The 57,671-nt window shown below is 59.4% G+C and carries 34 protein-coding genes and 1 pseudogene (2 of these 35 running past the window's edge); 18 read left to right on the plus strand and 17 right to left on the minus strand.

Annotation, left to right across the window (positions count from 1 at the left end; all coding sequences use genetic code 11):
• The 7 genes in view from nuoH to nuoN are tightly spaced (at most 39 nt apart) and all read left to right on the plus strand, a layout consistent with a single transcriptional unit that may run on beyond the window.
• Window positions 1-627 carry the 3' portion of an NADH-quinone oxidoreductase subunit NuoH gene (nuoH, locus tag AC0Z4S_RS12165; protein WP_039763316.1) on the plus strand. The gene continues 381 nt to the left of window position 1, outside the view, so the window shows 627 of its 1,008 coding nt (coding positions 382-1,008); its start codon lies beyond the left edge, outside the window; the stop codon is at window positions 625-627.
• A gap of 11 nt (window positions 628-638) precedes the next feature.
• On the plus strand, window positions 639-1,187 hold the full coding sequence (nuoI, locus tag AC0Z4S_RS12170; RefSeq protein ID WP_016775283.1) for an NADH-quinone oxidoreductase subunit NuoI: 549 nt from the start codon (window positions 639-641) through the stop codon (window positions 1,185-1,187).
• Window positions 1,188-1,196: 9 nt separating this feature from the next.
• Window positions 1,197-1,697, plus strand: coding sequence for an NADH-quinone oxidoreductase subunit J (gene nuoJ, locus AC0Z4S_RS12175; protein ID WP_007951462.1), 501 nt, complete (start codon window positions 1,197-1,199; stop codon window positions 1,695-1,697).
• A 3-nt stretch (window positions 1,698-1,700) separates the two neighbouring features.
• Window positions 1,701-2,009 carry an NADH-quinone oxidoreductase subunit NuoK gene (gene nuoK, locus AC0Z4S_RS12180; RefSeq protein ID WP_003180046.1) on the plus strand — a complete coding sequence of 103 codons (309 nt, stop codon included), beginning with the start codon at window positions 1,701-1,703 and terminating at the stop codon, window positions 2,007-2,009.
• A complete protein-coding gene (gene nuoL, locus AC0Z4S_RS12185; RefSeq protein WP_024013419.1) occupies window positions 2,006-3,859 on the plus strand; it encodes an NADH-quinone oxidoreductase subunit L in 1,854 nt (617 codons plus the stop codon). The genes nuoK and nuoL overlap by 4 nt, the downstream gene beginning before the upstream one ends.
• A 39-nt stretch (window positions 3,860-3,898) precedes the next feature.
• Entirely contained in the window at window positions 3,899-5,431 is a 1,533-nt protein-coding gene (nuoM, locus tag AC0Z4S_RS12190; RefSeq protein ID WP_485623168.1) for an NADH-quinone oxidoreductase subunit M, read from the plus strand.
• A 7-nt stretch (window positions 5,432-5,438) separates the two neighbouring features.
• Window positions 5,439-6,902, plus strand: a complete 1,464-nt coding sequence (gene nuoN, locus AC0Z4S_RS12195; RefSeq protein ID WP_101159113.1) for an NADH-quinone oxidoreductase subunit NuoN — start codon at window positions 5,439-5,441, stop codon at window positions 6,900-6,902.
• 130 nt (window positions 6,903-7,032) lie between these two features.
• Here the strand turns inward: nuoN and AC0Z4S_RS12200 are convergent, their stop codons facing one another.
• Complete coding sequence (locus tag AC0Z4S_RS12200) at window positions 7,033-12,198, minus strand: hypothetical protein (RefSeq protein WP_485623169.1); 5,166 nt, start codon at window positions 12,196-12,198, stop codon at window positions 7,033-7,035.
• Window positions 12,199-12,693: 495 nt separating this feature from the next.
• On the opposite strand from AC0Z4S_RS12200, the gene AC0Z4S_RS12205 reads away from it, so the two are divergent.
• The 4 genes from AC0Z4S_RS12205 to AC0Z4S_RS12220 are packed head-to-tail and all read left to right on the plus strand — an operon-like array spanning window position 12,694 to window position 28,530.
• Window positions 12,694-16,287: a Tc toxin subunit A gene (locus AC0Z4S_RS12205; RefSeq protein WP_485623170.1), complete on the plus strand. Its 3,594-nt coding sequence runs from the start codon at window positions 12,694-12,696 to the stop codon at window positions 16,285-16,287.
• Between the two features lie 26 nt (window positions 16,288-16,313).
• Window positions 16,314-21,152, plus strand: a complete 4,839-nt coding sequence (locus AC0Z4S_RS12210) for a Tc toxin subunit A-related protein (RefSeq protein ID WP_485623171.1) — start codon at window positions 16,314-16,316, stop codon at window positions 21,150-21,152.
• Window positions 21,153-21,154: 2 nt separating this feature from the next.
• Window positions 21,155-25,786 (plus strand): SpvB/TcaC N-terminal domain-containing protein, encoded by a 4,632-nt coding sequence (locus tag AC0Z4S_RS12215; RefSeq protein WP_485623172.1) that lies wholly within the window; start codon window positions 21,155-21,157, stop codon window positions 25,784-25,786.
• Window positions 25,783-28,530, plus strand: coding sequence for an RHS repeat domain-containing protein (locus tag AC0Z4S_RS12220; RefSeq protein ID WP_485623173.1), 2,748 nt, complete (start codon window positions 25,783-25,785; stop codon window positions 28,528-28,530). Before AC0Z4S_RS12215 ends, AC0Z4S_RS12220 begins: the two co-directional genes overlap by 4 nt.
• Window positions 28,531-28,648: 118 nt before the next feature.
• On the opposite strand, the pseudogene AC0Z4S_RS12225 reads toward AC0Z4S_RS12220, so the two are convergent.
• Window positions 28,649-29,028 (minus strand): annotated as a pseudogene (locus AC0Z4S_RS12225) (DUF6124 family protein).
• Window positions 29,029-29,577: 549 nt separating this feature from the next.
• On the opposite strand from AC0Z4S_RS12225, the gene AC0Z4S_RS12230 reads away from it, so the two are divergent.
• Window positions 29,578-29,883: a transposase gene (locus AC0Z4S_RS12230; RefSeq protein ID WP_485623174.1), complete on the plus strand. Its 306-nt coding sequence runs from the start codon at window positions 29,578-29,580 to the stop codon at window positions 29,881-29,883.
• The gene (locus AC0Z4S_RS12235; RefSeq protein WP_485623175.1) at window positions 29,880-30,716 is read left to right on the plus strand and encodes an IS3 family transposase; all 837 of its coding nucleotides are present in this window, start codon (window positions 29,880-29,882) and stop codon (window positions 30,714-30,716) included. The genes AC0Z4S_RS12230 and AC0Z4S_RS12235 overlap by 4 nt, the downstream gene beginning before the upstream one ends.
• A gap of 118 nt (window positions 30,717-30,834) precedes the next feature.
• On the opposite strand, the gene AC0Z4S_RS12240 is transcribed toward AC0Z4S_RS12235, so the two are convergent.
• The 6 genes from AC0Z4S_RS12240 to AC0Z4S_RS12265 are packed head-to-tail and all read right to left on the minus strand — an operon-like array spanning window position 30,835 to window position 36,784.
• Window positions 30,835-32,577 (minus strand): ABC transporter substrate-binding protein, encoded by a 1,743-nt coding sequence (locus tag AC0Z4S_RS12240; protein ID WP_325716748.1) that lies wholly within the window; start codon window positions 32,575-32,577, stop codon window positions 30,835-30,837.
• 47 nt (window positions 32,578-32,624) lie between these two features.
• Window positions 32,625-32,897 carry a DUF2160 domain-containing protein gene (locus tag AC0Z4S_RS12245; RefSeq protein WP_038861868.1) on the minus strand — a complete coding sequence of 91 codons (273 nt, stop codon included), beginning with the start codon at window positions 32,895-32,897 and terminating at the stop codon, window positions 32,625-32,627.
• A gap of 10 nt (window positions 32,898-32,907) precedes the next feature.
• On the minus strand, window positions 32,908-33,708 hold the full coding sequence (locus AC0Z4S_RS12250; protein ID WP_024013421.1) for a carbohydrate ABC transporter permease: 801 nt from the start codon (window positions 33,706-33,708) through the stop codon (window positions 32,908-32,910).
• Window positions 33,709-33,717: 9 nt separating this feature from the next.
• Window positions 33,718-34,584 (minus strand): carbohydrate ABC transporter permease, encoded by an 867-nt coding sequence (locus AC0Z4S_RS12255; protein ID WP_485623177.1) that lies wholly within the window; start codon window positions 34,582-34,584, stop codon window positions 33,718-33,720.
• Window positions 34,581-35,690, minus strand: coding sequence for an ABC transporter ATP-binding protein (locus tag AC0Z4S_RS12260; protein WP_108225644.1), 1,110 nt, complete (start codon window positions 35,688-35,690; stop codon window positions 34,581-34,583). The genes AC0Z4S_RS12255 and AC0Z4S_RS12260 overlap by 4 nt, the downstream gene beginning before the upstream one ends.
• Window positions 35,690-36,784, minus strand: a complete 1,095-nt coding sequence (locus tag AC0Z4S_RS12265; protein ID WP_016775291.1) for an ABC transporter ATP-binding protein — start codon at window positions 36,782-36,784, stop codon at window positions 35,690-35,692. The genes AC0Z4S_RS12260 and AC0Z4S_RS12265 overlap by 1 nt, the downstream gene beginning before the upstream one ends.
• Before the next feature lie 376 nt (window positions 36,785-37,160).
• Here AC0Z4S_RS12265 and AC0Z4S_RS12270 point away from each other — a divergent pair, with 376 nt between their 5' ends.
• Window positions 37,161-38,999, plus strand: a complete 1,839-nt coding sequence (locus AC0Z4S_RS12270; protein WP_485623178.1) for a sigma-54-dependent Fis family transcriptional regulator — start codon at window positions 37,161-37,163, stop codon at window positions 38,997-38,999.
• Window positions 39,000-39,130: 131 nt separating this feature from the next.
• Here the strand turns inward: AC0Z4S_RS12270 and cysS are convergent, their stop codons facing one another.
• A complete protein-coding gene (gene cysS, locus AC0Z4S_RS12275) occupies window positions 39,131-40,513 on the minus strand; it encodes a cysteine--tRNA ligase (RefSeq protein WP_485623179.1) in 1,383 nt (460 codons plus the stop codon).
• 18 nt (window positions 40,514-40,531) lie between these two features.
• Complete coding sequence (locus AC0Z4S_RS12280) at window positions 40,532-42,229, minus strand: glutamine--tRNA ligase/YqeY domain fusion protein (protein WP_485623180.1); 1,698 nt, start codon at window positions 42,227-42,229, stop codon at window positions 40,532-40,534.
• A gap of 251 nt (window positions 42,230-42,480) precedes the next feature.
• Here AC0Z4S_RS12280 and AC0Z4S_RS12285 point away from each other — a divergent pair, with 251 nt between their 5' ends.
• Window positions 42,481-42,987, plus strand: a complete 507-nt coding sequence (locus AC0Z4S_RS12285) for a peptidylprolyl isomerase (RefSeq protein WP_485623181.1) — start codon at window positions 42,481-42,483, stop codon at window positions 42,985-42,987.
• Window positions 42,984-43,736 carry a UDP-2,3-diacylglucosamine diphosphatase gene (gene lpxH, locus AC0Z4S_RS12290; RefSeq protein ID WP_122603066.1) on the plus strand — a complete coding sequence of 251 codons (753 nt, stop codon included), beginning with the start codon at window positions 42,984-42,986 and terminating at the stop codon, window positions 43,734-43,736. The genes AC0Z4S_RS12285 and lpxH overlap by 4 nt, the downstream gene beginning before the upstream one ends.
• Before the next feature lie 102 nt (window positions 43,737-43,838).
• Here lpxH and AC0Z4S_RS12295 read toward each other — a convergent pair whose 3' ends face one another.
• From AC0Z4S_RS12295 to AC0Z4S_RS12325, 7 genes are all read right to left on the minus strand, one after another.
• A complete protein-coding gene (locus AC0Z4S_RS12295) occupies window positions 43,839-45,368 on the minus strand; it encodes a DHA2 family efflux MFS transporter permease subunit (RefSeq protein ID WP_485623182.1) in 1,530 nt (509 codons plus the stop codon).
• A 160-nt stretch (window positions 45,369-45,528) separates the two neighbouring features.
• Window positions 45,529-46,731, minus strand: a complete 1,203-nt coding sequence (locus AC0Z4S_RS12300; protein WP_310216936.1) for an HlyD family secretion protein — start codon at window positions 46,729-46,731, stop codon at window positions 45,529-45,531.
• Between the two features lie 15 nt (window positions 46,732-46,746).
• Window positions 46,747-48,216: an efflux transporter outer membrane subunit gene (locus AC0Z4S_RS12305; RefSeq protein ID WP_485623183.1), complete on the minus strand. Its 1,470-nt coding sequence runs from the start codon at window positions 48,214-48,216 to the stop codon at window positions 46,747-46,749.
• A complete protein-coding gene (locus AC0Z4S_RS12310; protein WP_042609199.1) occupies window positions 48,206-48,688 on the minus strand; it encodes a MarR family winged helix-turn-helix transcriptional regulator in 483 nt (160 codons plus the stop codon). Before AC0Z4S_RS12310 ends, AC0Z4S_RS12305 begins: the two co-directional genes overlap by 11 nt.
• Window positions 48,689-49,408: 720 nt before the next feature.
• On the minus strand, window positions 49,409-53,083 hold the full coding sequence (locus AC0Z4S_RS12315) for a translocation/assembly module TamB domain-containing protein (RefSeq protein ID WP_485623184.1): 3,675 nt from the start codon (window positions 53,081-53,083) through the stop codon (window positions 49,409-49,411).
• A complete protein-coding gene (locus AC0Z4S_RS12320) occupies window positions 53,080-54,807 on the minus strand; it encodes an autotransporter assembly complex protein TamA (RefSeq protein ID WP_253503375.1) in 1,728 nt (575 codons plus the stop codon). The genes AC0Z4S_RS12315 and AC0Z4S_RS12320 overlap by 4 nt, the downstream gene beginning before the upstream one ends.
• A gap of 66 nt (window positions 54,808-54,873) precedes the next feature.
• Window positions 54,874-55,524, minus strand: coding sequence for a GNAT family N-acetyltransferase (locus AC0Z4S_RS12325; RefSeq protein ID WP_042609196.1), 651 nt, complete (start codon window positions 55,522-55,524; stop codon window positions 54,874-54,876).
• Window positions 55,525-55,822: 298 nt separating this feature from the next.
• Between AC0Z4S_RS12325 and xthA the strand changes: the two genes are divergently transcribed.
• Together xthA and AC0Z4S_RS12335 are read left to right on the plus strand one after the other, a co-directional pair.
• Entirely contained in the window at window positions 55,823-56,635 is an 813-nt protein-coding gene (xthA, locus tag AC0Z4S_RS12330) for an exodeoxyribonuclease III (RefSeq protein WP_485623185.1), read from the plus strand.
• A gap of 154 nt (window positions 56,636-56,789) precedes the next feature.
• A protein-coding gene (locus AC0Z4S_RS12335) for a substrate-binding domain-containing protein (protein ID WP_485623186.1) crosses the window boundary here: on the plus strand, window positions 56,790-57,671 show its 5' portion. 453 nt of this gene lie beyond the right edge of the window; only the first 882 of its 1,335 coding nucleotides appear in the window; the start codon lies at window positions 56,790-56,792; its stop codon lies off the right edge, out of view.

Here is a 57,671-nt window from a genome sequence, read left to right on the forward strand (position 1 = left end):
TATGCGGTGCTGTTCGCCGGCTGGTCGAGCAACAACAAGTTCGCCCTGCTCGGCAGCCTGCGTGCCTCGGCGCAGACCGTGTCCTACGAAGTGTTCATGGGCCTGGCCCTGATGGGCATCGTGGTCCAGGTCGGCTCGTTCAACATGCGCGACATCGTCGAGTACCAGGCGCAGAACCTGTGGTTCATCATTCCGCAGTTCTTCGGCTTCTGTACCTTCTTCATCGCTGGCGTCGCCGTGACTCACCGTCACCCGTTCGACCAGCCGGAAGCGGAACAGGAACTGGCCGACGGTTACCACATTGAATACGCCGGTATGAAATGGGGCATGTTCTTCGTCGGTGAATACATCGGCATCATCCTGATCTCGGCGTTGCTGGTCACCCTGTTCTTCGGTGGCTGGCATGGTCCGTTCGGCATCCTGCCGCAACTGTCCTTCGTCTGGTTCGCACTGAAGACCGCGTTCTTCATCATGCTGTTCATCCTGCTGCGCGCTTCCATCCCGCGTCCGCGTTATGACCAGGTGATGGATTTCAGCTGGAAATTCTGCCTGCCACTGACCCTGATCAATTTGCTGGTGACCGCTGCGGTTGTGTTGTTGAACACGCCTGCGGTTGCGGTTCAGTGAGGATTTGACCCATGTTCAAATATATTGGCGACATCGTTAAGGGTACCGGTACCCAGTTGCGCAGCCTGGTCATGGTCTTCGGCCATGGCTTTCGCAAGCGCGACACCCTGCAATACCCCGAGGAGCAGGTCTATCTGCCGCCGCGTTACCGTGGCCGCATCGTCCTGACCCGCGACCCCGATGGCGAAGAACGCTGCGTCGCCTGCAACCTGTGCGCCGTGGCCTGCCCGGTGGGTTGCATCTCGCTGCAGAAAGCTGAAACCGAAGACGGTCGCTGGTACCCGGACTTCTTCCGGATCAACTTCTCGCGCTGCATTTTCTGCGGTCTCTGCGAGGAAGCCTGTCCGACCACCGCGATCCAGCTGACCCCGGATTTCGAGATGGCCGAGTTCAAACGTCAGGACCTGGTGTACGAGAAAGAAGATCTGCTGATCTCCGGCCCCGGCAAAAACCCTGATTACAACTTCTATCGTGTTGCAGGTATGGCAATCGCTGGCAAGCCGAAAGGCGCTGCGCAGAACGAAGCCGAACCGATCAACGTGAAGAGCTTGCTGCCTTAAGGAAGAACGATGGAATTCGCTTTCTATTTCGCATCGGGTATTGCTGTGGTGTCCACGCTGCGTGTGGTCACCAACACCAATCCCGTGCACGCCCTGCTCTACCTGATCATCTCGTTGATCGCCGTGGCCATGACCTTCTTCGCCCTCGGCGCACCGTTCGCCGGTGTGCTGGAAGTGATCGCCTACGCCGGCGCCATCATGGTGCTGTTCGTGTTCGTGGTGATGATGCTCAACCTCGGCCCCGCCTCGGTGCAGCAGGAACGCACCTGGCTCAAGCCCGGCATCTGGGCAGGGCCGGTGATTCTTGCCGCGCTGCTGCTGGCCGAACTGCTGTATGTGCTGTTCGCTCACCAGAGCGGCCAGGCCATCGGCCACACCACCGTAGACGCGAAAGCCGTGGGCATCAGCCTGTTCGGCCCGTACCTGCTGGTGGTCGAACTCGCCTCGATGCTGCTGCTCGCCGCAGCCGTCACGGCGTTCCATTTGGGCCGTAACGAGGCGAAGGAGTAAGACATGCCTGCTATCCCTCTCGAACATGGTTTAGCCGTAGCCGGCATCCTGTTCTGCCTTGGTCTGGTCGGCCTGATGGTCCGCCGCAACATTTTGTTCGTGTTGATGAGTCTGGAAGTGATGATGAACGCCTCTGCCCTGGCCTTCATCGTCGCGGGCGCCCGCTGGGCGCAGCCGGATGGACAGATCATGTTCATCCTGGTGATCAGCCTTGCAGCGGCCGAGGCCAGTATTGGCCTGGCGATCCTGCTGCAACTGTATCGCCGCTTCCACACGCTCGATATCGACGCTGCCAGTGAGATGCGCGGATGAACCTACTCTTTCTGACTTTCGTATTCCCTCTGATCGGGTTCCTGTTGCTGTCGTTCTCGCGCGGCCGCTTCTCGGAAAACCTCTCGGCGCTGATCGGTGTCGGTTCGATCGGCCTGTCGGCCATCGTCACCGCTTACGTGATCTGGCAATTCAACGTCGCACCGCCGGAGGGTGGCGTGTACACCCAGGTGCTGTGGCGCTGGATGTCGGTGGAAGGTTTCCAGCCGAACTTCGCGCTGTACCTGGATGGCCTGTCGGTGACCATGCTCGGCGTGGTCGTCGGCGTTGGCTTCCTGATCCACCTGTTCGCGTCCTGGTACATGCGTGGCGAAGACGGTTACTCGCGCTTCTTCTCCTACACCAACCTGTTCATCGCCAGCATGCTGTTCCTGATCCTCGGCGATAACCTGCTGTTCATCTACTTCGGTTGGGAAGGCGTGGGCCTGTGCTCGTACCTGTTGATCGGTTTCTACTACAGCAACCGCAACAACGGTAACGCGGCACTCAAGGCGTTCATCGTCACCCGCATCGGCGACGTGTTCATGGCCATCGGCCTGTTCATCCTGTTCCAGCAACTGGGCACGTTGAACGTTCAGGAACTGCTGGTACGTGCGCCTGAGCACTTCAAGGTCGGCGATTTCTGGATCGTTCTGGCAACCCTGATGCTGCTCGGTGGTGCTGTCGGCAAATCGGCTCAGCTGCCGCTGCAAACCTGGCTCGCGGACGCGATGGCCGGCCCGACCCCGGTTTCGGCATTGATCCACGCCGCGACCATGGTCACCGCCGGTGTCTACCTGATCGCCCGTACCCACGGTCTGTTCGCCTTGGCGCCGGACATCCTGCATCTGGTCGGCATCGTCGGTGGCGTGACCCTGGTGCTGGCCGGTTTCGCCGCGCTGGTGCAAACCGACATCAAACGTATCCTCGCCTACTCGACCATGAGCCAGATCGGCTACATGTTCCTGGCGCTGGGCGTTGGCGCCTGGGAAGGCGCGATCTTCCACCTGATGACCCACGCCTTCTTCAAAGCCCTGCTGTTCCTGGCTTCCGGTGCGGTGATCGTTGCCTGCCACCACGAGCAGAACATCTTCAAGATGGGCGGTCTGTGGAAGAAACTGCCACTGGCCTACGCCAGCTTCATCGTCGGTGGTGCCGCACTTGCTGCGCTGCCGCTGGTCACCGCAGGCTTCTACTCCAAGGACGAAATCCTCTGGGAAGCGTTCGCCAGCGGCAATCAGGGTCTGCTTTACGCAGGTCTGGTCGGTGCGTTCATGACCTCGCTGTACACCTTCCGCCTGATCTTCATCGCGTTCCACGGTGAAGCCAAGACCGAAGCCCACGCCGGCCACGGCATCGCGCACTGGCTGCCTCTGTCGGTACTGATCGTGCTGTCGACTTTCGTCGGCGCGATGATCGTGCCGCCGCTGCACGGCGTACTGCCGCAAAGCGTCGGCCATGCCGGTGGCGAAGCCAAGCACAGTCTGGAAATCGCCTCGGGCGCCATCGCCCTGGCCGGTATCCTGCTGGCAGCGCTGCTGTTCCTTGGCAAGCGTCGCTTCGTCACGGCCATCGCCAACAGCGGCATCGGCCGTTTCCTTTCGGCCTGGTGGTTCGCTGCCTGGGGCTTCGACTGGATCTACGACAAACTGTTCGTCAAGCCGTACCTTGCGATCAGCCATGTACTGCGCAAAGACCCGCTCGACCAGACCATCGGTCTGATCCCGCGTATGGCCAAGGGTGGTCACACTGCCCTGAGCCGCACCGAGACCGGTCAACTGCGTTGGTACGCCGCCTCGATGGCTGCTGGTGCCGTGCTGGTGATCGGCGCCATCGTGCTGGTAGCGGTCTGATATGAACCTTGCGAATTTGCGAAAGGAAACGAGCCCGTCATGATTCTGCCTTGGCTAATCCTGATCCCCTTCATCGGCGGCCTGCTGTGCTGGATGGGTGAGCGCTTCGGCGCTACCCTCCCGCGCTGGATTGCGCTGTTGACCATGACCCTGGAACTCGCACTCGGCCTCTGGCTGTGGGCCCACGGTGACTATTCATTCGCACCGGCGCCGGGCGCCGATCCGACCTGGGCGCTTGAGTTCAAGCATGTCTGGATCCAGCGTTTCGGCATCAACGTGCACCTGGCCCTCGACGGCCTGTCGTTGTTGATGATCCTGCTGACCGGCCTGCTGGGTATCCTCTCGGTCCTCTGCTCGTGGAAAGAGATTCAACGTCACGTTGGCTTCTTCCACCTGAACCTGATGTGGATCCTCGGCGGTGTGGTTGGCGTGTTCCTCGCCCTCGACCTGTTCATGTTCTTCTTCTTCTGGGAAATGATGCTGGTGCCGATGTACTTCCTCATCGCGCTCTGGGGTCACAGTTCTTCGGACGGCAAGAAAACCCGGATCTACGCAGCGACCAAGTTCTTCATCTTCACTCAGGCGTCCGGCCTGATCATGCTGGTGGCGATCCTCGGTCTGGTGCTGGTCAACTTCAACAACACTGGCGTGATTACCTTCAACTACGCCGACCTGTTGAAAACCAAGATGTCGATGACCACCGAGTACATTCTGATGCTCGGCTTCTTCATCGCCTTCGCGGTCAAGCTGCCAGTGGTTCCGTTCCACTCCTGGCTGCCTGACGCTCACGCCCAGGCGCCGACTGCCGGTTCCGTCGACCTCGCCGGTATCCTGCTGAAAACCGCGGCCTACGGTCTGCTGCGTTTCGCCCTGCCGCTGTTCCCGAACGCTTCGGCGGAGTTTGCGCCGATCGCCATGACCCTCGGTTTGGTCGGGATCTTCTACGGCGCGTTCCTCGCGTTCGCCCAAACCGACATCAAGCGTCTGATTGCCTTCTCTTCCGTTTCCCACATGGGCTTCGTGTTGATCGGTATCTACTCCGGCAGCCAACTGGCGTTGCAAGGCGCAGTGATCCAGATGCTGGCGCACGGTCTGTCGGCAGCGGCACTGTTTATCCTCAGCGGTCAGTTGTACGAGCGTCTGCACACTCGTGACATGCGTGAGATGGGCGGTCTGTGGTCGCGTATCGCCTACCTGCCGGCGATCAGCCTGTTCTTCGCTGCGGCGTCGCTGGGCTTGCCGGGTACCGGTAACTTTGTCGGCGAGTTCCTGATCCTGATCGGCTCCTTCGCCAGCGCTCCTTGGGTCACGGCGATTGCCACGTCCGGTCTGGTGTTCGGTTCGGTCTACTCGCTGATCATGATCCACCGTGCCTACTTCGGCCCGTCGAAATCCGACGCGGTGCTGCACGGCATGGACGCGCGCGAACTGATCATGGTGCTCGGTCTGGCGGTATTGCTGATTTACCTCGGCGTCTACCCGCAACCGTTCCTCGACACCTCTGCCGCCACCATGCATGGCGTGCAGCAGTGGCTCGGCACCGCCTTCTCTCAACTCGCTTCGGCCCGGTAAGAGCGCTATGGAATTCACGATTCAACACTTTATTGCGCTTGCGCCACTGTTGATCACCAGCCTCACCATTATCGTGGTGATGCTGGCAATCGCCTGGCGCCGCAACCACTCGCAGACCTTCCTGATTTCGGTGGCGGGTCTGAACCTGGCCTTGCTGTCGATCCTGCCGGCGTTGAAAGTCGCGCCTCTGGCCGTGACTCCACTGCTGCAGATCGACGCGTTCGCCTGCCTGTACATGGCGATGATCCTGGTTGCCACCCTCGCCTGCGTCACCCTTGCCCACGCTTATCTGGGTGATGGCGGTTCGGGCTACCCGGGCAACCGCGAAGAACTGTACCTGCTGATCCTGATGGCCGCCGCCGGTGGTCTGGTCCTGGTCAGCGCGCAGCACCTGGCCGGGTTGTTCATCGGTCTGGAACTGCTCTCGGTACCGGTCTACGGTCTGGTGGCTTACGCCTTCTTCAACAAGCGTTCGCTGGAAGCCGGCATCAAGTACATGGTGCTCTCGGCCGCCGGTTCCGCGTTCCTGCTGTTCGGTATGGCGCTGCTGTACGCCGACGCCGGTTCGCTGAGCTTCGTCGGCATCGGTCAGGCCCTGGCCGCGACCGGTCTGCCTAGCCCGCTGGCGCAACTGGGCCTGGGCATGATGCTGATCGGTCTGGCGTTCAAGCTGTCGCTGGTACCGTTCCACCTGTGGACGCCGGACGTTTACGAAGGTGCTCCGGCACCGGTGGCGGCGTTCCTCGCTACTGCTTCGAAGGTGGCGGTGTTCGCGGTGATGGTGCGTCTGTTCCAGATCTCCCCTGCCGCCAGCAGTGGCGTGCTGAGCGACGTGCTGAGCGTGATCGCGGTCGCTTCGATCCTGTTCGGTAACCTGCTGGCCCTGACCCAGAGCAACCTCAAGCGTCTGCTCGGTTACTCGTCCATCGCGCACTTCGGCTATCTGCTGATCGCGCTGGTGGCGAGCAAGGGTCTGGCGGTGGAAGCCATCGGCGTCTATCTGGTGACTTATGTCATCACCAGCCTCGGCGCGTTCGGCGTGATCACCCTGATGTCGTCGCCGTACAACGGCCGCGACGCCGACGCGCTGTACGAATACCGCGGCCTGTTCTGGCGCCGTCCGTACCTGACCGCCGTGCTGACCGTGATGATGTTGTCCCTGGCGGGTATCCCGCTGACCGCCGGCTTCATCGGCAAGTTCTACATCATCGCCAGCGGCGTCGAAACCCGTCAGTGGTGGCTGGTCGGCGCACTGGTACTGGGCAGCGCCATCGGCGTGTTCTACTACCTGCGCGTGATGGTCACCCTGTACCTGATCGAGCCAAACCTGCGTCGCCACGACGCCCAGCTGCACTGGGAACAGAAGGCAGGCGGCGTAATGCTGCTGGCCATCGCCCTGGTCGCATTTTTCCTGGGCGTGTACCCGCAGCCATTGCTGGTGCTGGTACAGCAGGCGGGTCTGGCGGGCTGATCAGCTGGCGGGCTACACATGAAAACGGCACCTTCGCAGGTGCCGTTTTTGTTTTCGCGGGATTCGACTTCGCCGGTGCTCGCGAAGCGTCTCTTCGCGAGCAGGCTCGCTCGCGCAGATTACCGTGCTGTCAGCCAGTGACAGTAGTTCCGTCATAGCCGTTATGAATGCTGAAACTTACTGTCTGGCCGTCGTCATAGTGGACATAAATCCAACCATCTGGCTGAGTACTGCGCTGCACGTCTCCCGAGCCGGAAATGGTGATCGTCACCGGAACATCGCCCGCAGGCTGTGCCGAGAATGCCGACGTCACACGAATGCCATACCTCCAACGCCCATCTATCTGTCTGGGGCCGTCCCTTTCAGTGATCTCGACCTTGTTGTGCCCCAGAGAGATTGGCATTCCCGGCACCTTGTAACCCCACAGTTCCGAATCCATCCGCAATACAAAATTGCCACTTTTACTGCTGTTGGCGCAATCCACCGACCAGCTCAATCCATCCTCCTCCAATGGGCGATAATAGCCACGCGGACTCACGGTGACCCCGAGGCCGTCTGCCTGGTGGGTCAACGTCAGCTTTACGGGATGGTGAAGCAAGAGGCTATCGGATTTGGGTCGCACGGATAGCGTGTGCGTCGCCCCCAGGCAGAGATAGGCCGCTTTGCCTCCGAAAACCTGCGGGATCGCATCAAAATCGACATCCACGGACTGAGCTAAATCTACCGCTATCACCTGTACCGGTAATTGCCAGTCGGGTAGCACCGGACTGGTCAGCTTCAAGCCGAAAATTGCGCCTTGCCCCTCCGGCACACAAATGTCCCAAGAAACGAGATCTGCGTCTACCTTCTGCGGCGTACCCAGTGCCGGGACGAAGGTCAGACCCGATTCCGCTGCGCCCCATACGTCTTGCAAGGTGACGGTCGAACCCCACAAATGATTGCCGCCTTTCAGCGCGAAGTGCAATCTGGAGGTTCTTCCGGTCACCAGTACCAAATCGCTCCTGGCCAAGTCGACTGGCCAGTTGTCTAGATAAAGCGCGACCTCCTGCGCCCAGTCATCCTGCAACCGGGCGTTGACCTCATAGAGCTCGGTCATGACAACACCGGCGTTATCGTTGGTGATATCCGCCACGACTTCACTTTTGCCTTCAGTTTCAGGTGTATAGGCATAATGCGCCCAACCGTCGCCCTCGGTCACAGTGGTCGCCAGGACGTTCTCCTGGCCTTTGATCCGCCATTGCACTTTCACCCCTTCGGCCGGTTCCCCACTGTCACCTGACACGACCTGAACCCGTAACGTCACACTCTGCCCGGAGCCGACCACCGGGTTGGCGAGTACCGGAGTGGCGTCTCCAATGCCGAAAAGAGCCTCCACCACTTCGAACCTACGGGGTTCTGTCCACTCGGAACTGTCCCCGTCGTCTGTCTGCTGTGCCTCAATGGTATAACTGCCCAGCCCCCACGCCTCCTTGGCGGTCCAGCGCCAGCCCGATTCTCCGTCCAGGCTGACGATCATTTCCTCGGATTCCACATGACGCAGCGCTATCTTGCCTCGGGTCTGCCCTTTGCCCCTGATGATGGGTTTGCGCGGAGACAGTGCGCAATCCTTCGGCGCGTCAATGGTGGGTGTTTGGGGCAGCTCCTTTACCGTAAACCGACGAGGTTCGCTCCAGTCGGAGACCGGCCCGCCCGCTTTCTGATTCACTCGCAGGCCGTTCTCTCCAGGGGTTAACGGCGTCTCGACGGTGAACTCCAGGATGCCATCGCCATCAGCGTTGCCCGAGTGCAACGTCTCGGCGCCAGCACGTTGGACGGTAAGCAGCGCCCCAGGCAAGCCGACGGCTCTCACGAGTGGCCGTGTCGAGGTTTTGTCGCTTGCCATCGGCAATTCGAAGTACGGAGCATCGGGTTTCTCCCCTGCTTCGACGGTAAATGTGCACACATCGCTTGGATCGGAGCCGACAGTGTTGACGGTCTGCACGACTTTGACCGTGTTAAAGCCCGCCTCCCAATCATTCGTGGGTATAAAGGTGCTGTTCTCACCATTGGTAGTGAAGTCGCCAGCAATCGGTACTCCTTCCTCGGTAAACATGGCCAGGGTGACATCGTCGTCCCAAACGCCGGTAATGAGCAGCGCCTCGTCCGCCGCTGCCGGGTTGGGGGGCGGGCTGATCATGGGTTTAGGTGGTTTGATGCTGAAGCGGATCTCATCGCTATCAGGAGAATTCTGCCCGGCGACTGTCTGTCTGGCCTGAACAATCTTGGGACCTGGTAGCCAGGGAAAGTCAACGGTCCAGCGCATTCCGACCACCTTCCCCGCGCCAAGATCAGTACCGCCGCTCCAGACCGCAACCGTCGCCCCGGACGCACAGGTGCCTTGCACTTGCAGTTCGACATAGCTTTCGTCCTGCTTGGGGAGCGTGATCTGTGGAGCCTGGGGTTTGACCGTAACGGTCACTGACTCACTGGGATCGGAAGCCACGCCATTTACCGTCTGCATGACCTTGACCGAAGTGGCGCCCGGTGCCCATTCCGCCATCGGTTTAAAGGTGCTGTTCTCACCATTGGTAGTGAAGTCGCCAGCAATCGGTACTCCCTCCTCGGTGACTAAGGCCAGGGTGACGTCACCGTTCCAAACGCCGCTAATGATCAAAGCCTCGTCCGCCGCTGCCGGGTTGGGGGGCGGGCTGATCATGGGTTTCGGTGGTTTGATGCTGAAGCTGATCTCCTCGCTATCAGGAGAATTCTGCCCGGCTACTGTCTGTCTGGCCTTAACAATCTTGGGACCTGGTTGCCAGTCGAAGTCATTGGTCCAGCGCGTGCCGACCACTTTCCCCGCGCCAAGATCAGTACCGCCGCTCCAGACCGCAACCGTCGCCCCAGACGCACAGGTGCCTTGCACTTGCAGTTCGACATAGCTTTCGTCCTGCTTGGGGAGGGTGATCTGTGGAGCCTCGGGTTTCACTGTAAGCGTCACCAGCTCGCTGAAATCGGAAGCCACAGTGTTCACAACCTGCGTGGCCTGAACCTTGCTGATGCCCGATGCCCAATCCCCTTGCGGGGTGAACGTCCAGGTGGTTCCACTGGTGCTGAAATCGCCAGCAATCGTGTCACCTGCCTCCGTATACATTTGCAAAGAGCTGGCACTGGCCCAGACATCCGTAAGGGTCAGCACCTGCTTCGCTGCAGTCGGGTTGGGTGGCTGGACAATCGTCGGCGGCGGCGGTTTTACCGTGAAGTTGATAACCACACTGGGATCGGACTGCGATCCTCTGACCGTCTGGATTGCGTGAACAACCTTGGGCCCCGGTTGCCAAGCGAAGCGGTTCCGCCAGTTCGTGCCCGTTAGCTCAATCGTTCCGAGGTGAGTACCGCCACTCCAGGCATTGACCGTCGCTCCGGCCTCACAGGTGCCCTGCACTTCAAGTGTGTTATAGCCTTGGCCCTCCTCGGGGAGCGTAATCTGTGGAGCTTGGGGTTTGACCGTGACGGTCACCGACTCGCTGGGATCGGAAGCCACAGTGTTCACAACCTGCGTGGCCTGAACCTTGCTGATGCCCGATGCCCAATCCGCTTGCGGGGTGAACGTCGAGGTGGTTCCACTGGTGCTGAAATCGCCAGCAATCGTTTCACCTGCCTCCGTATACATTTGCAAATGGCTGGCACTGGCCCAGACATCCGTAAGGGTCAGCACCTGCTTCGCCGCAGTCGGGTTGGGTGGCTGGACAATCGTCGGCGGCGGCGGTTTTACCGTGAAGTTGATAACCACACTGGGATCGGACTCCATTTCTCTGACCGTCTGGATTGCGTGAACAACCTTGGGGCCCGGTTGCCAAGCGTAGCGGTTCCGCCAGTTCGTGCCCGTTACCACGGTCGCTCCGAGGTGAGTACCGGCACTCCAGACATTGACCGTCGCTCCGGCCTCACAGGTGCCCTGCACTTCAACTGTGTTATAGCCTTGGCCCTCCTCGGGGAGCGTGATTGCCGGCGCCGGTGGTTTCACCGATACAGCCACAAGCGCACTGTCATCGGAGCGGACATTGGTCACCGTCTGGGTGACCTTGACCCTGGTGGTGCCCAATAACCAGCTGCCTGCATGTGTAAATGTGCTGGTTGTCCCTTCGGTTTTGAAAGTCCCGTCAATCCGGACACCCGCCTCGGTAAACATTTCCAGATGAGCACCAGACATTACACCGGTGATGATCAGCAGTTCAGTCGCGGTGGCTGGAACAGGGGGCGGTTTAATCACCGGTCTGACTGGTTTGACATAAAACTCAAGCACGCCGGTAGCAGCTGACCTCTGCCAGTTCAACGTTTGTACGGCCCTGATGTGTTTGGCCCCCGGTAACCAGGGATAAGCGAACGACCATGTGCCCCCGTTGTAGCTCAAGGTGCCTGCGAGTGGCTTACCGTTAGAGTCCCACACCGCAACTGTCGCCCCCGCCATGCAGGTTCCTTTCACCAGCACATCGGCCAGATGACTGGTTTTCGCCTCAGGTTCGGTAATCGGTGGCATGGGTGGTTTGATATAAAACGTCAGAACAGGAGTCCACTCTGACATCTGTCCATTTACCGTCTGCCGCACTTGAAATTGATGCATCCCTGGGGCCCATTCATATCTGTATGCCCATGAATTTCCCAACACATAGACAGGCGCCTCCGGTGGAGTGCCGTTGATGAATCTCGCCCTCATTTCCGCCCCGGCCACGCAGGTTCCATTGAGCTCACCGTGTCCAATGTGCGACCAGCCTTCCGTTGGCGTGCGGATCTCCGGCATCGGCGGGTTGAATTGAACTGGTGCGTTTACTGAAGCCCATGTTTCTGGAAGAGGAAATGGCACATCATATATGAACTTGAATTTTATATATGCATATACCCCAAAGCCCGAGACACTACCACCCCCACTTATATCATGCCAATTACTATCTTGAATGGCATTATCATCACTTATCTCCCGCATCATCCATCCATTTACAAACTCAAAGCCGAAATGAACATTTCCTTTTTTTCGGCCATTGTCGCTCGCTCTATAACGTTTTGCATGACACGTAAAAACAGTACCTGAAGAATTGAATGAATATTCCACATCGAGGCTTGCTGACCATCCTAACCCTGGGTGACGGACTTGGAATATCTGTCTGGACAATACATTGCCGGGTGCTTTTTCGACAGCAAGGACATAATAATCATCAGTCGAAATGTCTATAATCTGTTCTTCGCCGTCACTTCCATTGACAAACCCTTCTTGCACTATGATGGTGGAGTTGTTTCTTTTAACGTCTTTTTCAGAATTCATCCCGACTCCCTCTGACTTTTTCATCGTGATCTATACGCCTGGCTCTATCGCTCTTTGGACAGTCTGCTAACACGAAAAGAACTCAGGGCGACATCCAGATACCTGCTCCAAATAACTTCGAAACAGATAACGAGAGACGAGTTTGTTCTGCAGTGATGCTCTGCCGATTTAAAACAGACTGAGCAGCACAATAGTTCCAGAACTGGCTATCGCCAACTGTCATGTCTGACAGTTTTTTATACCAATAATGAATTATTCAATAACACTTCAAGACGTTAAAGTTCTATGAAAATTCACAGGAGTAACCATCTGGCGCTCTCTGTACCTGATATTCCAAAAAGCGCTTAACAGAATTATTGCTAGAACTTAATAATCCTAAAAATCCGCCGCCACCTGTCAGGTCTGACAGGTTACAGCTCCCCCGTTTATCGTTAGCGTGATCCTGCCGGGCATTGCATCCGTCAATGCCATCCTTCTGGTAGGAGCATCACGGTCATGGCCGATGACAACAATTCGCTGATGGAAGTACTCGTCGCACCTGCAGATTCATTGGAAAAGGGTCGGGTCGATTTCGCGACGGCCATGCAGAAAATGGGCTTCACATCGGTCTTTGACATCATTCGCCTGCCCAAACCGGCATTTGCGCGCCAGCTCGCCCGGTTTTCGGATGCCGACGCCGGGCTCGCCTACGAGAACGCCAAGGCTTACGCGACGCTGATCGGCCGTTTGTACCGTGAGCACCAGACCTCTTCCGGTACGCCCCAGCAACTCGCCCAACGCAGTGGCGTGCGCGCGCTGGTTCCGGTGGGGCCGACGTTTTGCAGGCTGTTCGAAGAAACATGGGACGAGTATTGCAAGTTCGACGCCATCGCCGCCTACCATTCGCCGCCCGCCTATTTGAGTGCGATGAGGGTATTCATCCGGCAATTGGAAGAGATCGGCGACGACACCGCACGCATCCTGCTGGATAAACGCCGCCCTGATTTGAATGATCTGCTGATCACCCAGGAAAGTACCTTCACACCCATACCGATGCTGAAAATCGTCAACCAAGTGCTGGATTCCAATCTGCGCGTTTATCTGGATCGCAACCCGGTCGACAAACCCAAAACGACTCAGGAAGTACTGACCGAGCGGCGTTACCCGTTTGAATTGCCCTACAACTTCTATTACCACCAATGTCACCTGGGGCTGGCCGATAAAAAACCGCGACTGGGGGAGTTGAATTATCGGGCCAGCCTGCTGCTGCCGATCGACCAGAGCGCAACCAATGCTTACGGAGCCGTGCAGGAGCCCGTACGGCAAGCGCAGCAACTGTTGTCCGGTTTCAGTCCACAGCAACTGGCCTTGCTGATCGAACCGTCGTTGTTCAGCAATTTCTTTCTCACACGCATTGATTTGAACAAGGGCTGGAGAAGCGCCGGCAGCACTTACCTCGGCCCGCATACGTCCATGAGTGAGTGCTTTACATTGCCCACTGGGCAAGCGGGAGTCGGTAGCGCCGATCCCCAGGCGGATGTACCTGTCAGTCCCGCAGAAGGAACCAACACGGTAGCCGTGACCTTCGAGAAGGAAGGAGCACCGGCAATTGCCGAGGTGGCGCTGTTATTGGGTTCAACTTCACCCACGAGCACTAACGACATATCGCTGCTGAACTCGATGTACGTACCGAGCGTGAACACCATCACCTCCTATGTCAAAGCCAAGGAAACCCTTTCCGAACCAGAGCAAAGTGGCTACACCGCCCATTTCAACCTCGTCGCCACTACGGGCACGAATGAGGCTCCGATCAGTCTCGCGCTGCAAAGCTTCACCCTCACTCTCGATGATGAGTACAGCCTGAATGCCGCGCAGATCGCTTTTTTCAAACAATCCTACGGTATTGACGTCACCCACAGCTCTCCACTTTGGCACCTGACCCTGCTCACCGACTTCATGGCGCACACCGGTCTGAATGCCGAACAAGTTGAAAGGCTGCTATGCCGACGCACCTGCGCGGTGCGCTTGTCACCGAATTGCCCGAGCCAGAATCCGCAACACACCGGCGTGACCCTCCCGGGCAGTGCCGGCAAGGTATTGCCGTTTCCTCACCCCAATCACTATGGCGCCTGCTACGTCAATGGCACCGGTACGGGTGCCGACCTGTATGACAGCCAACTGCCACCGACTGACGAGTCCATCATTCGCGATCAGTTCGACAATGCCATGGATCTGGAGCAATACACGCAGGGTAAAGACAAGCACTGGCGGCTGACCAAAACGTCACTGAATCGTCTCGACCGTCTGCAACGCATGATCCGCCTGCAACGCTGGAGCGGCATTCCCTTCGCCCATCTGGACACATTGATTATCAGCGCCATTCGCGCCGAGGGTGGCGCCAACCTGGGCATGGAATTCAGCGAAAACACGCTGCGCGCCCTGGGCGTTTATCGCTATATGAACCAGCGGCACGGCATTCAACCTGAAGAGTTCGCGGCGCTGATGCACGACCTCTGCCCCTATGCCAGTGGCAAGGATGAAGTGCCGTTGTTCGATCAGGTATTCAATCGGGTACAACTGTTCGACAAGCCGCTGATTCTCGATCATGAGCCAATCAAGCTGGACGCCACCGATGCCGACACGCAGAAAACCCTGCTGCAACTGTGTGCCGGTCTGGGTGTGCAACCCACCGAGGACTCGTTGCTGCTGATTGCTGCGCAGACTGAGAACCACCTGAAGGTACTCAAACGTGACCTGCCCACTGTGTCCTCGCTCTACCGCCAGGCGCGGATTGCCCGGCTCTTCGACTACTCCGTCGCCGAGCTGCTGACATTGGCGGGACTGCTCGGCGGGCGCGCCTTCAAAACGGCACTGGCAAGCGGCAGGCTGAGTTCACAGGAAGGCGAGCCGGCGCCAGATATCCTCGATGTGTTGATGCAACTGGACTGGGCGGTCGACTGGCTCAAGGACAGCCAGCAAACGGTCGCGCAATTGCAGCAGCGCCTGGGGCCCAACGTCCCGCTGGTGGCCGAAGCCCCGGACGATCACCCGCAAATCAAAGTGGCTGAGCCCGCTCCCCTGCCCGACGACCTGCTCGCTCGCCTGGCGACTTTACAGGCCGACACGAGCCAACACCTGGTGACCGAAAAGCAGGTGGCAGCACTGGGCTTGCCATTGACAGAAGATGCCCCATCCAGTGACGCCATCAAGTGGTTCGAATTACTGATCAACCATGAGGTCCTTGATAAGGACGGTCATGGCCTGTTGCGCGTGCTAGACCGGCCCCTGACGCTGGTGGACGAACCTGCCACCTGGCTACAGGGCGATGTCGATGCCTTGCTCAAAGATCTCAAGTTGTCCCCCGCCGTCAAAGAGCTCTGCGCCGCTAAACTCGTCGAACTCTTGCTGGGCGCGCACGAGGGGCAAACACAGCTGCTTGAAAGAATGTTCCAGGAAACCGCTCAGTTGCCCCCGGAGCGCTGCATCGCGGTCATTCATTGGGCGCACGCTTCGGTGTACAGCATTCTGCTCGCCACCCTGGCGGATGAAGTCACCCCCGAGCTGATCGAACATTTCCAGCGTGTAGCGCGCCACGCCGAAGTCGTCGTGCAACTGCGCTTGAGCAACAGCACATTGCGCCAGTTCCTGGTCAATCCGCAGATGCTGGGCGGCGATTGGTATGACGGCAGCAGCAGCGAGCCTTCGCTCAGCGACCTCTTTCTGCTCGAACGCTTCAGTCATTGGTTTCACAACCAAAGCGAATCGGAAGACAGCCTGCTGAGCTATTTCAGTCTTGCCAGTCCACCCGCGCGCAAATTGAAAAACAAAGCCCTGCGCAAGGCCGTCAGTGAATCGGCCAACAGTGCGTTGGCCCGGCTGCTGGAGTGGTCCGAGGCGGAAGTGACTGCGCTGACCGAAAATCTCAGTGAAAAACGTGCCTGCTCGATGGCAGAGGTGGAATGGGTCCGTCGTTGCCAGGCCACCTGTCGCGCCAGTGGACTATCTGCCACGGCGCTGATGGGCGCCACCGCGCTGACCAGGCAAAGCGGGCTGGTTGCCTGGAAAACCCTCGGTGACGCGGTCATGGCCGCCCACTCCCCGACGAACTGACCCCTGCCAATGGTTGAGGAACGATCATGACGACTGCCTTCGATGCCCTCTTGAATGAGTCATTGCGTGACGCGATGCTCGCACTGTATCTGCACGAAGCCGTGCCCAACGATCCCTACCTGATCGAGCAGGGGCTCGCCGGGCAGATCAAGACAGCCAACGACCTCTATGAATATTGGTTGCTGGATGTGCTGGTCAGCCAGAATGTGCCGACCAGTCTGGTGGCCTGCGCCATTGCCAGTCTGCAGCAACTGATCAACGCCATGGTGCTCAACATGGAGCCCGGATACAGCGACCACAGCCTGACACCCGAAATGCTCAAAACCTGGCGCGACGGTCTGAACCGTTACCCGATCTGGGCGGCCATCCAGCAACTGCACTGCTTTCCGGACGTCTATCTGAACCCGACACTGCGCCTGACCAAGACCGCCAGTTTCGAGCAGCTGGAGAGCGACCTCAACCAGGCGCAGATTCAACCCGAAACGATACAGGCGGCGGTGCTGGCCTATCTGGGGCGTTTTGAAGAAATCGCCAATTTGAAGGTCTGCAACGGCTACATCGACGGCGAAGATTTCGCCAACAGCATCTATTACTTCATCGGCAAATCCCCGGCGGAAAACGTCTGGTACTGGCGTTCACTGGATATGAGCCAGCGCGCGGTGAAGCGTTCCAAAGCGACGCCGGACGTCATCCCCGACAAATACGACAAGCCCTTGCCCAATGCCTGGACCGATTGGCAAAGAGCCAATGTGCCGATTTCGGAAAAGGCTCTGGAACATACGGTCCGTCCGTGCTGGTTCAATAATCGCTTGTTCGTGATCTGGGCCGAGGTGGAACTCCAGGATCCGGACGCCATTGACTCCAAAACGCGAGCTGAAATTGTGAAGGTGTATCCGCGTTTCCGCTTGTACGCCAGCTACAAGAAATACGATGACAGCTGGAGCACACCCCGGGTCTATATCGAGAATTATTGCGACATAGAACCGCTGGTCAGCAAAACACTGGAGCAGATCAAGCGAGAGACGCAGACGATTGCGGTGTATGACCATTCGACATCACCGGAGTCGATGTTTCTGGCGCTCTACAGCGGCTACACCGCCGATGACTCAGCAGAAACCGGGGACAAAGATCGCTATGACTTCTTGAGAACCCTGCGGGTCGACAAAAATTTTCACGTGGCGTCGCTCTACCCGAAGCAAGGCTCAGCCATCCCGTCGCCATTGGCTGACCGGTCACCAACCAACCTCCAGGAGGACGACAAAAGTAGGGGACATGTCCTGCTGATTGGCCATATTTTCGCCAGTGAACAAAAGAATGCCCGGCGACTTCAATACTGGCTTCCGAGCGCTACGTCCGAGTTTGGGGGGGTCGACCACCCGGAAACCGACAAAGAGTCAGGAACCTGGAACTTCGCCGGTTGGCAGACCCGTATCCGGCAGAGCAGTCAGGACGCGGAACTCGTCTATGACAAAAACAGTTCCAGTATCAAGCTGACGGTAAAGCTGGCGGACAAGTTTAACGATGATCGTACCCTTGAGATTTCTATCAAAGACAAAGGTGATCCGGAGTTTGAGCTCTTCAAATTGAAACTGGTCATCAGCGAATCCAGCTTCTATGACCGGCGCTATACATTGCTCGAGGGCTCGAGCATTACACCAGGCACTGACTGGCTTGACCGGCAAAATGCCACACACATGTTCACCGACAACTCGGGCAGAAAAAACCTGATTATCGATGGCTCAGGCGGCGATACCTTCGCCTTGCCAGCCACAAAGCAAGGGGTTGCTGCGTCACTTAAAGGAAAACGACTGTACAAGAAAATGATGGAAGAGTTGATAGTTGGATCGGCCTACATCACGGAATGCCGAACCTATTCGAATGGATTGCATAGATTGCACCTTCATAAATCCTTGGGGGTCAACCAGATCGGGCCTTACCTTTACAAGCTGTTCATCGCGCACCCTTTGGATGTCAACGCCGGTCCACCCGTAGAGTTTTCTGAAATGCGCACGCTGAGGGAGTCTGGCCTGCTCAGTCGAATGGCAAAGGATGCCGAACTGACCCATACGTTTTCAATCAACCAGACTACCTACCAGCCTGATGGTTGGCCTGTTGAATGGCCAGATGAGATCGAAGACCTAAACATTCCCCTTATTTACGGTGTGCTTATCCATGAGGGGCCATTGTCTGAGCCGGAGCTTAAAGGCGGAGCCCTGAGAACCTTGTCCATCAGTTGGAACGAAGCCACTGGGCAAACGGCGCAGATCGCCCCGAGCATCGACAGTGTGCTCAGCCCGACTCAAGGAGACAGTCCGTCCCTGGGCAAGGCTCAGTTCATCGACTTTACGGAGTCGAGCATTCAGTACAGTGACGGAGAAGAATGCGCCAAAATCGTGCGGCCGCCCATCCGCATGAATACGGTCTTCCCCAGGGAGTTGACCAGACTTGCCGAAAGCGATATGCCCCTCCTGTTGAGCTGGGAAACCCAAAATGACCGAATAGAACCGCCCATTCCCGATGGACTCGGCGCACAGCCCATGGATTTCTCCGGGGCCTACTACCTGTATTTCCTCGAACTGTTCCTGTACCTGCCATGGCTGGTGGCACATCGTTTGAATGAAGAACAGCAGTACGACGAGGCCCGGCACTGGCTCGCGTTCCTCTTCGATCCTTCCCGCCAGAGCAACGCTCCCGGCCATCCGGGCTACTGGCAGTCGGTACCGCTGGAGGATCCGGTATGGCCCGGCCCCGCCGACCCGAGCCAGGCAATTCTGTATCCGCACGACCCGCACCAGATCGCCCTGAGTTTTCCGGTGCACTTTCGCAAGGCGCTGTACCGGCTCTATATCGATATCGAAAGCAATCAGGCTGACCAGAACTATCTGGAGCTGACCCCGGACGGCCTTGCCGAAGCCAAGTTGCGTTATGTGCGCATTCAGGACTTGCTCGGATTGCGCCCGGACGACCGTCAGGTCGATCATTGGTCACCCGTCACGTTGGGCGTGTTGAGTTCGGCAAAGAATGAGAACTTGCGCAAATTTGAACAACACCTGATCGGCGCTCAGCGTCAGCTTGAGGAACACCCGCCGCTGCGCATCGGCAAGGCACCGGACTCGCAAGCCGCGCCGCTGCTGTGCCTGTTTCCTTGCGGCGCTGACTCATCACTGCTAGAACTCGATAATCCGTATTGGCGTCGCCCCTTCAACCCGGAACTCACCCGGTGCTGGGACCGGGCCGAGAGCCGCGTGCACAACCTGCGTCATAACCTGGACATAGCTGGCAATCGTCTGGACCTGCCCTTGTTTGCCGCACCGCTGGATCCGCGCGCCTTGCTGGCTGCCTGGGGTCAGGGTTTGTCCGGTGCAGCGCTCAGCCGCCTGTTGAACCCGCAGATTCCCCATTACCGATTCACCTTCATGTTTGCTTTGGCGCAAAACGCGGTGGACAGCGTGATCCAGTTCGGCGCGACATTGTTGTCGTTGATCGAACGCAAGGAATCGGCGCAATACCTTGAACTGCAACAGCGACAAGCGTGGAATCTGGCGGAAGGGGCGGTAGAACTACAGCGGCAGGCCATGGAGGTCGATAAAAAAAACAAGGCTGCTCTGGAAGCGAGTCAGGCCGTAATCGCGGGCAGGGTCAATTATTACGAGAAGTTGGTGAACGAAAGTGTGAGCCTTCTGGAAATTGCGGCGGGGGCTGCTCACTTCCAGAGCGGTATAATGCAAGTCACGGCCGCCGAAATTCAGGCGAATGCCGAAACGCAAAAAACCGCCCCTAATATCTTCGGCTTTGCGGATGGTGGCCAACGCATCGAAGGGCCGACTTATTCCGCAATGGCCAGGGTACAAGCAGCGTCATCCGCGCAATCAGCCAAAGGCCAACTCACGGATCGCTACGAGCAATACCGTCGCCGCGGTCAAGAATGGACCCAGGCCCTTGACCAGGCAAAACTCGAAGCCGAACAAATCAAGGCACAGCTCGCTGTCTACGAGGAACAACACAAAGCCACCCAACTGCAACTGCGCCAGGCACAAACCGCATTGAACCAGGCCCGGGCGACCCATGACTTCCTGAACAGCAGCAACCGCTTCAGCCGCTCGCAGACCTACGACTGGCTCAACAGCAAGTTCGCCGGTTTCTACAGCAGCGCCTACGCCACCGCCCAATCGCTGTGCCAGGCGGCCGAGGCCTGCTGGCAGTATGAGATGGGCGATTTCACCCGGACGTTCATTCGCTCCGGCGCGTGGAACGCCAGCTACCGTGGCCTGGGTGCCGGCGAAGAACTGAAAATGTGCCTGCAGCAAATGCACGCCCAATACCTGAAAAACAACAAGCGCGAACTCGAAATCCGCAAAACCGTTTCGCTCAAACACCTCAATGCCAAAGATCCCGAGGCCAACAAAACCTGGGCGGAAATCAAAAAGGCACTGATAGAAGATGGCGCCTGTCAATTCAAGCTGACGCAAAAAATGTTCGATGACGATTTTCCCGGCCAGAACCACTACATGCGCCGGATCAAGACCGTCAGCGTGACCCTGCCGGGCAACTTCGGGCCGTACACGGATGTCTGTGCGTTGCTGACGCAGAACTACAGCAAAGTCGAAATGGCTGCCACCGTTGGCTCCGCCGTCAAGGAGAACCTGCGCGCCAACCAGCAGATCGCGCTTTCCCACGGTATGGATGACAACGGCCATTGCCAGATCAACTTCCAGGATGAACGCTATCTGCCGTTCGAGTTCACCGGAGGGATTTCCAGCTGGATCCTCAGCTTCCCCAACAAAGAGGCGCAGAGCGCTCTGATCAACTCCCTCAGCAACGTTGTCGTGCATGTGTGCTACACCGCCAGAACCGAGGGCGCTTAGCTATGAACGAGCAACAGCCCCAACAGCAGTCGACGATGCAGATCAATACACCGACGCTTCCGAAAATGGGCGGTGCGATTCAAAGCATCGGCAAGGGCTGGGCCGCCGTCGGTACCAGCGGCGCGGCGTCACTGGAGTTGCCCCTGCCGATTTCGCCCGGGCGCGGTTTCGCCCCGGCGCTGGCATTGAATTACACCAGCAACGTCGGCAACAGCACGTTAGGGATCGGCTGGCAGATGCAAGTCAAGGCGATCTCCCTGCGCATCAACAAGGGCGTGCCGGGGTACGACGGCACGGATCAGGTGATAGGGCCTGGCGGCGATGTGTGGATGCCTGAGCGCAATGAAAGCGATGGCACCTTGATTTCCCGCACCGCGTCCACTTACAACAACCAACCACTGGGAAAAACCTGCACGGTGGTACGCCATTGGCCGCGGATCGAGGGCGAGTTCGCCCTGATCGAGCACTGGTCGACGCCGACCGACACCGCAGGGTTCTGGCTGATCCACGGCGCCGATGGCACGCTGCACATGTATGGCTCAAGCGCGAGCTCGCGCAGGAGCGATCCGCGAGACCCACAACACGTCGGCGTCTGGTTGATTGACGAAAGCCTCAACACGCGCGGTGAGCACATCGTCTACGAGTACAAAACCGAAGCCGATTTACCTGCCCCGCCACAGCTGCGTGACTATCGTGCCCAGCGTTACCTCAAACGCGTGTGCTACGGCAACACCACCGCGCACCCGCATCTGTACGCCTGGAAGGCCGACAGCTGGAAACAACACTCGTGGCACTTTCACCTGATATTCGATTACGGCGAGCGCAGTACCGATCTCGAACAGGCGCCCCGGTTCGAGGAAGAGCACGACTGGCTGGATCGTAGCGACCCGTTCTGGATCTACAGCTACGGTTTCGAATTGGGCACCCGACGCCTGTGCCGACAGGTGCTGATGTTCCATCACTTTCCCAAGGAACTGGGCGACGAGCCTGTGCTGGTCAAGCGTCTGCTGCTGGAGCACCGGCAAAGTCCGCTGGGTTACAACCACCTGACGGCGGCTCATTGCCAGGCCTATGATGGCCTCGGCCAGGTCGAGAGCCGGCCGCCCATGGAGTTCAGCTACAACACCTTCGAACCCGACGCCCGTAATCCGGGCTGGTGCCAGCTTGCCGACCTGCCCGGTCTCAACAACGGTCAGGGCCATCAATGGGTGGACCTGTACGGCGAAGGCCTGCCAGGCACGTTGTGTCGTTACGATCAGGCCTGGTATTACCGCGAGCCGTTGCGCTGTGACAGCGGCGGCGACAACGTGTGTTACAGCGACTGGAAATGCCTGGAGCAGATTCCGCTGGCCAACAGCCGTAACCCCGTTCACCAGTCGCTCACCGACCTGACCGGCGATGGCCGGCTCGACTGGGTGATCGCCATGCCCGGGCTGTGCGGCTTTTTCACCCTGGATCCGGATCGCAACTGGTCCGGTTTTGTCCCCTTCGAAGCGTTCCCCAACGAATTTCTGCACCCCAAGGCGCAAATTACCGACCTCATGGGCGACGGCCTGAGCGACATCGCGCTGATCGGCACCCGCAGCGTGCGTCTGTATGCCAACCGTCGTGCACACGGCTTCGCCGATGGCATCGATGTGCTTCATGAGGAGCGAACACCCGAGGGCGATGACGATGAACTACCCGCGCTGAGCAATACGCCGCTCGAACTGGTGGCGTTTGCCGATGTGCTCGGCAGCGGCCAGCAACATCTGGTGCGCATCCGTCACAACGAAGTCAAATGCTGGCCCAATCTGGGGCGTGGACATTTCGGCAAAGGCTTTGTGTTGTGTGCTCTGCCATTTGCCGAGGGCGAATTCAACGCCGCCGACGTGTTGCTGGCTGACCTTGACGGCTCGGGCGCTGCCGACCTGATCTACCTGGAAACGGATCGTCTGCGGGTGTTCATGAACCATTGCGGCCAGGGTTACGAGCAGACGTCCACCGACCTGCCCTGGCCTGAAGACGTGCAGTACGATTCACTTTGCCAGGTCAGCACCGCCGACCTGCAAGGGTTGGGCTGCTCCAGCCTTATCCTGACGGTGCCGCACATGGAGCCTCGGCATTGGCGCTACGACTTCGTCGACGGCAAACCCTATCTGGCCAGCGGCACTTGCAACAACATGGGCGCCAGCACCGCTGTGAGCTATCGCAGTTCGGCGCAGGAATGGCTGGATGAAAAAAAGGAACAACACGATAACGAGATCGCCAATCCGGTTTCCCATCTGCCGCTTGCCCTGCACCTGGTCAAACGACAGACGCAGTTCGACGAAATCAGCGGAAACCGGCTGACCCAGTGTTTCAGTTATCGAGGCGGTCGCTACGACCGTTACGAACGCGAGTTCTGCGGCTTTCGTCTGCTCTTGCAGACCGATACCGAAGCCTCGGCGGCTGAACGCGCCCGCGCAGGGTTCACCGCGCCGATCCTCAGCAAAACCTGGTTCCACACCGGCGACACCATCGATCCGCCGCGGGACGGTTACTACGCCCGCGATACGGCGGCGATTGCCCTGCAACCCACGCTAATGCAGAACTACCACTTCAACGACCGTGCGGCGCAGCCGTTCACGGCCACTGACGAAGACGACGCCCGGGAAATCGCCCGCGCCCTGAGCGGCCGTGTACTGCGCTCGGAAGTTTATGCAGCAGACGACGACCCGGACGTTGCCGTGCCCTACACCGTTCAGGAAACCCGCGCACTGGTGCGGGTGTTGCGCGCCAAAGGCAAGTATCAACCCTACGCGGTCCTGCAACCGCTGGAACTGGAATCCGTCAGCTATCAATACGAGACGGCGCTCAGAGACGACCCGTTGTGTCAGCACCATCTCAACCTTGAGTGGGACGAATACGGGACCAGCGTCCATGGCTTCGACGTGCACTACGCACGGCGCAAAACCGTCGGCGATACGCCACCCTTCAGTGACGAACACCAGAAAAACTGGTGGCACGATGCCCATGACGATGCTCAGCAAAAATGGTACCTGACGCAGACCCGATCGCAGTGCATTCACTTGGCGGATTTGCAGGCGTGGCGCCTGGGCCTGCCCTATCGCAATCGCAGCAATGCGCTGGTGCTGGACAAGCAGGCACTGACCCCGGCGACGATCAATCACGAGCATTTTCTTGAGCAGAGCACGGACGATGGTGCCTGGGCCGGACAATCGGTGCTGAGCGGACTGTCCTTGCAACATTACATGGACCCCAAAGACGGCAGGACCACTCTCGCGCCCGGCGAAGCGACCTACGAAGGCCTGCCCGCCCATATTGAAATGGCAGAGCTGGATGCGATCGCCTTGAGCGCTTACGACAAGCTCAAGGATGCACAGGACAACATGCCGTTCAACCTCAAAGAAAAACTCGAATCGCCCGAGGTGGGTTACCACATCATGGATCTGTTTTTGCCTGAAGTCGCCGCACAGGAATTGGCAGATCCGGACGATGCAAAAAACTATTTGTGGGCCGTACACAAAGGTTTCCCGACGTACCAGAAGCTGGATGGCTTTTACAACGTGGAGAAGTACCAGGAAACCCGCAGCCACGGTGAAACCCAGCTTGAGTGGGACGATTACGGGTGTCTGACCGTCGCCGTGACGTTGCCGGACGGCTGCACCACCCGCAGCCTCGACATCGATTACCGCACCTTCCTCCCGGCAGCGATCGAGGACGCCAATCGCAATATTCAGGAGGCGCTCTACAACGCCTTTGGCGAACCGCTGGTGACCAGTTTCCATGGCACCGAACTGGGACAACCCGTGGGCTTTCATAAACTGGAGACCTACGCACCGCCGCCGGATCGCGACCCGGCCATTGCGATTGCCGATCCAAAACAGGCTATCGGCAAATTTGCCAGCGCCGGTTTTGCCGATCCGTTCAGCTGGATGGGCCGTATCTCCCGCTCGGATCCGCCCTCTCCGGCCTGGCTGGCCTGGGCCCGAAGTGAAGGTTTCGTACTGCCCGACGGGCACCTGTGCGAGCGAGCCCGGCGACACGTGGCCGGACTGGAAAACCCTGACCCCGACGAGACGACGCTGCAGCAGCAAATCGACGCGGCACACCGAGAACCCGTGTACGCCGTCACGTTGCTGGCCGACCGCTACCCCGACGATGAAGAGCTGCAGGTGCGCGTCAGCATTACTTGCCTGGACGGTTTCGGCCGGACGCTGCAATCCAAGCAGGAGGTCCCGCCGGGCAAGTCGTGGCAGGTCGATGCCAATGGTGAACTGATCCTTGACGCCGACGGTCATCCGCAGGAAGCCGAAGTGCCGCGACGCTGGCGCGTAAGTGAGCCGGTGGAATACAACAACAAAGGCGAAAAGGTGCGGATTTATCGGCCCTACTTCGCCGATCACCCGCGCTACATCAACGACCGCTCGATGCGCGAGCACGCCTTCCACGATCAGCAGTTCTACGACGCGGCGGGCCGGCCGACCGAAACCGTGCTGGCGAAGAAAATGCTGCAAGGCAATCCGCCGATTTTGAAGCCGTTGCGTCGGGAAATCTGGTACTGGACCTGGTGCAACGTGGCATTCGATGAGAATGACCTGTTCGAGGCTGCACCGGAACAGCGACGAGGTAACTGGTGGACGGGGAAATGAGTGTGCATTTGCACACGCCGCAGCTCGCCGTCATCGACGGCCGAGGCCTGCCCGTGCGCCAAATTGCCTACTGGCGCCAGGATCGCAGCGATCCCGAGGCCCGTCCCACCCTCCAGCAATATGACAGCGCCGGACGCCTGGTGGCGCAACGCGATCCACGGCTGACGGCCGCCAACCTCACCACGATCCACTCCCTGTCCGGCCAGGTGCTGAGCACCCTCAGCGTCGATGCCGGTTGGCGTGCGCAACTGCCGGGCGAAGCAAATCAGCCGGTGCATGGCTGGGATGATCGTGGCAGCCATCGGCGTGTCGAGTATGACCGGCAACTGCGGCCAATGGCCGTGTTCGAACAGACGCTGGCGGGTGAATCGCTGTGCGCCGAGCGTTGTGTGTATGGCGACAGCGACCCGGCATTCGCCACGCGCAACCAGTGCGGGCGACTGATACGGCACGATGATCCGGCGGGCACGCAGCTATTGACCGGCTACGGATTGACGGGCGCAGTGCTGGAGCAGACTCGCCACTTTCTGCAGGCGCGGGATTCCCCCGACTGGCCCGAGCTTGTGGCCGAACGGGACGCGCTGCTTGAGCCTGGTGCGGGAGCGATCAGTCGAGCGCTGGTCAACCCGTTGGGTGAAGCCATCCAGCAGGTCGACGCTCGGGGCAACAGCCAGCTCTTCAGCCAGACCCTCGCTGGCGAGTTGCGCAAGGTACGCCTGCAACTGAAAGCCGACACCGCGCCGAAAACCCTGATCAGCGCCATCCACTACAACGCCCAAGGCCAGACTGAACAGGAAACCGCCAGCAATGGCGTCATCACTACGCTGCAATACGATTCCGAAGATGGTCGCCTGACCCGCCTGCAAGCCCGACGCGGCAATGATGTCCTGCAAGACCTGCGCTATGCCTACGACCCGGTCGGCAATGTGCTGAGCATCGAAGACGCCGCCCTGCCCATTCGCTACTTCGCCAACCAGCGCATCGAACCGGTCAATCGCTATGGGTATGACAGTCTCTACCGGTTGATCAAGGCAATGGGATGGGAGGCTGGCGGCGCCAGTCAAGGCCCGCAGTTCTCGGCATTTGACGATCCTCAAGCGTGCGCCGGTTTCACCCAGACCTACCGCTACGATCGCGGCGGCAATCTCTTGGAACTGACTCATGAAGGGCCGCAAAACCATAGCCATCGGTTGGTCGCCGCCGCAGGGAGCAACCGCTGTTTGTCCGTCATCGATGGCGTGGAGCCGGACGACGAAGATTTTCGCGACGGCTTCGATGCCAACGGCAATTTGCTCATCCTGCAACCGGGGCAATCGCTGCACTGGGACCTGCGCAACCAGTTGCATGAAGTCCAAACGATAGAGCGCGCCTTCGCTACTGGCGATAGCGAGCGTTACCTCTACGGAGCCGACGGCAGGCGCCTGCGCAAAGTGCGCTCGACCCAGAGCAATGCCCGAACGCTGGTCATTGAAATGCGTTACCTGCCGAACCTGGAAATCCGTACCCACAGTGGCACGGGTGAAATATTGCATGTGATCAGCGTTCAGGCCGGACGCAGCAACGTGCAGGTTTTGCACTGGGAATCCGAACCGCCCAAGGACATCACCAACGATCAGCAACGTTACAGCCTGAGCGATCATCTGGGCTCCTGCACGCTGGAACTCGACAGCGTGGGTCAGGTAATCAGCCATGAGCGTTATCACCCCTTCGGTACCACCGCGTGGTTTGCCGGGCGCGAGGAAGTCGAGGCGAGTTATAAAATCCTGCGCTACTCGGGGAAAGAGCGCGATGCGACAGGGCTTTATTACTATGGGTTCAGGTATCACGTGGCGTGGTTGCAGCGGTGGTTGAATCCGGATCCGGCCGGGGTGGTTGATGGGCTTAATCTTTATACGTTCGCGAAGAACAATCCTTCCAGTGGATATGACGTGCAAGGGTTGTCATACAAAGGTGCGAACGACAAATTCGAGAAAAACTTAAAAAAAACCGACAGTGGCTACTCAATAAAATATCGAGGAAACGCCGAGGCCTTAGACGCTGGTGAAAAAGGATTTTCCGAAACCAATGATGCTGCGTGGAAGTTAAGCGCAGAGTTGGTAAAGGCAACTATCAAGCATCTTGAATCTGGACCCTCCACTCACCTTGACAGGTTTTTACGCGGTGACAGCGAAATTACATTGAATTCAGGACTGACCGTGGCTGAATCCATGCTGAAAACCTATCAATCAATACTGAAAGAAATACCTCGCTATCAGAAGGGAGGCGACCTTCGGGATCAGATTGTTTATCTGCAGGGCGAATCCGCCTTAGAAGAGGCCGACGCCTTTGTCTACCCCAAGGATCCGCACCGACGAATTTTCGTAACAGATAACTTCAGATTAAGTAACGTCATTGGGAGAGCCTCGACCTTTATTCATGAACTGTCTCATTTGGTGGCGCACACGGTGGATACACTCCACTACCCCAATGATGACACTTTCAATAATGCCTCAGGTATTGAAACTGCCACCAGCCTCAAGAGGTTACCCAGACAAATAGCTCGTGTTCATGCTGAACTTAGAGATACCCACAGAACCCGAGGTCATGCAGAACATATTCAGTCGGAAGAGGCCGAAACACTCGCTCTATTCTCACTAACGATGTTGGAAAATAAAGACCTGAGAGAGGGCATTGAGAGATCTGTGGATCCCTTTATAAAAGGAAATCGACAACCGAGATCTGGAAATCAATCAGGACGTTATTAGTGTCCCTGATACAGCTTCACTTAAACCTGAAGGAGTGAGCCTCGCGATGGCGTCGGGTCAGCCAACACTTCTGCTGAGAGACACTGCGCTATCGCGAGCAGGCTCACTCCTACAGGGTTCACGCGGCGGGGTCGACGTTATCCAGCGCTTGTTCACCGCCAGCTCGCCGAGCATCACCACTTGCGCAATACCGAGCAGCGTCTTGCGACGCGAGCCTTCCAGCAACGCGGCGAAGTCGCCAAGCATGACGCTGGCCGAGCCAAGGGATTCGCAGGCGTTGGCCAGCAGGGATTCGGTGTCGGCTTTGGGATTGACCTGGAACATCTGATTGGGGGAGTACGGCGTGGCCATGATGGCGGCGGCGGGCTTGAGGTAAAAGTCGAGCGCGCGGTCGGCGGCTTTGTGGAGTTTGCGGGTGTCTTCGCAGGCGTAGGGGGACGTTGTATTGGCGTCCGCAGTAACGGTTGTTTCGGGCGGATTGGGTGTTGGCTTTTTCATGGTGTATCTCCAGTCTTGCGGTGGAGCTGGCCCATTCGGTTCCACGCGAAGGGTGGCAGCTGTACGCAGGTTGGAACCCGGGGACCAGAGAAAACCCGGCAGACTCGAAGTCTCCCGCGCACAGCCGCCATAACAGCGTGCACACCATCAAGGTGCGCAAGCATACGTCATGAAAGCCACTTTTGCGCTTTCTAGGTCCCGGGGTTCCAATCCCGATCGCTGATTGGGCAGCGACGCTCACACACTAGAGAGCCGACGTCCGACGGACAACCTGAAAACAGTGTGGGAAGGTTCTGCGATTGCCCCTACACCTTTAAACATCCCGAATCGAAATACAGACCGTGATATTGACATCCCCCCCTGTAGGAGCTGCCGAAGGCTGCGGTCTTTTGATTTTCATTTTAAAGATCAAGATCAAAAGATCGCAGCCTTCGGCAGCTCCTACAGGGATCAAGGGTGTTCCTGAAACCTGTGGGAGTGAGCCTGAACTGGCCTAATAATTCCGGACACCTCTTAAGGGCGATATGATTTCGCCAATCTGGAGGTTTCATGAACGAAAGAAAGGTTTATACCCGCGAATTCAAGCTGCGTGCTGCCAGCATGGTGCTTGACGACAACTGCCCGGTTCTAGACGTTTGCGCATCGCTGGATATAGGCCCTACTGCCTTAAGGCGGTGGGTGGACCAAGTTCGCAAAGAACGCGAAGGACAGCCGGTCAATGGCACTAAAGCGATTACTGAAGAAAAGCGCGAGATTCAGGAGCTGAAAGCCAAGATCAAACGCATGGAGATGGAAGCCGATATCTTAAAAAAGGCTACTGCTCTCTTGATGTCGGATCCCGATCGTTTTCGATGATCGCGGAGCTAAGAGAGTCTTTTCCGACTGCCACTCTGTGCCGTGTTTTCGATGTGAAGCGCAGCAGCTTTTACGAGTGGCTTCAGCGGCTCGCCAAGCCACGGATAAAACGCGAAGAACTCAAGCTGAAAGTGGTTGAACTGCACAGCGAAAGCCGGGATGCCATGGGCTCCAGAATGATCAGCAAAGGTCTGAAGGCCCAAAACATAGCGGCGGGAAGGAGTCTTGTCAGAGCGCTAATGAGAGAGGCAAACATTGTCAGCAAACAGCGCCAGCCGCATCCATTCAGATCCAGGGGAGTTGAAGCATTTGTCGCACCCAATCTGCTCAAACGAAATTTCAAGCCAACGGCGGTTAATCAGGTCTGGTGTGGAGACGTTACCAGTTTGATGGTGGGCAAGCGCTGGGTTCATCTAGCCATTGTGATCGACTTGTTTGCTCGCCGGGTCATTGGCTGGGCGTTCTCGCTGGTCAATGACGCTAACTTGGTCAGCAAGGCGCTACGGATGGCCACACAGATACGAACGTGCCCGCCGGGATTGATGTTTCACTCGGATCAGGGTTGCCAATACACCAGTCGCAAGTTTCAACAAGAACTAATGAACCATGGCATTTTGCAAAGCATGAGTCGTCGTGGCCAGTGCTGGGATAACGCTCCGACAGAGCGTTTTTTCGGAACGTTGAAATCAGAATGGGTGCCTCGCAGCGGCTACAGCCTGATCGATGAAGCTAAAACCGACATGGTGCGTTTCTTCGTGTATTACAACCGCACCCGGCTCCACAGCTACAACAGTTATCTGTCGCCAATAGCGATGGAGCAAAAAGCAGCCTAAAACACCGTAACCGGTGTCTGGGATTACTTGACCAGTTCAGCCTGCTCGCGATAGCAATGGCAAAGGCAGCAAAAAAAACGGCACCTTGCGGTGCCGTTTGCCTTTCACAGTTCCCCTATCACTTACGCGCATCCGCCCAGGATTTCAGCAGTTCGCTATAGCTCACGGTTTCACCCTTCGGCTTCTCGTTGGCCAGTTTCGGCTTCGGTGCGCCCGGTTGATCGAACCAGTATTGCGCATCGCGTTCCGGGTTCATTTTCGGTGCGCAAGTGGCCTGGGCCTTGGAGCGTTCGAGGCGTTCCATGATGCGGTCCTGGTCCTTGGCCAGGCCATCCAGCGCTTGTTGCGGGGTCTTCTCGCCACTGGCCGCTTCGGCGATGTGGCTCCACCACAGTTGCGCCAGACGCGGATAGTCCGGCACGTTGGTCCCGGTCGGGGTCCATTGCACGCGGGCCGGGCTGCGGTAGAACTCGACCAGGCCACCGAGCTTCGGCGCCAGATCGGTCATCGCTTGCGAGTTGATGTCCGACTCACGAATCGGCGTCAGGCCGACGATGGTTTTCTTCAGCGATACGGTTTTCGAGGTGACGAATTGCGCGTATAGCCACGCTGCCAGTTTCTGTTTCTCAGGCGTGGACTTCATGAACGTCCACGAACCCACGTCCTGATAGCCGAGCTTCATGCCCTCTTCCCAATACGGCCCGCGCGGCGATGGCGCCATGCGCCATTTCGGTGTGCCATCGGCGTTGACCACCGGCAGACCCGGTTTGGTCATGTCGGCGGTGAACGCGGTGTACCAGAAAATCTGCTGAGCGATGTTGCCCTGGGACGGCACCGGGCCGGACTCGGAGAAGGTCATGCCGGCCGCTTCCGGTGGCGCGTATTTCTTCAGCCAGTCGACGTATTTGGTGGTGGCAAACACGGCCGCCGGGCCGTTGGTGTCGCCGCCGCGGGTCACGCTGGAGCCGACCGGGTGGCAGTCCTCGACGCGAATGCCCCACTCGTCCACCGGCAAGCCGTTGGGAATGCCCTTGTCGCCGCCGCCGGCCATGGAGAACCAGGCGTCGGTGAAGCGCCAGCCCAGCGACGGATCTTTCTTGCCGTAATCCATGTGGCCATAGACGCGTTTGCCGTCGATTTCCTTGACGTCTTCGCTGAAGAATTTGGCGATGTCTTCATAGGCTGACCAGTTCACTGGCACACCCAGCTCGTAACCGTATTTTTCCTTGAACTTGGCTTTCAGATCGGCGCGCTCGAACCAGTCGGCGCGGAACCAGTACAGGTTGGCAAATTGCTGGTCGGGCAGTTGATAGATCTTGCCGTCCGGCGCGGTGGTGAAAGAGATGCCGATAAAGTCCTTGATGTCGAGGGTTGGCGAGGTGAAGTTCTTGCCTTCGTTGGCCATCAGGTCGGTGATCGATTCGGTCTTGCCGTAGCGAAAGTGTGTACCGATCAGGTCGGAGTCGTTGACCCAGCCGTCATAGATGTTCTTGTCCGACTGCATCACTGTCTGCATTTTCTCGACCACGTCGCCTTCCTGCAGCAGGTCGTGGGTGAGCTTGATCCCGGTGATTTCGCTGAAGGCCTTGGCCAGCACCTTGGACTCGTATTCGTGGGTGGTCAGGGTCTCGGAAACGACCTTGATGTCCATGCCGCGAAACGGCTCGGCGGCCTTGATGAACCATTTCAATTCTTCGAGCTGCTGTTCGGCCGTCAGGGTCGAGGGCTTGAACTCGCTGCCGATCCATTTTTTCGCCGCATCTTCATAGGCGTCGGCCCAGGCAGATGCGCTCAAACCGCTGAGTGCCAGCATGGCTGCCAATGAAATGCTATGTCGCAGCTTATTGTTTTTATCGAACATAGAGACCTCCTGTTTAAGTTGTGGAGCCGCGTTGCCGAACGATTCGACTAGCCCCAACGCATCACAGCCAACAGCCACACCAGGGACAACGCGGACGCCACCCAGATGCTCCAGTCGGTGACGCCGATTACCAGCAAATGCAGGTAGGCGCTGCCGAGAAGACCGATAAACAAGCGATCGCCACGGGTGGTGGCAATCGGCAGAAACCCGCGCCGCAGAATGCTCGGCGAGCGCAATTCCCAAGTGGTCATCCCCACCAGAATCAGACCGATGCCGATGAAGAACGCGGCGGTCGGTGTCGTCCAGCTCATCCATTCCATCATCTGCTCCTCAGACTCGACCGAGGGCAAAGCCCTTGGCCACGTGGTTGCGCACAAACCAGATCACCAGCATGCCCGGCAGGATGGTCAACACCCCCGCCGCTGCCAGCACGCCCCAATCGATCCCCGATGCCGACACCGTGCGCGTCATCACAGCCGCAATCGGCTTGGCGTTGACCGAGGTCAGCGTGCGCGCCAGCAGCAGTTCGACCCAGGAAAACATGAAGCAGAAAAACGCCGTGACGCCGATGCCGGAGCCGATTAACGGGATGAAAATCTTCACGAAGAACTTGGGGAAACTGTAGCCGTCGATGTAGGCCGTTTCGTCGATCTCCTTGGGTACGCCGGACATGAAGCCTTCAAGAATCCACACCGCCAGCGGCACGTTGAACAAGCAATGCGCCAAGGCCACGGCGATGTGCGTGTCGAACAGGCCGATCGACGAATACAACTGGAAAAACGGCAGCAAGAACACCGCCGGCGGCGCCATGCGATTGGTCAGCAGCCAGAAGAACAGGTGCTTGTCGCCGAGGAAACGATAGCGTGAAAACGCGTAAGCCGCCGGTAACGCCACACTCAGGGAAATCACCGTGTTGAGGCTGACGTAATACAGCGAGTTCAAGTAGCCGGTGTACCAGCTCGGATCGGTGAAGATCACCTTGTAGTTCGCCAGCGTGAAATCCTGTGGGAAAAGCGTCAGGCCGCCGAGGATTTCGGTGTTGCTCTTGAACGACATGTTCAGCAGCCAGTAGATCGGCACCAGCAGGAACAGGATGTACACCAGCAACGGAATAAGCTTTTTCTTGCTCATGGCCGGGCCTCAGCGGTTGGCGTCGGAGTGCGTCATGGCGGTATAGAACAGCCAGGACACCAACAGGATGATCAGGAAGTACACCAGCGAAAACGCCGCTGCCGGACCGAGGTCGAATTGCCCTACGGCCATCTGCGTCAACGTCTGACTCAGAAAGGTTGTGGCATTACCCGGACCGCCGCCGGTGAGCACGAACGGCTCGGTGTAGATCATGAAGCTGTCCATGAAGCGCAGCATCACCGCGATCAGCAGCACGCTTTTCAGCTTGGGCAATTGGATATGGCGGAACACCGCCCAGGCCGAGGCGCGATCGATGCGCGCAGCCTGGTAATAGACGTCGGGAATCGCCCGCAGGCCGGAAAAACACAACAGCGCTACCAGCGATGTCCAGTGCCAGACGTCCATCACCAGCACCGTCACCCAGGCGTCCATGGTGTTGGCCGCGTAGTTGTAGCTGATGCCCATGGCATTGAGGCTGGAACCGAGCAGGCCAATATCGGCGCGGCCAAAGATCTGCCAGATCGTGCCGACCACGTTCCACGGAATCAGCAGCGGAATCGCCAGAATGATCAGCACCACCGACGACCAGCGCCCCTTGCTCGGCATGGTCAGGGCGACGGCGATGCCCAGCGGAATTTCGATCAGCAGCACGCAAGCTGAATAGATGAACTGGCGCAGCAGCGAGTCATGCAGGCGCGGATCGAGCAGCACTTGTTTGTACCAGTCAGCGCCGACGAAGTAGCGGCTGGACTGGTCGAAGATGTCCTGCACCGAATAGTTGACGACGGTCATCATCGGGATCACCGCACTGAACGCCACCAGCAGAAACACCGGTAACACCAGCCACCAGGCCTTGTTGTTCTGCACCTTGTTCATGGCTGCACCTCATCGTCGGCTTCGAGCAGAAACTCATCGGCATAGACCATCAGCCATTGCGCCGGGAAACTGATGTACGCCGTGCCTTGGGGAACCGGTTTGTCTTCGGCCAGCCGTACTTTCAACGGCGCGCCGTCGAGGTCGAGGGTCATGATCTTGTAGGTGCCGAGGTCTTCGACGTGTACGACTCTTGCCTGCATGGCGTCATCAAACGGCTCGTCCCACACATGAATGAATTCCGGGCGGATGCCGACCTTCAGATTTTTCCACTGACCGTGTTCGATATGTCGCTGCATGGCGTCAGACAACGGCAGGTGCGTCGAGGCGAAACCGACGCCACCGGGTTGCGGCTGCACGTCGATCAGGTTCATCCCCGGGCTGCCGATGAAATAGCCGACAAAGGTGTGGCTCGGCCGTTCGAACAATTCCCGTGGCGTACCGAACTGGACGATTTGGCCACCGTACATCACCGCGATCTTGTCGGCGAAGGTCGAGGCTTCCAGTTGATCGTGGGTGACGTAGACCATGGTGATGTTGAATTGCTCGTGGATCTGCTTGAGCTTGCGCCGCAGTTTCCACTTCAGGTGCGGGTCGATCACCGTCAGCGGCTCGTCGAACAGGATTGCCGAGACATCGTCGCGCACCAGACCCCGGCCCATGGAGACTTTCTGTTTTTCGTCGGCAGTGAGGTTGCGCGCTTTCTTGCTCAGCAGATTCTGCAGGTCGAGCACCTCGGCAATTTCCTGCACCTTGCTGTGCACTTTCGCCTCGGCCATGCCCTGATTGCGCAAGGGAAAAGCGAGGTTGTCGAACACGGTCATGGTGTCGTAGACCACCGGGAACTGGAAAACCTGGGCAATGTTGCGCTTCTCCGGGGTCAGGTCGTTGACCGCTTTGCCGTCAAACAACACATGGCCCTGGGAGGGGCTGAGCAGGCCGGAAATGATGTTGAGCAAAGTCGACTTGCCGCAACCGGACGGGCCGAGCAAGGCGTAGGCGCCGCCCTGCTCCCAGACGTGATCCATCTCGCGGATCGCATAATCCTCCGCGCCGCTCGGGGTTTTGCTGTAGCTATGGGCGAGGTGCTGCAAACGGATTTCGGCCATCAGGCAACCCTCGCGACACGCCGGCCCGGTGCTTGCACCAGACGGCCCTGCGCATCGAAAACGAACAATTTGTGGGTCGGTATGTAGATGCGGATCGGCGCATCGACGTCGTATTCGTGAACCCCCGGCAAGTGCAGCACCAACAGAAAATGCTCGTTGCGCACGTGCAGGAAGGTTTCCGAACCGCTGATTTCGGCGACCTCGACGGTCACCGCCAGTTCGAGATCGTCATCATTGCTCGGCACCAGCGAGATATGGCTGGGGCGTACGCCAAAGCGGAACTCGCCCTCGCCCACCGGACGCAGATCGACGTTCAGCGGAAAATGGACAAAGTTGGCAAAACTGACTTCGTTGCCGGCAATGCGTCCCGGCATCAGGTTGATCGGCGGCTCGGAGAACAATTCAGCGGCGAGCACCGACTGCGGCTGGTGATAGACCTCGGTCGACGGCCCGCTCTGGATCACCCGGCCTTCGTGCAGGATGGTGGTGGTGCCGCCGAGGGCCAGTGCTTCATTGGGTTCGGTGGTGGCGTAGATGGCGATGGTATGGCGGGCCTTGAACAGCTCGCGCATTTCCTGACGCAGCTCTTCGCGCAGCTTGTAGTCGAGGTTGACCAGCGGCTCGTCGAAGAGGATCAGTTCGGCATCCTTGACCAGCGCGCGGGCCATGGCCGTGCGCTGCTGCTGACCGCCGGACAACTCCAGCGGATAGCGCTGCAAGAACTTCTCGATGCGCAGCATGCGCGCGGTTTCCTGCACCTTGCTGTGGATGATCTCTTTCGAGATGCCGGCCTGGCGCAGCGGCGAGGCGATGTTCTCGAACACGGTCATGGTCGGGTAATTGATGAACTGCTGATAGACCATCGACACGTTGCGCAGCCGCACCGGGCGCTGGGTGACATCAACGCCGTTCATCAGCACACGGCCGCTGTCGGGCTTGTCGAGGCCGGCCATCAGGCGCATGAGACTGGTCTTGCCGGACAGGGTGCGCCCAAGAAGAACGTTGAAGGATCCGGGTTCGAATTTCAGGCACGCATCGTCGATCCAGATCTGGCCCTCGACGGTGCGGCTGACGTGCTCCAGGGTGAGTGACATGGCTCGGCCTTTGTTATTTTTGGAGTCAAGCGACCGGAGCAACAGAGCGACATTCGTGCCAGAAATGGCAAGTGGTTGATTTGCCGTGAAAATCGTTGATTACGTGAGGAAGTGGCGTTCACAGCTGAACACTTTTGAACAGTCGGGGTGATTGACAATGAACAATAGTGAACAACACTCTATGCACTGTTCACCCCCATGTAGGAGCTGCCGAAGGCTGCGATCTTTTGACTTTGACTTTGCTTTTCAAGATCAAGATCAAGATCAAGATCAAGATCAAGATCAAGATCAAAAGATCGCAGCCTTCGGCAGCTCCTACGGGGGAAGGTGAGCCCCATAACAATAATAAAATCGCTGCATTCAGAGGCTCGCCCCCATGGCCGCACCTGCTTCGCCGCTGTCCCACGACGCGATCGTCCAGACCTCCTGGCAACGTTGCCGCGCGTTCGGCCTCGACCACCAGAGCACCCCGGCTTTCGACCAGTTGCCCGCCGCCGGCATCGCGCAACTGCTCGACAGTCATCATTCGCTGGTGCAGACCACGCATCAGGAAGTCCTGCCCTACTACGAAAACATCCTCAGCAACTCCAACTGCCTGATCATGCTCGCCGACAATCAGGGCCAGGTGCTGACGTCGTGGGGCACGCAGCGCTTTATCGAACCGGGTCTGGCCCGGGGCTTTCAGGCCGGGGCGAGCTGGATGGAGCGCAGCAGCGGCACCAATGCGATCGGCACCGCGCTGGCCTGTGAGCAGGCGGTGCACATCGAACACGACGAACACTTCCTCAAGGCCAACCGCTTCATGACCGGCTCCGCCGCGCCGATCTTCGACGCCGAGCGCAAGGTCATCGCCGTGCTCGATGTGTCCAGCGACAGCTACCTGCCGCCCTCGCACACCTTGGGCATGGTCAAAATGATGAGCCAGACCGTGGAAAACCGGCTGATCCTCAACCTGTTCCATGGCCAGCATTTTCAACTGACCTTCAACACCGGGTTGAACAACCTCGACAGCCAATGGGCCGGGTTGTTGATCTTTGATGAAAGCGGCCAGGTGCTCTCGGCCAATCGCCGCGCCGACAATCTGCTCGGCGTGCGTCTGTCCCGCGTCAGCGTTGAAAGCCTGTTCAAGGTGTCGCTGCTGGAGCTGATCAATCAGCCCGAAGGGATGCCGTTTGCCTTGCAGACCTCCGGGCGCAACCGTTTCCAGTGCTTGCTCAAACGACCGAAACAGGCGCCGGTGCAAGCGCGGATGTTTGTCGCCGAGGACAAGCCTGCGCCAGCCACTGCGATCAGCCTCAATACCCTGCATTTCGGCGACAGCCGCGTGGAAAAAGCCGTGCGTCAGGCCGAGCGTTTGCTGGAAAAAGACATTCCGTTGTTGATCCACGGTGAAACCGGCGTCGGCAAAGAAGTCTTCGTTAAAGCCCTGCACCAGGCCAGCTCGCGTAGTAAACAGGCGTTCATTGCGGTGAACTGCGCGGCCATCCCCGCCGAACTCGTCGAGTCGGAACTGTTCGGCTACGAGAAAGGCGCTTTCACCGGCGCCAACCAGAAAGGCAGCATCGGCCTGATCCGCAAGGCCGACAAAGGCACGCTGTTTCTCGACGAGATCGGCGATATGCCGCTGCCGACCCAAGCGCGTTTGTTGCGAGTGTTGCAAGAGCGTTGCGTGCAGCCGGTGGGCAGCAGCGAGTTGTTTGCGGTGGATCTGCGAATTATCTCTGCGACCAACCGATCGTTGCGCGAGCAGGTGCAATTGGGCCGCTTTCGTGAGGATTTGTATTACCGGATTGGCGGGCTGACGCTGGAACTGCCGCCGCTGCGCGAGCGCAGTGACAAGCAAGCGCTGTTCAAACGGCTGTGGGAGCAGCATCGCGAGCCGACGCAGTGGGCGGGGCTGAGCCCGGAGGTGTTGGAGCTGTTCGAGAAGCACCCGTGGCCGGGGAATCTGCGTCAGGTCAGCAGCGTGATGCAGGTGGCGCTGGCCATGGCCGAAGAGCAACCGGTGCGGCCGGAGCATTTGCCGGATGATTTTTTTGTCGACCTGGAGATGGAGCCGGTGGAGACGGCTGCGCCGCTGGGGCTGGATTTGAATGATGCTGAGGCGTTGAACAGGGAGTTGAAGGCAGCTGGAGGGAATATCTCGCACCTGGCGCGGCGGTTGGGGGTGAGTCGGAATACTCTCTATAAGCGATTGCGGCAGATTGGCAATTAAAAGCCAGATCAAAAGATCGCAGCCTTCGGCAGCTCCTACATGGAAACGCGATCCCTGTAGGAGCTGCCGAAGGCTGCGATCTTTTGATCGCTCCCACGCAGAGCGTGGGAACGAACAAGGCAGGCGCCTACTCAGTCAGCCAACCGCCACGTAGTCCCACCCTTGCCATCTTCCAGTACCACACCCATCGCGGTGAGCTGATCACGAATGCGGTCCGACTCGGCCCAATCCTTACCCGCCCGCGCCGCCAGACGCGCCGCGATCAATGCATCGACTTCAGCCGCGTCGACACGCCCTTCAGCGCCCGCCTGCAGGAAATCCTCGGCCTCCAACTGCAACACACCCAAAACGCTGGCCAGCTCTTTCAGACGCGCCGCCAGACCTGCCGCTGCATCAAGATCGCTCTCACGCAGACGGTTGATCTCGCGCACCATCTCGAACAGCACGGCGCACGCTTCAGGGGTGCCGAAGTCGTCGTTCATCACCGTAGTGAAACGCTCGACGAACGCCTCGCCACCGGCCGGCGCCACAGAGGGCAGGCCTTTCAACGCGTGGTAGAAACGCTCGAGTGCGCCCTTGGCGTCCTTGAGGTTGTCTTCCGAGTAGTTGATCGCGCTGCGGTAGTGGCTCGACACCAGCAGGTAACGCACCACTTCCGGATGGTACTTGTCGAGCACGTCGCGGATGGTGAAGAAGTTGTTCAACGACTTGGACATCTTCTCGCCATTGATGCGAATCATGCCGCAATGCATCCACGCGTTGGCGTAGGTCTTGCCGGTGGCCGCTTCGCTCTGGGCGATTTCGTTTTCATGGTGCGGGAACTCCAGATCGCTGCCGCCGCCATGAATGTCGAAGGTCTCGCCGAGGCAGCAGGTCGACATCACCGAGCACTCGATGTGCCAGCCCGGACGCCCGGCGCCCCATGGCGATTCCCAGCTCGGCTCGCCCGGCTTGGCGGCTTTCCACAGGACGAAGTCGAGCGGGTCTTCCTTCGACTCGTCGACCTCGATACGGGCGCCGATGCGCAGGTCTTCGATCTTCTTGCGCGACAGCTTGCCGTAGCCCATGAATTTGCCGACGCGGTAGTACACGTCGCCATTGCCCGGGGCGTAAGCGTAGCCCTTGTCGATCAGGGTCTGGATCATTGCGTGCATGCCAGCGATGTGATCGGTGGCGCGCGGTTCCATGTCCGGCTTCTGGATGTTCAGGCGCGCTTCGTCTTCGTGCATCGCGGCGATCATGCGCTCGGTCAGCGCTTCGAACGATTCACCGTTCTCGCGGGCGCGATTGATGATCTTGTCGTCGATGTCGGTGATGTTGCGCACGTAGGTCAGGTCATAACCGCTGAAGCGCAACCAGCGCGTCACCAGGTCGAACGCGACCATGCTGCGGCCGTGGCCGAGATGGCAGTAGTCGTACACGGTCATCCCGCAGACGTACATGCGCACCTTGTTGCCATCCAGCGGCTTGAAGACTTCTTTGCTCTTGGTGAGCGTGTTGTAGATCGTTAGCACGTTAGTTCCTTGACTCACTCACTGGCCCCACGAATCACGCAGGGTCACGGTACGGTTGAATACCGGCTGACCGGGTTTCGAGTCCTTCAGATCCGCGACGAAGTAGCCTTCGCGCTCGAACTGGAAACGGTCTTCCGGCTGTGCATTGCCGAGCGATGGCTCGGCGCGACAACCGGTCAGCACTTGCAGCGAGTCAGGGTTGATATTGTCGAGGAAGCTGGCGCTGTCTTCGGCCTTCTCCGGGTTCGGCGAGCGGAACAGGCGATCGTACAGACGCACTTCGCACTCGACGCTGGCAGCGGCCGGCACCCAGTGAATGACGCCCTTGACCTTGCGCCCTTCCGGGTTCTTGCCGAGGGTGTCCGGGTCGTACGAGCAACGCAGTTCGACGATATTGCCGTCGGCGTCCTTGATCGCTTCGTCGGCACGAATCACGTAGCTGCCGCGCAGACGCACTTCACCGGCCGGTTCCAGACGCTTGTAGCCCTTCGGTGGCTCTTCCATGAAGTCTTCACGGTCGATGTAGATTTCCCGGGCGAACGGCAAGGCGCGCACGCCCATGTCTTCTTTCGGGTGGCGTGGCAGTTCGAGATTTTCGACCTGGCCTTCCGGGTAGTTGGTGATGACCACTTTCAACGGACGCAGCACGCACATCGCGCGCGGTGCGCTGTGGTCGAGGTCGTCGCGGATGCTGAATTCCAGCATGCCGAAGTCGACCACGCCGTCGGAACGGTTGGTGCCGATCATTTCGCAGAAGTTGCGGATCGATTTCGGCGTGTAGCCTCGGCGGCGGAAGCCCGACAGCGTGGACATGCGCGGATCGTCCCAGCCGTTGACGTGCTTCTCGTCAACCAGTTGCTTGAGCTTGCGCTTGCTGGTGATCGTGTAGTTCAGGTTCAGGCGGCTGAACTCGTACTGGCGCGGGTTCGCCGGCACCGGCAGGTTCTCCAGGAACCACTCGTACAGCGGGCGATGGCTTTCGAACTCGAGGGTGCAGATCGAATGGGTGATGCCTTCGATGGCGTCCGACTGCCCGTGGGTGAAGTCGTAGTTCGGGTAGATGCACCACTTGTCGCCGGTCTGGTGGTGATGAGCGTGGCGGATGCGATACATGATCGGGTCGCGCAGGTTCATGTTCGGCGAAGCCATGTCGATCTTGGCCCGCAGCACGCGGGCGCCGTCGGCGAACTCACCGGCCTTCATGCGCGCGAACAGGTCGAGGTTCTCTTCCACGGTGCGGTCGCGGAACGGGCTGTTCTTGCCCGGCTCGGTCAGGCTGCCACGGTATTCCCTGGCCTGTTCCGGGGTCAGGTCGTCGACGTAGGCCTTGCCGGCCTTGATCAGCTCGACGGCCCAGTCGTGCAACTGGTCGAAATACTGCGAGGCGTAGCGCACTTCACCGGACCATTCGAAGCCCAGCCATTTGACGTCGCTTTCGATCGCGTCGATGTATTCCTGATCTTCCTTGGCCGGGTTGGTGTCGTCGAAACGCAGGTGCGTGACGCCACCGAACTCCTGGGCCAGGCCGAAGTTGACGCAGATCGACTTGGCGTGGCCGATGTGCAGGTAGCCGTTGGGCTCCGGCGGGAAGCGAGTCACGATCTGGGTGTGCTTGCCCGAGTCCAGGTCTGCCTGGATGATCGGCCGCAGGAAGTTGACCGGCACGGCAGGGCCGGACTTGGCATTCGAGGTAGGGTCGACAGTGGGCTTGCTCATAGGATCCTTGACGTACAGGTGCGCGGCCGCAAAGAGGGGCCAGACAAAACAAAGCCGCTATCATAGCCGATGCTGTCAAGGGCCTGACAGAGCAGCTCTTATAAAGGCATGCATTTAATCGCCGGGATTTGAAAAACCGCCTCGAAATTCGCGCCTGTCACGCTAAACTGCGCACCTTGGCCGAAGCAGGCTGAACCGGTTGTGGGGCTAAAGGTCCCAGAACCACGAATTCCCTATGAAGAGTAATGACCATGACTCAAGTCAAACTGACCACCAACCATGGCGAGATCGTCATCGAACTGAACGCTGAAAAGGCGCCGATCACCGTTGCCAACTTCATCGAGTACGTGAAGGCCGGTCACTACGAAAACACTGTTTTCCACCGCGTCATCGGTAACTTCATGATCCAGGGCGGCGGTTTCGAGCCTGGCATGAAAGAAAAGAAAGACAAGCGCCCAAGCATCCAGAACGAAGCGGACAACGGTCTTTCCAACGACAAGTACACCGTCGCCATGGCCCGCACCATGGAGCCGCATTCGGCTTCGGCACAGTTCTTCATCAACGTTGCCGACAACACCTTCCTCAACCACAGCGGCAAGAACGTGCAGGGCTGGGGCTACGCGGTATTCGGTAAAGTCACCCAAGGCACCGACGTTGTCGACAAGATCAAAGGCGTGTCGACCACTTCCAAGGCCGGCCACCAGGACGTACCCGCAGACGACGTGATCATCGAGAAAGCCGAGATCATCGCAGCGTGATATTGCTGATTTCAGACTTGCATCTGGAAGAGGAGCGCCCGGACATTACCCGGGCGTTTCTGGATTTGCTCGCCGGACGCGCCCGCTCGGCGAGTGCGTTGTACATCCTCGGCGACTTCTTCGAGGCGTGGATTGGCGACGACGCCATGACGCCCTTTCAGCGCTCCATCTGCCAGGCCCTGCGCGATTTGAGCGACAGCGGCACGGCCATATTCCTGATGCACGGCAATCGCGACTTCATGCTCGGCAAGGCTTTCTGCAAACAGGCCGGCTGCACATTGCTGAAGGATCCGAGTGTCGTGCAGTTCTACGGCGAGCCGGTGCTGCTGATGCACGGCGACAGCCTGTGCACCCGCGACGTTGGCTACATGAAGCTGCGCCGCTACCTGCGCAACCCGATCACCCTGTTCATCCTGCGTCATCTGCCGCTGAGCAGCCGCCATAAACTGGCGCGCAAGCTGCGCAGCGAGAGCCGTGCGCAAACGCGGATGAAGGCCAATGACATCGTTGATGTCACCCCGGAAGAGATTCCGCGAGTGATGCAGGAGTTCGGCGTGAAAACCCTGATTCACGGCCACACCCACCGCCCGGCGATTCACAAGTTGCAGCTTGGTGAACAGGCGGCGAAGCGGATTGTGCTAGGGGATTGGGATCGTCAGGGTTGGGCGTTGCAGGTGGACGAGAGCGGGTACGCATTGGCCCCGTTCGACTTCGCCCCGCCACCCGCCCTGCCTGCCCCTACGATTTAAAGCGAAGATCAAAAGATCGCAGCCTTCGGCAGCTCCTACATTGGAATGCGTTCTCCTGTAGGAGCTGCCGAAGGCTGCGATCTTTTAGCAGTCACCGCAAAATCAATGAGCGGATGCAGCAGGCCCTGCTTTGGCAGCAAACGGCGGTTTCGCCAGCCACACGATCAGAATCAACCCCATGAACCCCCAGCCCAGCAACGTGAAGTAATCCACGGTCGACAACATATACGCCTGGCTCGTGAGGATCTGATCCATCTGCGCATAGGCCGACTGACTTGCCCCGCCCAACTGATTCAAGGTTTCGCGGGTGGCCGGCTCGAAGGTGCTGATGCTCTCGCTCATGTACGCATGATGCTGATCGGCCCGGCGAATCCAGATCCAGGTGGTCAGCGACGCCGCAAAGCTACCGCCCAACGTCCGCAAAAACGTCGCCAGGCCAGCGCCATCGGCAATCTGGCTCGGCGGCAAGTCCGACATCAGAATGCTCAGGGTCGGCATGAAGAACAGCGCCACACCGATGCCCATGAACAACTGCACCAGCGCGATGTGCTGAAAGTCCACCTCGTTGGTGAACTCGGCACGCATAAAGCAGCTCAAGCCAATCGCCAGAAATGCCAGCCCGGCGAGCAGACGCAGGTCGAACTTGTTCGCGTACTTGCCGACAAACGGCGACAGCAGCACCGGCAGAATACCGATCGGTGCCACCGCCAGGCCCGCCCAGGTCGCGGTGTAGCCCATTTGCGTTTGCAACCACTGCGGCAGGATCAGGTTGATGCCGAAGAAACCGGCATAACCCAGCACCAGCACCAGCGTGCCGATGCGGAAGTTGCGATAGGCGAACAGACGCAGATTGACCACCGGGTGGCGGTCGGTCATTTCCCAGATCACGAACACCGCCAGCGCGACCACGGAAATCGCCGCGCCGACAATGATGAAATTCGACTCGAACCAGTCCAGGTCATTGCCTTTGTCGAGGATCACCTGCAACGCGCCGACGCCAATGATCAGCGTGATCAGGCCGACGTAATCCATCGGCTGGCGACTGGTGACCACCGGCCGTTTCGCCAGTTGCGAACGCACCACCATCACCGCAAAGATGCCGATCGGCACGTTGATGAAGAAGATCCACGGCCAGCTGTAACTGTCGGTAATCCAGCCACCGAGAATGGGCCCGGCAATCGGCGCGACCACCGTGACCATCGCCAGCAGCGCCAGGGCCATCCCGCGTTTCGCCGGCGGATACACCGCGATCAATAGGGTCTGCGTCATCGGGTACAGCGGCCCGGCGACCAGACCTTGCAGCACACGAAAACCGATCAGCTCGGGCATCGAAGTCGAGATACCGCAGAGAAACGACGCCAGCACAAACAGCATCGTCGCCCACAGAAACAGCTTCACCTCGCCGAAGCGGCGGCTGAGCCAACCGGTCAGCGGCAGCGCAATCGCATTGCTCACGGCAAACGAAGTGATGACCCAAGTGCCCTGCTCCGAACTCACCCCGAGGTTGCCGGAAATCGTCGGCAGCGCCACGTTGGCGATGGTCGTGTCGAGCACTTGCATGAACGTCGCCAGCGACAGGCCGATGGTGCTGAGCAACAGGCTGGGCGGCGTGAAAGAAGCGTTATTGCTCATTGTGAATCCCTTGAAACCAGGTAGGCGCTGCGTCAGTTACAGACACACCGGCCCATTGTGGGAGCGAGCCTGCTCGCGAATGCTGACCGACATTCAACACAGATGTCGTCTGACACACCGCTTCGCGAGCAGGCTCGCTCCCACAGGGTTAAATGCAGATTCAGCGCTGTGCGGTCTTGCCCGCCGCAGCGCTGTTGTCGTGGATCAGCTGGGCAATCATCGCGTCCGCTTCGGCCAGTTGACGCTCGTAGACGTTGGTGCTGAACGAGGCTTTCTGCGGCGGTTGCTGGGCCAGCACCGGGCCGCTCTGGTCGTGCAGATTCACTTCGACATTGGTCGACAGACCGACACGCAGCGGGTGTTTGGCCAGCTCTTCGGCATTGATGTGAATGCGCACCGGCACGCGCTGGACGATCTTGATCCAGTTACCGGTGGCGTTCTGCGCCGGCAGCAAGGCAAACGCGCTGCCGGTACCCGCGCCGAGGCTGTCGACGGTGCCGCTGTATTTCACATCACTGCCGTAAATGTCGGCCTCGATATCCACCGGCTGGCCGATGCGCATGTCACGCAGTTGGGTTTCCTTGAAGTTGGCATCGATCCACAGCTGATCCAGCGGAATCACCGCCATCAACGCGGTGCCTGGCTGTACGCGCTGGCCGAGTTGCACGGTGCGCTTGGCGACGTAACCGGTGACCGGCGCGATCAAGGTGCTGCGCGCATTGGTCAGGTAGGCCTGACGCAGATCGGCAGCCGCCGACATCACGTCTGGATGCGACGAGACCACGGTGTCGTCGACCAGTGCGCTAGTGGTTTTCAGTTGCTGTTTGGCGTTGGCCAGTGCGTTCTGCGCCGAGGTCAGGTCGTCGCGGGCGTGGGACAGTTCTTCCTGGGAAATCGCCCCGCCCTGAGCCAGATTTTTGCGGCGGTTGTAGTTGTCCTGGGCTTTCTGCACTTCGGCCTGCTGCGCGTTGACCTGCGCTTTCATGCCGTCAACGTTGCTGTACAAACCGCGCACCTGACGCACGGTGCGCGCCAGTTTGGCCTTGGCACTTTGCAGGCCGACTTCGGCGTCGTTGGGGTCGAAGTTGACCAGCACCTGGCCTTCATGGACCAGATCACCGTCGTCTGCGCCGATGCTGACCACGGTGCCGGTGACCAGCGGCGTGATCTCAACGACGTTGCCGTTGACGTAGGCATCGTCGGTGCTTTCGTTAAAGCGCCCGATGAATTCGTGATAGGCCCAGACGCCGGCAATGGCGAGCAGGACGACCACGGCGAGGGCCAGCAGCATCACTTTGCGTTTGCGCGGGTTGCCGGTGTCCGGGGTGTTGTCTTGAGCTTGGGTGTTTTCGGCAGTGGCCATGACAAATACCTTGAATTAATGGTGCGACGAGGCTGGGCTGGCGTTGGTTGCATTCAGGTTTTCACCCTGAAAGCCGCCGCCCAGCGCTTGCATCAGTTGAATCGACAGGTCGATCTGCTCGGCATTGAGGGTCGCCAGCTGACGCTGGGCCTGGAGCAATTGCTGCTCGATGCTGAGCACGTCCAGGTAGTTGCCGATGCCGGAACCGTAACGCTGGACGACGGTGTTGTAAGAATCCTGAGCGATGTCGGTGGCATGTTGCTGCGCGCCGATCTGCCGGCCGATATCGCGCAGCTGATTGATCGTATCGCCGACATCGCCGAGGGCTTTCACCAGGCTTTTGTTGTACTGCGCCACCGCCAGATCGTAATCAGCGTCGCGGGCATCAAGGCTGGCGCGCAGGCGTCCGCCATCGAAGATCGGCAGCGACACGGTCGGCGCGATGTTGAAGAAACGGCTGGCGGAACCGAACATCGCATCACCGAGCAACGACTCGGCGCCGGCCGAGGCCGACAGGTTGAGGTTGGGATAGAAACGGGTTTTCGCCGCGTCGATATCCTTGCTCGCCGCCTCGACACGCCAGCGCGCCGCGACCAGATCCGGGCGGCGCCCGAGCAGTTCCGCCGGCAACACCGACGGCACCGCCACTGCACTGGCTTGCAGGACTTTCGGTCGGGCGATTTCGTTGCCGCGATCCGGGCCCTTCCCGAGCAATACCGCCAAGGCGATTTTCGCGCTGTTCAGGCGTTTTTCCGCGTCGATCAGGCTGGCCTGAGAACTGGCTTCCAGACTCTGGGTTTGCTGGAACTGGTACTGGCTGTCGATCCCGGAACTCAAGCGGCGCTGGCTGAGGTCAAGCATTTGCCGGGTGCGCTTGAGGTCTTCGCTGGCGAGGTCGTAAACGATGTGCGCCTGACCGAGATCGCTGTAAGCACGGGCGACGTCAGCAGCGAGTGTCAGCTGCGCGGCCTGACGATCGACTTCAGCGGCGCGCGCCTCGCCGAGGGCGGCTTCCCAGGCATCGCGCTGGCCGCCCCACAAGTCGAAGTTGTAATTGAAGCCGGCGCTGACATTGCGCACCGTCGCATAGGCACCGCCCTGCCCCAACGGATCCTGATCGCGGGCCAGACGCGAACGGCTGACGCCAGCGCTGGCGTCGAGGGTCGGATAGCGCTCGGCATCGGCGGCATACGCGGCGGCGCTGGCCTGGTGCGCGCGGGCTTCAGCGATCTGCATGTCCGGGCTGTCGTGCAGGGCTTCGCGGATCAGCCCGTCAAGCTGCGGATCGCCGAGGCTGCTCCACCAGTCGCTTTTCGGCCACGCCGCCGGCGACAGGGTCACGCCTTGCAGAGACTTCGCTGTCTTCAACTGCGCCACGTCGAGGCGCTGGCCTTCGGTGTCGAGGCCGCTGTAGTTGGCGCAACCGGCGAGGATCATCGCCGACAGCAACAGCGTCAGGCTGCTGCGCAAGGTCTTAGCGCTCATTGTGTTCACCCAAACGCTGGACGGTGATCGGGTCACCGGCGGCCAGAAGGATTTTCTTCAGGATGTATTCCAGGGTCTTCAGCTCGTCGCGGGAGATCGCGCCGGCCAGTTCATTCATCGCATCGGCACCGATGTGCGGCAGGCGATCGGCCAGTTGCTGGCCCTGCTCGGTCAGCTTCAGCTGCACCTGACGACGGTCACCTTCGCTGCGCTGACGAAGCAGAAAAGCTTTCTGCTCGAGACGATCGAGCATCCGCGTCATCGAACCGCTATCGAGCGACAAGTGCCGGCACAGCTCGGCCGGTGTGTCGACGCCGAACTGGGCCATGATGATCAACACCTTGAACTGCGCAGCGGTAATGCCGTGGGGTTCCATGTGGGTGTCGATGATCCGGTCCTTGAGCAACGCGGCACGGCCGAGTAACAGGCCGAGGTGGCAGTGTTTGAATTCTTCCGGGGTGAAATGCTTCATGGGCTGACCTGATAACTGCCTAGGCAGTGAATGTATGTCGAGATGTTACTGCTTAGGCAGCGAATGTCAACGCAATAGTTAGCAGGCTTGGTAATTAGTTGCGTTTTAGCGATATAGAGGCGCTGGAATGCATTCCCCTGTAGGAGTGAGCCTGCTCGCGATGAGGCCGTCAGCCGCACCTTCTCTGCCGACCGGAAAGCCGCCTTCGCGAGCAGGCTCACTCCTACAAAAGCAAGAGCAAGAGCAAAAGATCGCAGCCTTCGGCAGCTCCTACAGTTTCCGCGTTCGCCCATGGGCCGAGTGTCAGCTCGCCCGCTTTTGATCTTGATCCACCAGCGACGTAGGAAGGCTGAGCGGAGGGATTGATCCGGGCGTGGGAGCGCAGCGACCGTCTGGCGCAGCCAGACACAGCGGAAGGAGGTGCAGCGAAGCAAACCGGAGCCGCTGCGCCCGGATCGATCCCGCAGCGAAGGAACCCGAGCCTGCGAGGGCCGAACGTAGGAGCAAGCCTTTTGGGTTACCTTTTTGGCGTTTGAAAAAGGTGACCCGCCGTAAGGGCGGAACCCTAAGCAGCCGTTACCGCAGCAATGGATATGTACTCGGTGGCCTGACAAAAGCCTTCGCGAGCAGGCTCACTCCTACAGGGGGGGAACGCATTCCAACTGTGGGAGCGAGCCTGCTCGCGAAGGGTGCGACTCGGTTGAAATGAACAGATGCGCTCTAGAAATCGCGCTTGTAGAAAATATCCAGCGAACTCGCCACGCCGCTCGCCGCTTCGACGTAGACCTTCTTGCTCAGCTTGTAGCGCAAGGCGATGGTGCTGGCCGGTTCGAAGACGCCGACGCCATAGCGCAGGCTGAGTTTTTCGGAGATGTTGCCGCTGGCGACAACGCTGGTGTCGTTGCCGCTGCCCTGGGTGTCGAGCTGGAAGTCCTCGATGCCCAGATCCTTGGCCAGGCCGCTGGTGACCCCGGCGCTCCCCATCAGACCGAGGCCCAGCGCGGCTTGGGCGAGCATGTTGTTGTCTTCGCCGTTGGTGCTCAGCGGACGGCCCAGCACCAGATACGACAGCGCCTGCTCCTGACTCATGGCCGGTTCGGAGAAGATCTGCGTGGTCGGCTGTTCGGCGCTGCCGCTCAGGCGAATGCCGGCAATGACGTCGTCGGTCTGGCGGATCGCTTCGATGTCCAGATACGGCTGGTCGATGGGGCCGGCGAACAACAGACGCGCACGCCGTACCGTGAGGCGCTGGCCATAGGCGCGATAGCGGCCGTCGTTGAGCCACAGTTCGCCACGGGTGTCCATATTGTCGCCGATGTGCACCTGGCCTTGCAGATTGGCGGTCAGGCCAAAACCGGCGAAGCTCAGTTTGTCCTGGCCGACGATCACGTCGATGTCCATTTTCATCGCGATCGGCGGTTTGCCCTCTTCGGTCTGCGCACCAACAATGATGGTGTCGTCGGAGACTTTCACCGTTGATGGTGGCAGCTCGCGCACAGTGATTTCGCCTTTCGGCACCAGCACCTTGCCGGCAACTTTCAGCTCATCGCCGGCCATGGAAATCTTCAGATCCGGGGCCATTTCCAGTTTGGCGTAGGGTTCGACGCTGACCGGCAATTGCGTGCCCTTGAGCGCCAGATCGACCACCAGCGCCTGGCCCCAGGCGACGTTGCCGTTGAGGCTGCCCCGGCCGGTCTTGCCGCTGTTCCAGCCGCCGTCCAGACGCACCGATTCGCCGGCAATCGCTGCGGTCAGTTGCAGGTTCTGCAGCTCCATCGGCAGTTCGGCGCCGGACACTTCGCCGTCGCTGAGCTGCACGGTGCCATTGACCAGCGGCGCGAGCAGGCCACCGGACAGCGTGCCGCTGCCGTTGAGCCGGCCGGTGAGTTTTTCCACCATCGGTACAAACGGCCGCGCCACCGACAGGTCGAGGCCGGAAAGGCGGAACGAGCCGCTCAGCGGTTTGTTTTTCGGCAACGGATTGAGCTGCGCCTGCACCATCAATTCGCCGAGTTTGCCGCCGACGAAGTTGAGTTCGGTGTCGACGCGCTTGGGCGTGAGTCTGCTGCTGAGCTTGAGCGTCTGGTAGGGGAAATCCAGCCACTGATCCTTGTCGCGCACGCGCAGGGTGCCGCCGCTGGCATCGACACTGACCACGCCGTTCGGGCCGCTGGCCGGCAGGTCCAATTGCACAGCGGCGTTGAGCCGGCCCTGCCAGGCGAAGTCCTTGGGCAGCCATTGCGCGAGGCTTTCGATCGGGAATTGCTTGAGGTGATAGCGCAGCTTCGGCTCGGGCATCAGGCGCTGGTCTTCACCGCACAGGCTGGCATTGCCGGACAGCCAGCAATGCGCGCCGAAATTGATCTGGCCGTTCGCAAGACGTTCCAGCCTCGCCGGGCTTTGCAGTTTCCAGTCCTGGCCACCGGCCTGAATGTCGCCGCTGGCCAAGCGTCCGCGCCAGTTGCCCTTGTCCAGATTGCCGTCCAGACCGAGAGCAAGTTTCAGCTTCGGCCCGATCAGGTCGAGGTTGAGTTTCTGGCTTTTGATATCGCCCTGAGCACTGGCGGTCAGGGTGCCCAGCGCGGTGTCGCCGGTCTGAATGCCGCTGCCTTTGAGATTGATTTTCGCTCGTTGCGCACTGTCGAGGGTGGCGTCGAGGTTGAGGCTTTGCAGGCGATTATCCTGAAAGGCCAGTTGCGAACCTTGCAGATCGAGCTTGCCCTGTGGCGCCTTCAGCGTGCCAGCGACGTTGACCTGACCGTTGACCTGCCCGCGCAATTGCGGCCATAGCTGCGCGAGACGCGGCAGCTTGATATCGATCTGCCCGCCGAGCTTGTCCTGCAGGCTGCCCTTGCCGCTGATGCTGTTATCGCCGAGGCGGATTTGCAGGGCATTGAGGTTCCACCGCTCGCCCGCGCCGTCAGCCTTGGCTTGCAGAATCGCCGGTTGGCCGCGCAGTTTGCCTTTGAGATCGAGGTCGGCGCTGAGGCTCAGTCGCTCATTCTTCATCTCGCCTTTGCTCTTCAGCGGCCCGGCCAGGGTGCCCGGCAGTTCCGCGACCCAGTACGCCGGGTTGAGCGCCGACAGATCCAGCGCGGTATCCCAGGCGATGCCGTCGGCGAAGCGCACAATGACGTGCCCTTCGGCCCTGCCCTGCCCGGCCTGCATGACCAGTTGCGGCAAGGCGATCTGTTCGAGGCTGCCGCTGAATGGACTGCTCAGGGTGAACGCACCGGCCGGGCCATCCAGCGCAGCGTTGAAATTGCCGAGGTACTGGCCGTCGGTGTAGGACACTTCGCCAGTGAAAGTACGCAACGCGACTTGCGGCTCGTCGATTTCCGGATAGAGCCGATGCCACGGGAAGTCTTGCCAGTTGATATTGGCCTGGGCGCTGAGGCCTTTGCTCCAGTCGACATTGCCGGTGAGCTTGAGGCTCTGCGTGTCATTAGCGTTGATGTCGAGCTCGGCGATCTGCGCGCCGCTGGCGTCAACCTTGCCCTTGAGAAGCAGCGTCACCGGTGATTTCTCGGCGGGCAGCGTGGCATTGCCGAGCAGTTGATAACCGTTTTTCAGGTCGCCTTCGCCCGTGAGCAACAGCTGATTGAATTGCAGGGTGTCCGGCAGATCGGCGCTCGGTTTGAACGCCTCGCTGGTGATGCGCACCTTGGCCGGGAGGTTTTCCGCCAGCGCTTGCAATTCGCCGCTCAACTGGCCGTCGAGGTAGCCACGGCTGTCGGCGTGCAGGTTGAGGGTTTTCAGCAGGTCGCCGTCGACTTTCAGCGCCAGCGTCCACGGTTCGCTGCCGGGTGCAGGCAAGGTCAGATCGCCCTGAATATTCAGCGGCCAGTTGCCGCTCGGTTGCAGCAGGCCGGACAGGTTCAGGCTGAGTTCGTCACGCTGCAATTTCACGCTGTCGATCTGCAGACCCTGAGCGGTCCAGTGCGCCGCCAGTTGCAAGCCCTTGAGCTGTTCGCTGCCGTTGAACAACAGACTGCCGACCTCGACGTCACCCAGTTCAATGGCCAGCGGCAATTGCAGATCGGGCAGTTTGATCGGGCCGCTCTCGGTGGTTTCTTCGCTCGGCGGGAATTGCAGGATCACCTGCTCGGCCTTGAGCTGATCGATGCACAAGGTCATGCGCGTCAGGCACAGCGGCGACCAAGCGAAGATCGCCTTGTTCAGCTCGACTCGGCTGGTGTCCTGCTGCCACACCAAATGATCGGCGCTCCATTGTCCACCGAGGCGACCCTGGAAATTCTCCACGCTCAAGCCGGGTACAAGGCCCAGCGCCCAACGGCTGCCGGCCTGCGTGCCAAGCAGTGCGGCCAGGCTCAAAACGATCAACAAGACCAGCGCCAACAAAGTCAGCGCCGTTATTTTCACACCACGCTTCACAGCTCAGGCCCCATGGAAAAGTGCAGCCGGATGCCGCCGTCATCGTCCAGCGCATGAGCGAGGTCGAGGCGGATCGGCCCGACCGGCGAGACCCAGCGCACACCTACGCCGACCCCGGTCTTGAGGTCGGGCAGTTCGAGTTTGTTGAAGGAGTTGCCCTGGTCGACGAAGGTCGCGACCCGCCATTTCTCGGCGATCGAATATTGATATTCGACGCTGCCGGCAATCATGTAGCGACCACCGATGCGGTCGCCGTCGGAGTTTTTCGGCGACAGGCTCTGGTAGTCGTACCCGCGCACGCTCTGATCGCCACCGGCAAAGAAGCGCAGCGACGGCGGAATCGAGTTGTAGCCATTGGTGGCGCTGCCGCCAACCTGCACGCGGCCGAGCAAGCGATGCTTGTCGAACACCGTGGTCAGGCCTTTGACCTGCGCGGTGCCGTATAAAAGGTTGTTGTCCGAACCCAGGCCTTCTTTGGCCACTTTGCTTTCGAAGCTCAGGCGATAGCCGTTGCGCGGGTCGATGCGGTTGTCGCTTTTCAGGTACGAATAACTGATGCCGGGCATGAGCAATGTGCTCAGGCCGGAGTCGTCACCGAGTTCGTATTCCTCGCGCTGCCACTTCAGCGAGATCACCCGCTGCCAGCCGCTGGGCAACTTGCTGTGCCATTCCGGGCCGAAGGTCAGCAGCTTGCTGAGGGTGTCGGAGCCTTCGATGTCTTCGAACTGATAGCCGCCGGCCCAGCGCAGTTTGTCGGTCAATGGCGGGTCGAGCGGGATGTCATAGAACAGCCCGACGTTCTGCCGGGGCGCCGAGAGCTCGGCCTCCCAGCCATAGCTGTCGCCCTGCGGGTTGACCCAGTGACGCGTCCAGTTGGCCTTGATCCGTGGGCCAACGTCGGTAGAGTAACCGAGGCCCAGGCCCATGGTGCGCGGCTTGCGCGTGTCGAGTTTGACCTCGACCGGGATCACATCGTTTTTCGCTGCGGTGGGCGCCGCGTCAACGCGCACGCCTTCGAAATAGCCGCTCGACTGCAGGTCGCGATTGAGTTCGGCAATCAGCTCGGAATCGTACGGTTCGCCTGCCTTGAACGGCACCATGCGTTGCAGCAGGTCTTCGTCGAACGGCGTGTCGCCCTCGAAACTGACTTTGCCCAGCGCATAACGCGGGCCGCTGTCGTAGATCAGTTCGATGTCGGCGACACCCGCGCGCGGATCGACCATGAGTTTCTGGCTGGTGAAATGGCCGCTGAAGTAACCGAAGCGCGAGGCCTGATTCTGGATGACCCGTTTGGCGTCTTCGTAGCGGCCATGGTTGAGCACTGCGCCGGACTTGAGCAGGTCGCTTTTCGGGACGCGAAAGGATTTCAGCGAGGCCGCCGGGCCATCGACGCGCACGGTGACGTTACGCAGGCGAATCGGCTCGCCGGGATCTATGTTCAGCACCAGACGCGGTTTTTCCCCGCCCTTGACGTCGCTGTCGATCTGCGGCTGGTAGTAGCCCAGCGCCTGAGCGGCTTTGCGCGCCTGCTCTTCGGCGCCGCGACTGAAGCGCAGCAAGGCTTCTTCGTCGCGATCGCCGAGGCTGCCGATATAGCCTTCTATATTGGCCTTGAGTTCATCGTTGGACGGCTTGATCCGTACATCCAATTCACTTTGCGCCAGCGCCGCGCAGCTGGATAACAGCATCAGCACGCCGCTGGTAAATCTTCGTGGAAACTTCATAGGCGCGGATGCTATCACGGGCTCGGGAGCCTGATAGAACAGGTAATTTGTGAAGAAGTTCGATCATTATCCCGTGGCTGTTTGTAACACCTGCGGGTTGGCGTGGAAAAATACGTGTTCGCGCACCGGTCCGACGGCAACCTCGCCGATCTCCTGATAACCCTGCCTTTTGTAGAATTCCAGATAGCGTGGGTTGCCGGTGTCGAGCACCACGCCTTGCGAGGTTTCATCGACCGCGCACCAGTTGTGCACGGCGGTGAGCAGTTGTTCGCCGTAGTGCTTGCCCTGAAACTGCGGATGTACGCCGAGCAGTGGCAGCATGTGCACCGAGTCGCCGGGCACGCACGCCGCCACGGCATCGTGATACTCCAGATAACGCCGGGTGCAGCGAAAACCGGTGCTGAGCACCATGCGCAACCGCCACGCCCAGCTTTCCGTTACCCCCAGACGACGTTGCGGCGGCGCGATCAGGGCGATGCCGATCAGGCGGTCGTTGACCAACAGGCCGATCGCCGGCAAATCCTGAAGGAAATGCTGTTTGACCAGCTCACGCACCGTGGCGCGCACGCGTTGTTCGTAGCCGGGACGCTCGGCCTCGAACAGGTAGCCGAAGGTCGGCTCGTGGCGATAGGCCTGATACAGCAACGAGCGGGCCTCGCGCGAGTAGCCGCGGTCGAGCATGTGGATGGCGGCGCTGGCGAACTGGGTTTCAGGCATGGCAGTGATTCTCCCCGGAGCGCGCTCGGAGGCTGGCGCGCTTGTTGGTACGAACCTTGGGCGGGTGTGGTGGTTCCCCTGACAGGTATAGACCAAGTCGGGATCTTCATCGATCTTGCCTGCCTCTTCGCGAGCAGGCTCGCTCCCACAGGGGACCGCGGTCTGAATGTGGGAGCGAGCCTGCTCGCGAAGGGGCCAGATCCAACAACCCGAAGCCCACAGGCCAAAATGATTTCTCCCACACTGGCCCATCTCCCCCATGTCAGCTAGCATCGCCCTTTTGCCAGGACTGCCGACCATGAAGATCGTTTCCTTCAACATCAACGGACTGCGTGCCCGTCCGCATCAGCTGGCAGCGCTGATCGAAAAACATCAGCCCGACGTGATCGGCCTGCAGGAAACCAAGGTTCACGACGACCAGTTCCCCCTCGAAGACATCCGCGCCCTGGGCTATCACGTGCACTTCCATGGCCAGAAAGGTCATTACGGTGTCGCCCTGCTCTCGCGCAACCAACCGATCGCCATCCACAAAGGCTTCGCCACCGATGAAGAAGATGCGCAGCGGCGCTTTATCTGGGGCACTTTCGCTGATGCCAATGGCGTGCCGGTGACAATCATGAACGGTTATTTCCCACAGGGTGAAAGCCGCGACCACCCGACCAAATTCCCTGCCAAACAGCGTTTCTACAGTGATTTGCAAGCGCTGCTGGAGAGCCAGTTCCACAACGAACAGCCACTGGTGGTGATGGGCGATGTGAACATTTCCCCGGAAGACTGCGACATCGGCATCGGCCCGGACAACATGAAGCGCTGGCTGAAAACCGGCAAATGCAGCTTTCTGCCGGAAGAACGCGAGTGGATGGCGCGCCTGAAGAACTGGGGCCTCACTGACAGCTATCGCCACCTCAATCCGCACGTGACCGACATGTTCAGCTGGTTCGACTACCGCAGCCGTGGTTTTGAAGACGAGCCCAAGCGCGGCCTGCGCATCGATGTGATTCTGGCTTCCCATGGTTTGCTGCCACGGGTCAAGGACGCGGGCGTGGACTACGAACTGCGCGGCATGGAAAAACCATCGGACCATGCGCCGATCTGGCTTGAATTGAGCTAAAAGCAAAAGATCGCAGCCTTCGGCAGCTCCTACATTTGGAATGCATTTTCCCTGTAGGAGCTGCCGAAGGCTGCGATCTTTTGATCTGTCATATTTCGGTCACGCGCCTGACTTAATCTCCCCGGCAATCCCCTTGGCTTGATTCGGTGCCGGCATGACCCTGCGTGTTCTCTGCGTTTTCCTGTTGAGTGGCTGGCTTTCGGTGTCCGCCGCCGCTCTGCCGATCCCCGAAAACGGCCCGGCATTGCGCATTCAGGGTTCCAACACCATCGGTGCCGAACTCGGCCCGGCGTTGGTCGAGGGCTTGTTACAGGAACAAGGCCTGCTGAAAATCCACCGCGAAACCCCGGACACCGCCAATGAACAACGCATCGTCGGCCAGACCGCACAAGGTCAACGCGTGGTCATTGAAGTCGCCGCCCACGGTTCCAGCACCGGTTTCACCGCGTTGAAAAACACCAGCGCCGATCTCGCCGCTTCTTCCCGGGAGATCAAGGACAGCGAACTGCTCGCCCTGCAAACCCTCGGCGATCTGAAAAGCCCGGCGGCCGAGCAAGTCATTGCCATCGACGGTTTGGCGATCATCCTCAACCCGGCCAATCCGCTGCAGCAGCTGGATACCGAACAACTGGCGCGGATTTTTGCCGGCGAAGTGAAAACCTGGGAAGACCTCGGTGGCCGTGGCGGCGCCATACATTTATATGCGCGGGATGATCAGTCCGGAACCTACGACACGTTCAAGGAACTGGTCCTGAGCCGGCGTGGGAAAAGTCTCAGCAGCACGGCGAAACGTTTCGAATCCAGCGAGCAGTTGTCCGACGCGGTCAGCGCCGATGCGCAGGGTATCGGTTTCATCGGCTTGCCTTACGTGCGTCAGGCCAAAGCCGTGGCGATTGCCGATGGCGCTTCGCAAGCAATGTTGCCGCTGAACAGTCTGATCGCTACCGAAGATTATCCGCTGTCGCGGCGCCTGTTCTTTTATCTGCCGCCCGACACACAGAATCAGTGGGCGCAGGCCTTGGCCAGCTTTGCCCAG

Source organism: Pseudomonas sp. 1L-B-1-E-C1, assembly GCF_057291835.1.

Excerpts from the sequence above, each read along its gene's own strand:
- AC0Z4S_RS12265 (WP_016775291.1), bottom strand. The coding sequence starts at position 36,784 with ATGTCACTCACCCTGGAGCACGTCAGCCGCACCGTCGAGGGCCAGATC.
- nuoK (WP_003180046.1), top strand. The coding sequence starts at position 1,701 with ATGCCTGCTATCCCTCTCGAACATGGTTTAGCCGTAGCCGGCATCCTG.
- nuoJ (WP_007951462.1), top strand. The coding sequence starts at position 1,197 with ATGGAATTCGCTTTCTATTTCGCATCGGGTATTGCTGTGGTGTCCACG.
- AC0Z4S_RS12310 (WP_042609199.1), bottom strand. The coding sequence starts at position 48,688 with ATGAAGCATTTCACCCCGGAAGAATTCAAACACTGCCACCTCGGCCTG.
- AC0Z4S_RS12325 (WP_042609196.1), bottom strand. The coding sequence starts at position 55,524 with ATGCCTGAAACCCAGTTCGCCAGCGCCGCCATCCACATGCTCGACCGC.
- AC0Z4S_RS12270 (WP_485623178.1), top strand. The coding sequence starts at position 37,161 with ATGGCCGCACCTGCTTCGCCGCTGTCCCACGACGCGATCGTCCAGACC.
- xthA (WP_485623185.1), top strand. The coding sequence starts at position 55,823 with ATGAAGATCGTTTCCTTCAACATCAACGGACTGCGTGCCCGTCCGCAT.
- AC0Z4S_RS12295 (WP_485623182.1), bottom strand. The coding sequence starts at position 45,368 with ATGAGCAATAACGCTTCTTTCACGCCGCCCAGCCTGTTGCTCAGCACC.
- AC0Z4S_RS12200 (WP_485623169.1), bottom strand. The coding sequence starts at position 12,198 with ATGAATTCTGAAAAAGACGTTAAAAGAAACAACTCCACCATCATAGTG.
- nuoI (WP_016775283.1), top strand. The coding sequence starts at position 639 with ATGTTCAAATATATTGGCGACATCGTTAAGGGTACCGGTACCCAGTTG.
- AC0Z4S_RS12240 (WP_325716748.1), bottom strand. The coding sequence starts at position 32,577 with ATGTTCGATAAAAACAATAAGCTGCGACATAGCATTTCATTGGCAGCC.
- nuoM (WP_485623168.1), top strand. The coding sequence starts at position 3,899 with ATGATTCTGCCTTGGCTAATCCTGATCCCCTTCATCGGCGGCCTGCTG.
- AC0Z4S_RS12230 (WP_485623174.1), top strand. The coding sequence starts at position 29,578 with ATGAACGAAAGAAAGGTTTATACCCGCGAATTCAAGCTGCGTGCTGCC.
- AC0Z4S_RS12285 (WP_485623181.1), top strand. The coding sequence starts at position 42,481 with ATGACTCAAGTCAAACTGACCACCAACCATGGCGAGATCGTCATCGAA.
- AC0Z4S_RS12320 (WP_253503375.1), bottom strand. The coding sequence starts at position 54,807 with ATGAAGTTTCCACGAAGATTTACCAGCGGCGTGCTGATGCTGTTATCC.
- AC0Z4S_RS12205 (WP_485623170.1), top strand. The coding sequence starts at position 12,694 with ATGGCCGATGACAACAATTCGCTGATGGAAGTACTCGTCGCACCTGCA.
- AC0Z4S_RS12300 (WP_310216936.1), bottom strand. The coding sequence starts at position 46,731 with ATGGCCACTGCCGAAAACACCCAAGCTCAAGACAACACCCCGGACACC.
- AC0Z4S_RS12215 (WP_485623172.1), top strand. The coding sequence starts at position 21,155 with ATGAACGAGCAACAGCCCCAACAGCAGTCGACGATGCAGATCAATACA.
- AC0Z4S_RS12260 (WP_108225644.1), bottom strand. The coding sequence starts at position 35,690 with ATGGCCGAAATCCGTTTGCAGCACCTCGCCCATAGCTACAGCAAAACC.
- AC0Z4S_RS12250 (WP_024013421.1), bottom strand. The coding sequence starts at position 33,708 with ATGAGCAAGAAAAAGCTTATTCCGTTGCTGGTGTACATCCTGTTCCTG.
- AC0Z4S_RS12235 (WP_485623175.1), top strand. The coding sequence starts at position 29,880 with ATGATCGCGGAGCTAAGAGAGTCTTTTCCGACTGCCACTCTGTGCCGT.
- AC0Z4S_RS12210 (WP_485623171.1), top strand. The coding sequence starts at position 16,314 with ATGACGACTGCCTTCGATGCCCTCTTGAATGAGTCATTGCGTGACGCG.
- AC0Z4S_RS12220 (WP_485623173.1), top strand. The coding sequence starts at position 25,783 with ATGAGTGTGCATTTGCACACGCCGCAGCTCGCCGTCATCGACGGCCGA.
- nuoN (WP_101159113.1), top strand. The coding sequence starts at position 5,439 with ATGGAATTCACGATTCAACACTTTATTGCGCTTGCGCCACTGTTGATC.
- AC0Z4S_RS12255 (WP_485623177.1), bottom strand. The coding sequence starts at position 34,584 with ATGAACAAGGTGCAGAACAACAAGGCCTGGTGGCTGGTGTTACCGGTG.
- nuoL (WP_024013419.1), top strand. The coding sequence starts at position 2,006 with ATGAACCTACTCTTTCTGACTTTCGTATTCCCTCTGATCGGGTTCCTG.
- AC0Z4S_RS12305 (WP_485623183.1), bottom strand. The coding sequence starts at position 48,216 with ATGAGCGCTAAGACCTTGCGCAGCAGCCTGACGCTGTTGCTGTCGGCG.
- AC0Z4S_RS12245 (WP_038861868.1), bottom strand. The coding sequence starts at position 32,897 with ATGGAATGGATGAGCTGGACGACACCGACCGCCGCGTTCTTCATCGGC.
- AC0Z4S_RS12280 (WP_485623180.1), bottom strand. The coding sequence starts at position 42,229 with ATGAGCAAGCCCACTGTCGACCCTACCTCGAATGCCAAGTCCGGCCCT.